Origin of the sequence: Aquitalea sp. ASV11, from assembly GCF_016429185.1 — a bacterium.
GTDB classification, from domain to species: Bacteria; Pseudomonadota; Gammaproteobacteria; order Burkholderiales; family Chromobacteriaceae; genus Aquitalea; species Aquitalea pelogenes.
In genome coordinates this window covers 1-55,108 of the sequence record NZ_JAELUD010000025.1, presented here as the reverse complement: position 1 = coordinate 55,108, position 55,108 = coordinate 1, and the positions used below count along the sequence as shown (strand labels likewise).

Sequence of the window (55,108 nt, the reverse complement as noted above, 5' to 3'; positions counted from 1 at the left end):
GCATGGCGGCCGCCCCCAGCAACAGGGTGCCCACCGCCAGGTAAACCTGTTTTTCCATCCAGTGGTGTGCATCACGCAACTCGAAACGGTGCATGTTGACGAAGTGCGAACGGCCACGGTGCTGGCCGGCACGCGCGTCGGCATTGGCAAAACGGCCGTCGGCCTCTTCCTGGTTCAGCAAGCCTTCCAGATAGGTTTCGTCGATGCTGGCACGACTACAGAACACCACCACGTGGGAGGCATTCAGCACCTTGGCTTCGTTGAAGGCATAAGCACCGCTGGTGGCTTTGGCCACGCGGGCCTTGCCTTCTGCGCTGCCGGCAATGAAGAAGTGCCAGGGCTGGGAGTTGGTGGATGACGGGCTGAAGCGCAACAGGGTTTCGATGTGCGCCACTTGTTCGGCACTCAGCTGGCGGCTGGGGTCAAAGGCCTTGGTGGTGTAGCGGGTCTGGACCAGATCGGCAATGTTCATGCTGGATTCCTCGGTGTGGTTTCAACAGCAGCCATTATTGCCAAAGCGCCTGCGGCAATGAAGTCGCGCTGGCGGGAAGCAGTTTATGTTTTTTTTTGAAAATGAAACCGCTTTCCCGGCGATTATCACGGCCATGCCATACACGCTGGGCGGACTTCAGCTTTCCAGCATCATCTGCGTTACCAGCCAGTCGGTCAGCTGCTGGCTGGCCGTGGCATCGTGTTGTGCCGCATGGCAGGCGGCATGCCAGGCCAGTGCTTGCGCATCCGCTTGCGGCTGGCGCAGCAGGAAGTGCTGCAAGGGACAGTCCTGCAATGCACGTTTGTCGTGGGCGTGGGAGGGCTGGGTATACAGCCAGTGCTGGGCCAGCGCTCCCAGCCAGGTGGTGATTTCGCCGCTGTCCCCGGGCAGGCGGAAGTGGCGCTGCCAATGGATGAAGTCGGCTTGCGCCATCGGCCGGGCCAGGCTGTAACCCTGTCCGATGCCGGCACCCAGAATGCGCGAGGCCTCTTGCATGCCGCGGTCTTCCAGGCCTTCCACCACCACTTGCCGGTCCAGGTCCTGTCCCAGTTGCAGGATGGCGCGCATCAGGGCCAGGCTGGTCAGCGGTGTCTTGCGCAGGTTCAGCGTCAGGCTCTGGTCGATCTTGATGGTGTCAAATGGCAGGGTGCTCAAGCGTTGCAGGCTGCTGTAGCCCGAGCCCAGGTCGTCCATGGCCAGCTTGATACCGGTCTGGCGCAGCCGTTCAATGGCATGGTCTTGCACCTGCGGCGCGGTGTCGCCGGTTTCCAGCAGCTCCAGACTGAGCCGGTGGGGGGCAATGCCGTGCCGTTGCAGTGCTTCGGCCACCCACTGCGGACAGTCCTCGTCCTGCAAGGTGCTGGGAGCGATATTCAGCGAGATGTCGATCTGCATGCCCTGGCGGTCCAGCTCAGAGAGCTGGCTCAGTGCCTTGTCCAGCCCCAGCCGGAACAGATGGTCGAGGTCGGCATCGCCCAGCAGCGGCAGGAAAACGCCGGGGCTGACCACCTGGCCGTCTTCCTTGACCAGCCGGGCCAGTGCTTCCGCTTTCAGCACCTGGCCGCTGTTGAGGTCCACCAGCGGTTGCAGATACATGGTGAGGCCACCGGCAAACAGCCGCTCGCGCAGCGCCACCGCCAGATTCTGCCGGATGGCGGCGGCCGGTTTGGTACAGGCCGCCAGAATCAGCTCCCAGCGGTGCTGCAAGCCTTGGGAAAATTGCAGCATGCTGGCGGATTCAAACTGGTTGGGATAAGCCCCGAACAGGCTGATGACGGCTACGGTCAGCCCTTCGGCATTGCGTACCGGAATGCTCATGGTGGAACGTATTTGAACTGCGCTGGCCTGCTGGTGCCACAGGGTATAGCGCTTGTCCTTGCCGTAGGAGGCCGATGTGCAGATGCGTCCGCTGCGCCATGCCACTGCGGTCAGGCCCTGGCCACGTTCGGAGTTGGGGTCAACCACGGCTTCCGAGCCCGGCATTTGCAGGCGGCCAGCCACCAGTTCACCCAGCGGGCCTCGGCTGTTTTCCGGTACGAACACGCCATTGGACATCAGCCGCATCAGCAGCACGGCCTGCATGCCGGGCAGGCTGCCCAGCTGTTCCAGCTCGCTGTTGACTGCATCGGCCCACAAGCTGCCCTGATGGGGCATGGGCAGTGCGATGCTGTCCAGATAGCGGGCATGGACCAGGGCCGAGGCCTCCAGCTGGGCATGCAACTGGTCTTGCAGCCGACGGTCGATGATTTCCAGCAGGCGATAGCGCTGGCGGATGGGCAGCAGGGTCTGGTTCAGCTGTTCGCTGAAGGTGCGGCGAAACAGTTCCACGCTCTGCACCAGCATGATGGGCGTGACGCCCACCAGGCTATGGGTGTGGCCCAGCCGGCGGCTGTCCTGGATGATTTTTTCCGCGCTGTTGTCCGGTGACAGTACTTCCAGCATGAAATTGCGGTGCGCTGACTCCAGCTTTTGCAGTTCTTCATCTCCCAGGCTGGAGAGCACTGCATGGATGGAGAGCACAGCATTTTCCTGGGCATAAAACTGCTGCACATAACGGTCGGCAGCAGACTGGATCAGACGGGCGGATTTGCGCAGCAGCTGGGCTGCTTCGCGGCCATACACTTCGAAATGGTTGCTCTCTTCCGCCGGGTAGCCGCTTTCTTCTCCCACCATATGCCACCAGCGTGGCCGGTTGGATTTGTGCTGCTTGGCCTGGTACATGGCGGCATCGGCCTGCCGCATCAGCGCGTCCGGCTCGATGCCATCGTGTGGAAACAAGGACAGGCCCACCGTCATGCCTACTTCGGCTTCAATATGGTTGCCCAGCAGGAAGGGGGATTCCACCGCCCGGTGCAGTCGCTGCATTGCAGCTTCCAGCTGGGTGAGGGTGCCTTCTTCCGGCAAGTCTTCCATTACGATGACGAATTCGTCCCCGCCCAGGCGCGCTACAAAGTCGGTCTTGCGCAGCAGGCCTTGCAGGCGGCGGGCCAGTTCCTGTAGCAAATAGTCGCCAGCCTGATGCCCCCAGGTGTCGTTGACCGGCTTGAAGTCGTCCAGGTCCAGCATGCATACCGCCACCAGCTTGTCGTGGCGCTGGGCACGGGCCAGGGCGGCGGCCAGGTGATGGGTCAGCGAGAAGCGGTTGGGCAGTCCGGTCAGCCAGTCGTTGTTGGCCGCGTTGACGATCAGCGCCTCGCTGTTCTTGCGCTCGGTGATGTCCTGGTTGGTGCCAATGGCGCGCAGAGCGACTCCTGCGTCGTTACGGGCCACTACCTTGCCGGTGCAGCGTATCCAGGTCCAGCCATGTTGTGCATTGCGCACGCGGAATTCCTGCTGGAAGCGACTGTTCTGCCCTTTGAGGACTTCGATTGAGGCACGGTAAATGCGTGGGTAGTCGTCCGGATGCACGGCTTCGAGCATGCTGCTGGCGCGCATGCTTTGCGCGGTGGCCGGGTAGCCCAGCATGCGGCCCCAGCGGGCATCCATGATGGCGGTATCCTGCAGGATATCCATGTCCCACAGCGACAGTTGCGAGGCATCCAGTGCCAGTGACAGTTGTTCGTTGGCCTGTTGCAAGGCCAGTTCGGTGGCCTTGCGGTCGGCAATGTCGGTGTAGCTCAGCACATAGCCTTCAGCCTGACCATGGTCATTGCGCAGCACATTGCAATGCAACATCACCGTGATGGTGCTGCCATCCCGCCGCAGGCGCCGCACTTCACCCTGGAAGGGGCGTTCCAGCAGTTGCTGGCAATTGCCGGCAAGGTCTGCCGGGCCGTCCCGGGCATCCGGCGGGACAATCAGGTCTATGCTCTGTCCCAGTACGTTCTGCATCTCATGCCCAAACAGGCTGCAAAATGCCGGGTTGACATAGCGGATGGTGTGGTCGGCATCCAGAATGGCAAACGCCTGTGAGCTTTGTTGCAGTACTTGCTGGAGTGTGAGTTCGGTCATGGTCGGGTCCGGCAGCCGGCGGCAAAAGGCCGCAGGCCGGGTGGCAGGGCAGTCCTGTGCGCGTGTCCTGTGCCGATTTTACTCCAAACCACGTGCCCTGCCTTGACCGCTGCCAAGAAATGGAAAAGCCGCTGTTGTTTCCCTGCCTGTCCGGCGCTTGCCTGTGGCACAACGGGCTTCTGTCGCTGGCTGGCAATCGGTATCATGCTGCTTTTGCTCGACATGAAGCGACAGGCACTGGCTGCCGTGTCGCACGGGCCATTGTCAGGAAATACCATGACTCAACCTCATCAGGCGTTGATTGGCGCCTTGCCCAAGGCCGAGCTGCACTTGCACATCGAAGGCAGCCTGGAACCGGAAATGATGTTCCGGCTGGCCGAGCGTAACGGCATCAAGCTGCCTTATCCCACGGTGGAAGCAGTCCGCGCCGCCTACGATTTTGACAACCTGCAATCCTTTCTCGACCTCTACTATGCCGGGGCTGGTGTCTTGCAGACCGAGCAGGATTTTTATGACCTGACCTGGGCCTATCTCTTGCGCTGCCGGGACGATCATGTGGTCCATACGGAAATATTTTTCGATCCGCAAACCCATACCGAACGCGGCATCGCCTTTGGCACCGTATATCAGGGCATTCGTCGGGCGCTGGATGATGCCCGTGCACAGCTGGATATCAGTTCGCGGCTGATCATGTCTTTTCTGCGCCATTTGAGCGAAGAAGACGGCTTTGCCGTGCTGGAGCAGGCGCGTCCGTATCTGGCGGGCATTGATGGCTTTGGTCTGGATTCCAGCGAGGTGGGCCACCCGCCGGCCAAGTTTGCCCGGCTGTTTGCGGCCTGCCACCAGCTGGGCCTGCCCTGCGTGGCGCATGCCGGTGAGGAGGGCCCGCCTGCTTATGTGTGGGAGGCGCTGGACCTGCTCAAAGTGTGCCGTATCGACCATGGTGTGCGTGCGCTGGAAGATGCTGCCCTGGTGGCGCGTCTGGCTGCCGAGCGCATGCCGCTGACGGTTTGTCCGTACTCCAACATCAAGCTGCGCGTGTTCGACCAGCTGCAAGACCACAACCTGCGCCAGCTGTTGCAGGCGGGCTTGTGTGCCACGGTGAATTCGGACGACCCGGCGTATTTTGGCGGCTATGTGCAGGAGAACTACCTGGGCTGCGCCCGTGCCTTGCAACTGAGCAAGGCGGAAATCGTCCAGCTATGCCAGAACGGCTTTGAAGCCAGCTGGCTGTCGCCGGAAGAAAAGGCGCACTGGATGGCTGAATGCCAGCGCATTGCCGACGGTTTTGCCGACTGACACGTCCGTACGATGTTGCCATCGTCGTTTCCACAGCCCCGCTTGGCGGGGCTGATGTTTTATCAGGCAGGTGGCTTGGGTTTCAGGCCAGTCCGGCAGCCAGTTCCCGTGTCAGCTGTGCTGCCGGAATGGCACGGCAGCCACTGGCATTCTGCCCGCACCACAGCGGGGTAAAGTGGTCCCGTCCCAGTGCTTCCGCCGCCGCACGCAATGGGGCGATGGCTGCCGTAGCCAGCGGGAAGGCCGGCACACCGGCAGGGCGCGGGCCCAGCTCCTGCATTACCCGGCCCACAATGCCGCGTGCCGGCCTGCCGGTAAACAAGGTGGTCAGCGCCGTGTGTTCGCGGCGTGCGCTGGCCAGTGCCGCACGGTGCAAGGGCGTGGTGTCGGCTTCATCACACAGCAGATAGGCCGTTCCCACCTGTACGCCGGCAGCGCCCAGGCGCATGGCCGCGGCTACGCCATTGGCATCGGCAATGCCACCGGCGGCAATCACCGGCACCTCTACCGCGGCGACAATCTGTGGCAACAGGGCAAAAGTGCCCAACTGACTGTCCAGATCCATGTCGAGGAACATGCCGCGATGTCCGCCTGCTTCCAGCCCCTGGGCGATGATGGCATCGGCACCATTGGCTGCCAGCCAGCGTGCTTCGGCCACCGTGGTGGCGGAGGACAATACCTTGCAGCCTGCGGCCTTGACCTGCGCCAGCAAGGGCGCGGCTGGCAGGCCAAAGTGAAAGCTCACCACCGCTGGGCGATAGCGGCTGACGATGTCGGCCATCTCCTGATTGAAAGGGGTGCGGCCCGCGCCGCTGCCGGACGGGGGGGTGATGCCCATTTCCTGATAGTAGGGCGCTAGCGCCGCCTGCCAGTCAGCCTGTTGCTGCGGGTCTTCGCCGGGCGGCTGATGGCAGAAGAAGTTGAGGTTGTAGGGCTGCCCACCCAGCGTACGCATGGCTTCCAGCTCCTGCTGCAAGGCACTGGCCGAGAGCATGGCGGCAGGCAGCGAGCCCAGGGCTCCGGCCTGGCAAACGGCCATGGCCAGGCGGCTGCCCTGTACTCCGGCCATCGGCGCCTGAATGAGAGAGTGGGAAATGTTCAGCCATTGCGCCAGTTGCATGTGTGGTCCCTGTCCGGTGAAAGCCGTCAGCTTAAACGCTTTGGCTGGTGTCCTGGTGTAGTGCTGCGTGATGTGTAGCGCGGCTGCTACCACTCGGGGATTTCTACGGTTTCTGTCTGGAATTGCCCTGTCATTCTGGCTGAATTACGCCATAATCCAGACAAAATGCCCGCCCATACTGCCTTCAGGGCCATACAGAAGATAACAAAGGGCTGACCTGCCATGCTGACTGTCAAGAGCAAGCTGCTGCTGCTCTCTCGCTATTTCTGGTTGATCCTGCTGGTATTCCTGGCTTTTGTGGCCAGCTTTGTGCTGTATGTGCGGGCAGAAAAGGCCATCGACCACGCCAATGATCTGCGCGAAACATCCATCCTGCTGGCCAGTGAGTTACGCCAGTCCTCGGACGACCTCACCCGCATGGTGCGCAGCTATGTGGTGACCGGTAATGTGCTTTATCAGCAGCATTATCGGGAAATCCTCGCCATTCGCGATGGCAAGGTGCCACGGCCGGTGGATTACCAGAACATCTACTGGGATCTGGTTTTGGGTGATGACCGCCGCCCGCAAACGGCAGTTGCCACGCCCTCCTTGCTGCAGCGCATGCAGGATGCCGGTTTTACCCCTGCCGAGCTGGCCTTCCTGGCCAGGGCGAAGGCCAATTCCGATGCGCTGACCAGCACCGAATGGGCGGCGATGAAACTGGTGGAGGACAATCCGCCGCTGGATTCGCCTCAGCGCCTGCACGCCATCCGCATGCTGCATGATGAAGCCTATCACCGCGCCAAGGCCAGCATCATGGAGCCGATTGCGCGCTTCAACCAGCTTTCTTCGCAACGTACGGTACAGGCCATCCACGATGCCGAACGCTATGCCTGGCAGTTGCGTATCGTGTTCATCACGTTCGGCCTGCTGCTGTTGCCGCTGTTCTGGGCGCTGCGGCGCAATCTGCAGGGAATACTGGGAGCCAGTGTCGGGGAGTTGCATGCCAGCATTGCCCGCCTGGGGCGGGGGGATTTCTCGGAGACCATTGTGCTGGAACCCGAGCAGGAGGATAGCGTGATGGGCTGGCTGGCCCAGACCCGTCTGAAACTCAGCCTGATGGCACAGGCGCAGCAAGCGGCCGATGCCCGCAACCAGCGGCTTACCGGCCTGTATAACGCCTTGAGTCAGTGCAATCAGGCCATTGTGCGCAGCCGTAGCGAGCGCGAGTTGTTCGAACAGATATGCCAGGCAGCGGTTGAACACGGTGGCATGAAGATGGTGTGGGTCGGCCTGCTGGATGAAACCGGGCAATACATCCGCCCCCTGTGTGCCTGGGGGCAGGGCACCGACTACCTGAGCGAGCTGGTGTTGTCCACCGATCCGGCCAACCCGCACAGCCAGGGCCCCACCGGTCAGGCGGTACTGAGCGGTCAGGCACAATGGCTGGCCGACTTCATGCACAACCCGGCTACCGCCCCCTGGCATGCCCGCGCAGCGCGTTATGGCTGGGGTGCTTCCGCTGCCTTGCCGCTGCATTGCAAGGGGCGCGTGGTCGGCGCCTTGACGCTGTACAGTGCCGAGGCCAATGCCTTTGATGCCGATGCGCGCAAGCTGATAGAAGAAATGGTGATGGATCTGGACTACGCGCTGGACAGCTTCCAGCGCGAACAGCAACGCCAGCAGGCAGAAGCCGCCTTGCAGCAAAGCGAGCAGCGTTTGCGCACCATTATTGAAACCGAGCCCGAATGCATCAAGGTACTGGACCGCGATGGCCGGCTGCTGGAAATCAACCGCGCCGGCATGGCCATGCTGCAGGCCGACAGCGTGGAGCAGGTACGCCGCTATGGCGTGCTGCATTTCGTATTGCCGGACTATCACGCCGACTTTTTGCAGCTGCACCAGCAAGTGATGAACGGGCAAAGCGGCACGCTGGAATTTGAAATAACCGGCTTGCAGGGGCAGCGGCGCTGGCTGGAAACCCATGCTGCGCCAATGCGGGACGAGCAGGGTGAAATCAGCATGCTGCTGGCCATCACCCGCGACATCACCCTGCGCAAGCAGAACGAGCAGCATATCCGTTATCTGGCGCACTACGATGTGCTGACCGGCCTGCCCAACCGGGTGAAGCTGGAGGAGGAAGCCGAGCGGATGCTGGCCGGCCTGAGTGCCAGCGACGATGTGCTGACCCTGATGTTCATGGACCTGGACCACTTCAAGGACATCAACGATTCGCTGGGCCACAGCGTGGGGGACGCCCTGCTGGTCCAGCTGGCGGCAAGGTTGCGTCAGGCCGCGCCACAGAATGCCTTGCTGTCGCGTCTGGGTGGTGACGAATTCGTCCTGCTATTGCCCGGCATGGCGGCCGATGCGGCGGGCGATCTGGCCGAAACCGTGCTGGGTGACGTTGCCCGCAGCTATCGGGTGGCACCGTATGATCTGAATATCTCCGCCTCCATCGGCCTGGCCCTGTATCCGCAGGACGGGCAGGATCTGGAAACCCTGTCCCGCCGTGCCGATGCCGCCATGTATCAGGCCAAAAAGGCCGGTCGCAGCTGCTACCGCTTTTATACCGCAGCCCTGCAGGCCAAAACCGCACGTCACCTGCAACTGGTCAATGCCTTGCGGGTGGCGCTGGAACAGCAGCAGTTCACCATTCATTACCAGCCGCAGATTTCCATGAGCGATGGCCAGCTGCTGGGGGCCGAGGCCCTGCTGCGCTGGCATCATCCCGAGCTGGGCCATGTGTCGCCGGGCGAGTTCATCCCGGTGGCCGAAGACTGCGGCCTGATTCTGCCTCTGGGCGAATGGGTGTTGCGTCAGGCTGTGCGTCAGGCCCGCCAGTGGCGCGATCAGGGATTGCAGCTGGGCATGGCGGTCAACCTGTCGGCGGTGCAGTTCCGCCAGCCCGACCTGCCCGCACTGGTGGCCCGCATCCTGCAGGAAGAGGGTTTGCCCGCCGATTGTCTGGAGCTGGAGCTGACCGAGGGCGTGGCCATGTACGACCCGCAGCAGGCGGTGGCGGTGATGAACGCCCTGCATGAAAAGGGCGTACGCATGTCGATAGACGATTTCGGCACGGGCTACTCCTCGCTCAACCTGCTCAAGCAGTTCCGCGTCTACAAGCTGAAAATCGACCAGACCTTTGTCCGTGATATCGTCACCGACCCGGAAGACCGGGCGATTGTGGCTGCCATCATCGACATGGCGGCCAATCTGGGCTTGCTGACCATTGCCGAAGGGGTGGAAACCGCCGAGCAGTACACGCTGCTGCGCGAACAGGGCTGCCAGGAGATGCAAGGCTATCTGTTCAGCCGCCCCTTGCCGGCTGCCGATTTCTTCGCGCTGGCCAGCCAGACGCCGCGGCCCTTGCTGATGGTGTGAGTCAAGACCGGTAACTCACACCATGGCAAGCGGCTTGCAGGGCTGCTCATGTTGCAGCCAGTGCTGTAGTGCAGTGGCGGGCAGGGCAGGGCTGAACAGGTAACCCTGCTGTGCCTGGCAACCCTGTTGCAACATGAAGTGGTACTGGCTGTCTTGTTCCACGCCCTCGGCAATCACGGTCAGCCCCAGGCTGTGCCCCAGTGCAATCACGGCCTTGCAGATGGCGGCATCGTTGGGGTTGTCCAGCACGTCGCGCACAAAGCTGCGGTCTATCTTGATCTGATCCAGCGGCAGGGTTTTCAGATAGGACAAAGACGAATACCCGGTGCCGAAGTCATCCAGCGCAAAAGTCACGCCCAGGGAACGCAGCTGGTTCATCTTGCTGGCTGCGTCATCCAGCTTCATCAGCAGCAGGCTTTCGGTGATTTCCAGCTTCAGCAAGGACGGGTTGGCGCCGGTGTTGCTGAGCAACTGGCTGACACGTTCGACAAAATCAGACTGGTGGAACTGGCGGGCACTCACATTGACGGCAATGCTCAGCGCAGACAAATGCGGCTGTCCGGCCCATTGCGCCAGTTGCTGGCAGGCCTGCTGCAACACCCAGTGGTCGATGGCCAGGATCAGGTTGCTCTGTTCGGCCAGCGTGATGAAGCTGCCGGGCAGCATCAGGCCGTGCTGCGGATTGTGCCAGCGCAGCAGCGCTTCCACGCTGCGGCAGGGCTGCTGGTGGTGGATCTGCGGCTGGAAGTAAAGCTCGAACTGGCCGTGTTCCAGTGCCTGATGCAGTTCGGCTTCCAGCCGGGTGCGGTTATTGATTTCCGCCTGCATCAAGGGGTCGAAGAAGCGCAGGGTATTGCGGCCGGCAGCCTTGGCCTGGTACATGGCCAGGTCGGCTTCCTTCAGGATGTCCTCGCTACAGGCATGTTCGCGTGCAAACAAGGCAATCCCCAGGCTGGAGCTGCTGCGGTAGGCATGGCCATTCAGGCTGTAGGGCTGGTGCAGGGAAAGCAGGATCTTGCGGCCCACGGTTTCCGCTTCGCGCAGCGCCTGTTCGCGCTTCTCGCCCAGGTTCTCCAGCATCACGATGAATTCATCCCCGCCCAGTCTGGCCACGGTGTCGCCAATGCGCAGGCCCTCCAGCAGGCGGGCGGCCACCTGTTGCAGCAGGATGTCACCCATATCGTGGCCCATGGTGTCGTTCAGCGACTTGAAGTTGTCCAGGTCCAGGAACAGCAGCGCACCATACTGTTGTTTGCGCCTTGCGTTTTCCAGTGCGTGTTGCAGGCGCTCCAGCAGCAGGCGGCGGTTGGGCAGGTGGGTGAGCGGGTCGTAAAAGGCCAGCGTCTGGATCTTGTCTGCTGCCGCCTTGCGTTCGGTGATGTCCTGGAAGATGGCGACGAAATGGCTGGTGGCACCCTGTCCGTCCACCACCGCGGTGATGGTGAGCCATTCCGGGTAGATGTCCCCGTTTTTGCGTGCATTCCAGATTTCCCCCTGCCACACGCCCTCTTCCTGCAGGGCTTGCCACAGTTGCTGGTAAAAAGCCGGAGGATGACGGTGCGAGCTGAGTACTGCCGGGGTTTTGCCCACCACGTCCTCGCTGCTGTAGCCGGTGATTTTGCAGAACGAGGGGTTGACCCGCAGGATGATGCCCTGGCTGTCGGTTACCATGATGCCTTCCTGGGTCTGGAAGCTGGTGGCGGCAATGCGCAGTTCATCTTCCATGGCCTTGTGCTGGGTGATGTCCATGACAAAACCGTGCCACAGCACCACATCGCCTTCCGCCTCCGGCATTGCATCCACCAACAGCCATTTGATGCTGCCATCCGGCATGCAAATGCGGTATTCAATACGCCATTGTGTCAGCGTGCTGGCTGAATCCTGCAAGGCCGCCATGAAATGCGCGTAGTCGTCGGGGTGCACCATTTCACGAATCGGGTCGGCACACTGGCGCACCGCTTCCGGATGGATGCCGTAGATGTCGTAAAACGCTTCACTGGCAAACGGGAAGCAACCGTGGCCATCGGCAAACAGCCGGTACTGGAACACCACGCCGGGAATCCGCGACACGATCTTGCGCAGCAGGCGGTTGGCAGCGTGCTCGGCTGCCTGTTCTTCTTCGCGCTGTATCCGGCTTAGCAGGCTGTTGAACGATGTGGCCAGCAATCCCACTTCATCCTGATGACAGACCGGCAAGGCCTGCTTGGGCAGTTCGCCATCGCCCATCCTGTTGAGCAGCCGGGTGGCTTCGGTCAGCGGCAGTAACTGGCGGCGCAGCCACCACCAGCTGATGCCACCGGCCAGCAAGGTGAGGCACAAGGCCATGCCGAACAACTGCTGTTGCAAGGCGCGGATGGGGGCAAAGGCTTCTGCCGCCGGCAGGACCGACTGCATCAGCCAGCCGGTGGATTTGATTTTCACGCTGGAGGACAGCTCCAGCACGCCGCGTGAGCTGACCGCAATGCCGGAACCCTCGTAGCCGTTGATATAGCGGTCATATACCGGGTTGATGCCCGGGGGCGGGCCGGACTTGAGCAGGCGCTCCTTGTCGGACGACATGATGTAGCGCCGGCTGGCCGGTGCGGTAATGAAGAAATTGCCGGTGGCACCATAGCGTGCGTCGCTGATGGCATCCAGGAAGTTGGGCCGTGCCAGATTGGTCACGCCCATGATCAAGCCTATCATCTTGCCGTGGCTGTCCAGCATGGGTTCCAGCATCGAAACCACCGGCTGGCCGGTGAACTGGCCGTAAACCGGCTCGGTGATGTAATGACCGCCATGCTGCAAGGCCTGACGGAAAAAAGTGTGCTGCTGGTAGGTGCGGCCAAGTCGGCCCAGGTTTTCCGGAATGCTGGCCTGTACCGTTCCCTTCATGTCCATCACCACGATGCCCCAGTTGAACATCATCAGCAAAATGGGACGGCGTTCCAGCTCGGGCTGGATGGCTGCGGCGGTGAGCGGCTTGTCCTTGAACTGTACGGTGAGGGAGCGCAGCGCCTGAATGCGCTCGTTGACCGAGCGGTCTACCTCGTGCGCGGCCAGCGAGACGGCCGAAAGCTGCTGGGCCGAAATGGTATTTTCCATCTGCTGGCGCAGGGTGTGGCTGATCAGCAAGGTCGCCAGCCACAGCGTCAGCACCAGGGCCAGCAACATGCCGAGGGTAAGGCGGGTACGCAGGGTACGCCTGCCGTTCAGGGAAAAAGAAGGACTCATGTTTCTGCGTGCAATCCACGATTCTTGCTGACTGTCAGCATAGCGGAGGCATCGTACGCTGTGTGTCTTCTTGTCGGACAAAACCGGCCAATATCTGAGGCTGATCAAGATTATGACAAGCGGGCCGGGCCTGTTCTGCAGGCCCGGCCCGCCCGGAGAGGACTTACCAGGTGGTTTCGCGATCCGGCGTAGCGCTGATCTGGTGGATGGTCAGGTCGGCACCGTTGAATTCTTCTTCTTCATCCAGGCGGATGCCTACGGTTTTGTGCAGCAGCGCATACACCACATAGCCACCGCCAAAACCGACGGCAATGCCTGCCACGGTACCCAAAACTTGCGACAGCAGGCTGACGCCGCCCAGACCGCCCAGTGCGCTCTGGCCGAAAATTCCGGCGGCAATGCCACCCCAGGCACCACAGATGCCATGCAGCGGCCATACCCCCAGCACGTCGTCAATCTTCCAGCGGTTCTGGGTCTGGGTGAACAGCCAGACAAACATGCCACCGGCCACCAGCCCCACCACCAGCGCACCCAGCGGGTGCATGATGTCCGAACCGGCACACACCGCCACCAGCCCGGCCAGCGGGCCGTTGTGAATGAAGCCGGGGTCGTTCTTGCCGGCCCACATGGCACTGAGCGTGCCGCCCACCATGGCCATCAGCGAGTTGATGGCCACCAGGCCGGAAATACCATCCAGACGCTGCGCGCTCATCACATTGAAGCCGAACCAGCCGACAATCAGGATCCACGCGCCCAGAGCCAGAAACGGAATGGAAGAGGGCGGATGCGCGGAAATGCGGCCTTCCTTGCTGTAGCGGCCACGGCGCGCACCCAGATTCAGCACGGCAGCCAGGCCAATCCAGCCACCTACCGCATGCACCACCACCGAACCGGCAAAGTCATGGAAGGGCTGGCCAAAGCTGTGGCTCAGCCAGTCTTGCACGCCGTAGTGGTTGTTCCAGGCGATGCCCTCGAAAAAGGGATACACCAGTCCCACCAGCAAAAAGGTGGCGGCCGACTGCGGGTGGAATTTGGCGCGTTCGGCAATGCCGCCGGACACAATGGCCGGAATGGCGGCGGCAAAGGTCAGCAGGAAGAAGAACTTCACCAGCTCATAACCATGGTGATCGGCGATATGGCGGGCATCACCCAGGAAATTGACCCCGTAGGCCACGGTGTAGCCGACAAAGAAGTAGGCAATGGCAGAGACGGCAAAGTCGGTCAGAATCTTCACCAGGGCATTCACCTGGTTTTTCTTGCGCACGGTGCCCAGTTCCAGAAAGGCAAAACCGGCGTGCATGGCCAGAATCATGATGGCCCCGAGGAGCAGGAACAGTACGTCTGATGGCGCGTTGGCAGTTGGCATGGCGAGTCCCGTTGTTATCGGCTGTTGTGGGACTGTGTAAAGCAAGGCGAATGCCAGCTGGCGCCGGTTTGCACCAATTTGGTCATGGCATGCACGAAAATGGCGGAAACCGGCGCTTTATTGGTGAATGATGGTCTGGATTCTTTCGGCGCAAAAACGGTGCATGTGCACCAAGTTGGTGTATTTGTGCGTGTTTGTGCAACGCTTTGGTGCGTTGTGCCCGGCGCGTCAGCCTGCGTGCATCGCGCTAATGCAGCTTGACCAATGGCTGGGTGCGTCGCTGCAGCAAGCGGGCCGCAGCGGTGAGCACGGTGGGCAGCCAGCCAAACAGGGTGAGCTGGTGGCGGTGGTACAAGGACAAATACATCAGCCGGGCAAACTGGCCGTGCACGAACAGGCTGCGGCGCGACAGGCTGCTCATCAGGCTGCCTACCGTGCTGTAGCGGCCCAGCGAAATCAGCGAACCCAGGTCGCGATAGCGGAAGTCCTGTAGCGGCTTGCCAGCCAGCTGGCAGCGGATGTTGTGATACAGCAGCTCGGCCTGCTGACTGGCCGCCTGCGCCCGTGGCGGAACCCAGCCGGTACCATCCGGGCAGGCGGCGCAGTCGCCCAGCGCGTAGACCTTGTCATCCAGCGTGGTTTGCAGCGTAGGGCGTACCAGCAGCTGATTGAGCCGGTTGCTGGCCAGACCATCCAGCCCGGCCAGCATGGCCGGTGCCTGTACACCGGCCGCCCAGACCACCAGTTCCGACCCAATGTAGCGGCCACTGGCGGTGTGGACGGCATTGGCGTCGACGGCGCTGACCCTTTCACCGGTCAGTACCTCCACTTGCAGATTCTCCAGCTGACGGTGCGCCCGGGCGGCCACCGAGTCGGGCAGTGCCGGCAGAATGCGTGGCCCGGCTTCGATCAGGGTCAGCCGGATATCACGGTCCGGATTGATGTTTTCCCGGCCATGCGCCACCAGTTCGCGCGTGGTGTTGCGCAGTTCTGCCGCCAGTTCCACCCCGGTGGCCCCGGCACCGATGATGGTGACGTGCAATTGCCCGGTGCGCAGTGGCCCGTTTTGCAAACTGGCGCGAATGCAGGCATTGACCAGTTGCTGATGAAAACGGCTGGCCTCTGCCGGGGTGTTCAGGCAGATGGCGTGCTCGGCCACGCCGGGGGTGGCAAAGTCGTTGGTGGTGCTGCCGATGGCCATCACCAGAATGTCGTAGTGCAGGGTGCGCGCCGGAATCAGCGGGCGGCCCTGTTCATCTGCGGTGGCGGCCAGTTGTATGGTCTGTTGCTGACGGTTCAGCCCGGTCATGCGCCCCAGGCAAAAACGGAAGCCGTCACGCTTGGCCTGCGCCAGGTAATCCAGTGCCTCGCGGTGCGGGTTCATGCTGCCAGCGGCAATTTCATGCAGCAGCGGTTTCCAGATATGAGTGCGCGAGGCATCCACCAGCGTGATGTCCAGTTGGGCCGAGCGCCGTGCCAGCCGCCCCAGACGGCTGGCCAGCACCAGACCACCGGCACCACCACCGACAATTACGATTCTTTTCTTGTGCAAAGACATGCAGGCTCCTGATGCCTGCTGGCCGTATCCTTCCATTCATGCACCAACTTTCATGCATCAAGTAAGGTGGGGGTGAATGGTCACGACAAGCAGTGCCGGGTTAAATACAATCACTGCCAGCTACTTTGCCTGTGTCACTGTGGCGCTCGCAAACGATATAAATTCCACACATTGTGAGTAAATGGAAGAATGTATGCGTAAACGTTTACCCGGTATCGAGGCCTTGCAGGCGCTGGAGAGTGCGGCGCGCCACCAGAGTTTCACCCGTGCGGCGGAGGAGTTGTCTCTCACCCAGAGTGCGGTGTGCAAGCAGATTGCCCAGTTGGAGGACATGTTGGGTGTTGCCCTGTTTCATCGCATCAAGCGCCGGGTCAGCCTGACTGAAGCCGGCCGGGTCTATGCGCGAGGGGTGCGTGACTGTCTGGAGCGGCTGGAGCGCCATACCCTGGCCTTGATGGCGCATCAGGGCGCAGAAGGGGTGATCGAACTGGCCGCCGTGCCTACTTTTGCCACCCGCTGGCTGATCCCGCGGCTACCGCTGTTCAATCAGGCGCATCCGCATATCACCGTCAACATCACCACCCGTTCCGACCCCTTCATCTTTACCGATACCGGCTTTGACGCCTGTATCCATTTTGGCAATGGCGTGTGGCCCGGTGCCGAGGCCAGCTGGTTGTTTGGCGAAGAAATGATCCCGGTGTGCAGCCCGCAGCTGGTGTCCGGCACTGCTGTGCCGGCGGCGCACATCGCGCAATACCCCTTGCTGCATTTGTCGGCCCGGCATGAGGCCTGGCAACGTTGGTTTGTAACGGCAGGGGTGGATAATCCACAGGCCATGGTGGGGGCGCGCTACGAGCTGTTTTCCATGCTGGTGGAAGCGGCCCGTGCCGGCATGGGGGTGGCGCTGGTGCCGCGCTTTCTGGTGCAGCAGGAAATCAGCAGTGGCAATCTGCTTACCCCCTGTGATATTTCCTTGCCCAGTGACAATGCCTATTACCTGGTTTGTCCGCCGGACCGTCAGCAATCGCCGCCACACCGGGCTTTTGCCGACTGGTTGTTGCAGCAGGCGGCGCGCTATCGGGAAAGCTTGTCAAAGCAGACTGAATAAGTGAAAAAAACAAGTAGAAATGCGTACAAACAGCTACATTCAAACGGTGGCTTGAAAAAAAGAATATCTACGTGACATCAAGAGCAATACGCCTGCTTGCGGGGGTGATCGTCAGCCTGTTGTGCTGCCAGTTGGTCATGGCCAAGGACGTGCTGCGCGTGCTGGCCTGGCCGGGTTATGCCGACCCGGAAGTGGTGCATGACTTTGAACGGCGCTATCAGGTCAGCGTCGAAGTGACCTTTGTCGATTCCGACGAGGCACTGTGGGCCCGCATGCACGCCGCAGGCGGACCACGTTTTGATGTGGTTGCCGCCAATACCGCCGAAATGCAGCGCTACCATGCTGCCGGGCTGCTATTGCCGCTGAACCCGTCCCTGATTCCCAATCTGCAACGCCAGCTGCCACGCTTTCGCGACCGGGCCAGCATTCCCGGCCTGCAGCAGCAGGGGAAGCTGTATGCCGTGCCCTATACCTATTCCACCATGGGCATCATTTACGACAAGCGGCAATTTGCCCGCCCGCCAGACTCCATGAACGTGCTGTGGGACCCGCGCTATCGTCACAAGGTGCTGGACTTCAACAGCGGGCCGCACAATTTTTCCTTTGCCGCGCTGGCCAGCGGCATTGCCCAACCCTTCCAGCTGGATGCTGCACAACAGGCCGCCATGGTGAAGCGGCTGATCGACCTGCGGCGCAATGTACTGACTTATTACAACCTGCCCGAAGAAGCCACCGAACTGTTCATCCGCCACAAGGTGGCAGTGATGTTCGGCAATTACGGCACCCAGCAGCTCAACTCGCTGCGCCAGGCCGGGGCTGATGTCGGCTATGCCATTCCGCGCGAGGGCGTGCTGGCCTGGCTGGACTGCTGGGCGATGACGCGCGCAGCCCGCCAGCCGCAATTGGCACAGCAATGGATCAACTACATGCTGGAGCCCTCGGTCAGCGCGCTTCTGCCCACCAGGCAGGGGCTGGCCAATACACTCAGTGCCAGTGCCGACCTCCCGTCCGGCGCGCGCGTGTTGTGGCTGCAGCCGGTGGAAAATGCCAACCGGCGTGAAGCGCTGTGGCAAAAAATCTATTCTGGCGACTTGCCGGGGAGCTTCTGAATCATGCGCTCCGGTCTCTTGTTCAAACTCGCCTTGCTGCTGGCCATTTTCGGCATCCTGTCCTCCGGCATTACCGGCTACTACGCCTATACCGCCAATCGCGCCATGCTGGTGTCGGCAACGCAAAGCGACTTGCTGACCGCCGCGCGCGGGGTGAACCGGCGCATGGTGCAATGGGAGGATGAAGCCGCAGACGATACCTTGCTGCTGTCACGCCTGGTGCAAGTGCAGGTGGTGATCAACCAGCGCAATGGCAGTGAAGCCAGGCGGGCGCGGGATGAACTGGCGCAGGCCTTCTCCGCCATGCTGGCCCTGCATCCGGAATACCTGCAGGTGCGGCTGATCGGCGCGGCGGACAATGGGCTTGAACTGGTTCGGGTCGACTCCAGGTCCGGGCTGACAGAGCGGGTGGATGGTGGCGATTTGCAGGAAAAAGGCCACTTCCCCTATGTGTTTGAAACCCTGGCACTGCCGGCCGGGCAAATTTACCAATCGTCTATCGAAGTCAATCACGAGCGTTCCGCGCATGATGCCGAAGGCCGGCCCGGCCTGATGGTGGCCACGCCGTTGCCGCGCAGCGATGGCCAGCCCGGAGGCCTGCTGGTGATCAATCTGGATCTGGAACGCTTGCTGGGCCAGTTGCGCAGTGATTTGCCCAAGGATTACCAACTGTATCTGGCCAATCGCTGGGGGGATTTTCTGGTTCACCCGGACCAGGCCCAGACCTTCGGTTTTGACAAGGGACGGCGGGTGCTGATGCAGGACAGCTTTGCCGCCACCAAAGCCTTGTTCGAGCGTAAGCAAAACCAGCTGACACTCAGCGGTCTGGATGACCCGCAACAAGCCGCCGGACAGGTGATGGCCTTTGTCCGCCATCCGCTGGGCCGTGGCAATCGTGACGACTTCATCGTCACCGGCCTGGTGCAGCCGCTGGATACCGCGGTGGCCGCTGCGGCCCCGCTGGGACAGCGCATCATCCACATGGTGCTGGCTTTCAGTGTGATTGCCATCATGCTGGCGGTGGTGTTTGCCCGTGCCATGCTGCGACCCATCAACACCCTGGCGCAGGCGGCCAGCAGTTTTTCCACCACGCAATTGCAGCAGGCACTGCCGGTGGAGCGCAATGATGAAATCGGCGTACTGGCACGCAATTTCGATCGCATGCAGCGGCAGATCAACAGCCATATGGCCAGCCTGTACGACAACCAGCGCGAACTGAGCTATCTGGCACACCACGACAGCCTGACCGGCCTGGCTAACCGCGCGCTGTTTTTCCAGCGGCTGGAGCAATTGCTGGAGCAATCGCAACGCAATGCCAGCCAGTTTGCCGTGCTGTTTGTCGACCTGGACCACTTCAAGCAAATCAACGACCAGCATGGCCATGCCATTGGCGACCAGGTGCTGCAGATCGTGGCGCGCCGTCTGCTGCATGCGGTGCGTGGCAACGACATGGTGGCGCGCATGGGCGGGGATGAATACCTGATCCTGCTGCAAGGCAGCTTTACGACAGATAGTCTGTCCGAACTGTTGTCCAAGCTGTCGCTCAGTATTGGCGAACCCATGGTGGTGGAAGGCAAGAAGCTGGAAGTCGGGGCCAGTATTGGTTACAGCCTGTACCCGCGTGACGGCACCACGGCCGAACAACTGGTCAACCAGGCCGACCATGCCATGTATCATGTCAAGGCCATCCAGCGTGATGGACATACCCGGCAACTGCCTTACAACTGAGCACGGCCCCGCGCTATCCCCATTCACATGTCCAGGCCCCACCACGTGGCTACCACGTCTTTCCGCTTTCCCTTGCTGACGGCTTGTCGGCAGGGGCGTAGTTCTCCCGGCAGCGTGCAGGCCTTGCCGGAACTGCTGCGCCAGTTGCATCACTGTTTCCGTCTGCCATGCGAGCGCATGGGGGTGGAATTCCAGCTGGAACTCGACCCCGCACTCAGCACGCCGCTGCTGCTGGATGCCATGCGGCTGCAAGCCCTGGTCCGCCATTGGCTGGCAGCAGCGCTACAAGATGGTCAACTGCGACAAATCAGCTTGCGGGTGCAGCTCTTGGCCCAGCAACAAATGCAGCAGATGATCAGCGTGGAAGTCAGCACCGTGTGCCAAGTGCCGCTGCCGGGCCGTGCCCCGCACGCACTTGCCCGGGCCCGCAAGCCGACAACAGCAGCCTTGTCATCTGCTGTTATCAGCCGGCAACTGGCGCGGCAGTTGGGCAGCTGCCAGCACTGCGAAGGCAAGGCTGATGGTCAGCAATACAGTGTATTGCTGCATGCCCCGCTGGCTTCTCCCGGCACGCCGCCGCTGCCCTGGCAGTGGCCCATCTTGCTGCTGGAGCCGGATGCTGGCCGTGCGGCGGAACTTGCCGGGCAATGGCAGTCGCTGGGACACCCTCTTGAAGTGCTGGATACGGCAACGGCGGCATTGCAGCGCTGGCAACAGGGCCCGCTGGCCTTGCTGCTGGTGAGCGACCGGCAATTGCTGAACGCCGGTCTGGAACTGGCACAAGCCATTCGCCAGTGCGAAACCGCCGCGCCGTGGCGTGGCCATACGCCCTTGTTGCTGGCGGGGGCCGATCCTCTCTCACTGAACGCAAGTAACTTGCCCCTGCTGGATGCTGAGCTGCCATGGCCGCCGGATGACGACGCCTGGTTAAGTGTGGTGACGGGCTGCCTGCCGGTGGTGCCGCCCGTGGTCATCCACTTGCCGGTACTGGACCGACAGGTGCTGTTTGGCCTGAGCCAGGGTGACTGGGCGCTGGAGCTACCCTTGCTGCAGGATTTCGTCCGCGACAAGCAGGCCGATCTGCAGCAACTGCTGCAAGCCTGGCAGCGGGCTGACCAGCAAACCTTCATCCTGCTGGCCCATCGCATCAAGGGTGCCAGCCGCACGGTGGGCGCGGCAGCCATGGCCGACTGTGCCGCCCGGCTGGAGGCCGAAGCGCGTGCCGGGCTGTCTGCCGCCTGCATGTCCCAGGTGCTGGAGCTGGAGCAGGCGCTGGACGACTTTGTCGATCATCTGCAGCACGCATGAGGGGAGCGGGCATGGCGCAATGCGGCACAAGCGCCTAAAATGTCCCGACAATTCCTAAAGCCCCTACGCTGGAGAGACCGCTCATGGCTGTTATCCGTCAGGATGATTTCATTCAAAGCATCGCCGATGCTTTTCAGTACATCAGTTGCTACCACCCCAAGGACTACATCGACGCCCTGTACCAGGCCTATCTGCATGAAGAAAGCCCGGCGGCCAAGGACGCCATGGCGCAGATCCTGATCAACAGCCGCATGTGTGCCGAAGGCCGTCGCCCCATCTGTCAGGATACCGGCATTGCCGTGGTGTTCCTGAAAGTGGGCATGAATGTGCAGTGGGACGCCACCCTGTCGGTACAGGAAATGGTCAACGAAGGCGTGCGCCGCGCTTACAACAACCCGGACAACAAGCTGCGCGCTTCCGTGCTGCTCGACCCGGCTGGCAAGCGCCAGAACAGCAAGGACAACACCCCGGCCGTGGTGCACTTCGAAATCGTCGAAGGTGATGGCGTGGAAGTGACCTGTGCGGCCAAGGGCGGTGGCTCGGAGAACAAGTCCAAGTTCTACGCGCTGAACCCGTCCGACAGCATTGTCGACTGGGTCATCAAGACCGTGCCCACCATGGGGGCCGGCTGGTGTCCGCCGGGCATCCTGGGTATCGGCATTGGCGGTACCCCGGAAAAAGCCATGCTGCTGGCCAAGGAAAGCCTGATGTCGCACGTGGACATCCACGAGCTGAAAGCCAAGGCTGACAGCGGTGCCGAACTGTCCCGCGTAGAAGAGCTGCGCCTGGAAATCTTCGAAAAAGTGAACGCGCTGGGTATTGGCGCACAAGGTCTGGGCGGTCTCACCACCGTGCTGGACGTGAAGATTCTGGACTACCCGACCCACGCCGCCAGCCTGCCGGTAGCGATGATCCCCAACTGCGCCGCCACCCGTCACATCCATTTCCATCTGGATGGCAGCGGCCCGGCCCATCTGGCTCCGCCCAGCCTGGAAGACTGGCCGGAAATCACCTACGACACCAGCAATGGCAAGCGCGTGGATCTGGACAAGATCACCAAGGAAGAAGTGGCCAGCTGGCAGCCGGGTGATGTACTGCTGCTCAACGGCAAGATCCTCACCGGCCGTGACGCCGCGCACAAGCGCATGGTGGACATGCTGAACAAGGGCGAGGCGCTGCCGGTGGACTTCACCAACCGCTTCATTTACTACGTGGGCCCGGTTGACCCGGTGCGTGACGAAGTGGTTGGCCCGGCCGGCCCCACCACTGCCACCCGCATGGACAAGTTCACCCGTCAGATGCTGGAACAGACCGGCTTGCTCGGCATGATCGGCAAGGCCGAACGTGGCCCGGCTGCCATCGAAGCCATCAAGGACAACAAGGCGGTATACCTGATGGCGGTGGGCGGTTCGGCTTACCTGGTGTCCAAGGCCATCAAAGCCTCCAAGGTGGTGGGTTTTGCCGACCTGGGCATGGAAGCCATCTACGAGTTCGAAGTAAAAGACATGCCGGTAACGGTAGCGGTCGATTCCAACGGTATCTCGGTACACAACACCGGCCCGGCGGAATGGCGCGTCAAGATCGGCAAGATCCCGGTCAACAAGGCCTGAGCCTGAACCGGCATCGCTGCAAGCAGAAACCCGCCATCCGGCGGGTTTTTTCATTTGCGTTCCAGACCGGCAGCTTCAGGCCAATGCTTGTGCCGCCGTTGGCAGTGGCACGCGAATGGACAGGGCATTGAGCGCGATGGCATGCAGCATCTGGTCCACCGTGGTGCAGCAGTCGGCCAGCACGGCTACTTCATACTTGTCGGCAGTGCGCGACAGGGCGGTATGGGTGACGCAGTTCTGCGTCATCATGCCGCACAGCAGCAGCTGGTGGATGCCCAGTTCATCCAGCGTGGCTTGCAGGCTGGTTTGATGAAAGCTGTCGGCTGCCCGTTTCACCACCACCGGTGCCTGCGGCGCAGCGGCCAGAATGCGCGGGTGAATGGCCACGCCCTCGCTACCCGCATTGAAGAAGGGGGCGATACCCTTGCTGCTGTCCGCCACGTGTTGCACCAGAATCACCGGCATGTCCAGTGCATGTGCCCGCTCGATGGCGGCCACGCAGTTATCCAGCACCGCTTCGCTGTTCCACAGCGGGTATTTGCCGTCGGGGAAATAGTCGTTTTGCAGGTCGATGACGATGAGTGCGCGTTGTGTGTGCGGCATGATGTGCTCCGGTTGTGGCTGAAGGTGCAGCCATTATCGGTAGTCACTGCGTTGGGAAAAAGTGGCCCGATTGCCAGAATACGTTAAGATCGGGCCAATTCCACCTGCCGGAAATGCCGCATGTCACCTCCCGTCATTGCCGTACTGGCATTCCAGCACATCAGCCCGTTTCATCTGTCGGTACCCTGTGTGGTGTTTGGCGATGCGCATCCGGACATGCCGGCCTTCACCCTGCGTGTATGCGCAGTGGATGCCGGTCCCATCCGCACCTCGGCCGGTTTTTCCATTGCCTGCGATTACGGGCTGGAAGGGCTGGACGGCGCTGACATCATCATCCTGCCCAGCTGGCAGGTAGGCAGGCCGGTACCGGATGCGCTGGTGCAGGCCTTGCAGCAAGCGAGTCATGCTGGTGTGCAAATAGTCGGCCTGTGCCTGGGAGCGTATGTGCTGGCCGAAGCCGGTTTGCTGGATGGACGCAATGCCACTACCCACTGGGCGTATGCGGAGGACTTTGCCAGTCGTTACCCGCAAGTGCGTCTGGACCCGGCGGTGCTGTATGTGGAAGACGGGCAGCTGCTGACCTCCGCCGGTACGGCCGCCGGGCTGGATTGCTGCCTGCATCTGTTGCGTCAGCGTTATGGAGCGGAGCTGGCCAATGGCGTGGCCCGTCGGCTGGTGGTGCCGCCGCATCGGCAGGGCGGGCAGGCGCAGTTCATTGCCCAGCCGCTGCCAGTGTCGGCCGGTGATGCCCGGCTGGCGGCCTTGCTTGACTGGGTCCGGGCCAATCTGGCCCAAACCCATACCCTGGATAGCCTGGCCGCCCGCATGGCCATGAGTCGCCGCAGCTTTACCCGGCACTTTCGCCAGCTTACCGGCAGCACGGTGGGGCAGTGGCTGGTGAGCGAACGCCTGCGTTACAGCCAGCGTTTGCTGGAAAGTACCGAATACAGTGTGGAGCAGGTGGCGGCACTGGCCGGTTTCGGCTCTGCTGCTGCCTTGCGCCATCATTTCCGCCTGCATTACGGCGTATCACCCATGCAGTGGCAGCAGAATTTCCAGTCCTGATCAGGACTGGATCTGGCTGAAATGCTGCTGCAGGAAGTCCAGCAGGCTGCGCATGGCCAGCGGCAACTGGCGGCGTGAGGGATAGAGTGCGTGAATGCCCATGCTGGCGGGCTGCCAGTCTGGCAGTACGGCAATCAGCTCGCCTTGTGCCAGCAAGTCCTGCACCAGATACAAGGGCTGCATGGCCAGCCCGGCACCATGGCAGCAGGCTTGCAGCAAGGCTACTGTTTCGTTGGCGCTCAGCCGTGCATTGACCCGGACCACCTCTTCCTTGTTGTCGCGATACAAGCGCCATTCGCTGCGGCCGACGCGGCTATGGCTCAGGCAGTGATGCTCCCTGAGGTCTGCCGGTTGTTGCGGCTGGCCGTAACGTGCCAGATAGGCCGGTGATGCCACGATGACCGAATGGCATTCGGCCAGTCGGCGGGCGATCAGGCCCGGTTCCGGGTCGTTGGTGATGCGGATGGCCAGGTCTATGCCTTCCTCGATCAGGTTCACCGCGCGGTCTCCCAGTTGCAGGTCGATACGCAGTTGCGGGTGGCGGCTCATGAAGTCGGTGATGGCAGGAGCCAGTTGTGCCATGCCGAATGACATGCTGGTGGTGATGCGCAACTGGCCGCGCAACTGGCCATCACGCAGCCCCACTTCCTCGCGGGTCTGGGCTGCCAGTTCCAGCATCTGCTGGCAATGGGCGAGGCAACTGTTGCCAGCATCGGTCAGGGTGACACTGCGGGTGGAGCGTTGCAGCAGGCGTGCACCCAGCCAGTCTTCCAGTTCGGCGATGTGCCGGGTCACCATGGCGCGGGACAGGTCCAGTTCCCGGCTGGCTGCCGTGAAACTGCCCCGGCGTGCCACTTCGACAAAAACCTGCATGGCCGTCAGTCTGTCCATCGTCTTCCTTGCATGTGTGCCGGAGCTCCGGCAGTAAAAGTGCGGCATGATATGCTGTGGCAAAGCCATCATGCCATCAAGGTATCTGGTTGAAATGTGCCGGCAAACGCCATGTTTTCACGTTTAATGCCATGGACACCGGCTTTTCCTGCATATGTCATCGAAAATCATCCGCTTCGGTTTACACGGATTTACCGGGCCGGATTTTCGTTATACTTTTGTATGAGTTACAAATCAGCACATTTTTCTATTCTGTTTGCAAGCACTGTTTTTAATGCATGCCCGGCCGGGCAGGCAGAGAGCCTTCTCATGACTGATGCGCAATGCATTCTCCTCTGTCGGCAGACCGCACCTGGAGTGACAGCATGACCGATCACCCCGCATCCCGTCTTGAGCAAGAGCTGGCTGCAGCCGAGAAGCAGCCATGGTTCCAGCTGCGTTTTCTCCCTGCGCTGGAGCAGTCTTTCCAGTCCTCTACGTTTGACCAGCGCATGCGCCGCTACCGCGTATTCGGTGCGCTGGGCATTGTCGTGTTCATGTTATACGGCCTGATCGACAAATATTATCTGGCTGATGTCTACGGCCGTATCTGGATGTGGCGCTGGCTGATATTGCCAGCTATCGGCGTGGCATCCATCATCTGCAGTTTCTGGCCGCCTTTACGCCGCTGGTACGAATACTCGGTCGTGATTGCCGGCACAGCGTTTGTATTGGGGCTGATCTGGTTTTTCTCGCTCAGCCGCATGCCCACTGCCCAGCATTACTATGGCGGGGTGATGCTGTGCCTGGTATTCCTGATGTTCGGTCTGCGCATTCCGTTCCGGCTGGCCTGTTACAGCAGCGTGGTCAGCCTGCTTTACCTTGGCTGGGTGCTGGTGGACTGGCCATTCCTTGAACAAAGCACCCGCTCGCTGATTTTCATCCTGGTGATTTCCTGTGTCTTGCTGGGTTTGCTGGGTTTGTTCCAGCTGGAAAAGGAAGCACGTCGCAGCTATGTGCTGTCCCTGCAGTTGCAGCGCGATCATCGCCAGTTGCAGCAGGGTTTCCGTTATTTGCAGCAATTATCCAGCGCTGACGGCCTTACCGGCCTGCACAACCGGCGCTATTTCGACCAGCAGCTGCAAACCGTATGGGATGCACGACTGCGGCAGAAGTCGGACATCGCGCTGCTGTTTTTCGATGTCGATTATTTCAAGAAATACAACGACAGCCAGGGACACCAGATGGGTGACGATGCGCTGATTCAGGTCGCCCAGGTGATCGGCCGGCATGCGGATGCCTGTCAGGGTTGTGCTGCGCGCTATGGAGGCGAGGAGTTTGTCTTGCTGCTGTCTGCCTGCAATTTGCGTCAGGCAGGCCAGTTGGCCGAGCAGATCCGTCAGGATGTCGAAGCGCTGGCCTTGCCCCATCCTACTTCGCAATGCGGCCATGTGGTCACCATCAGCGTCGGTCTGGCGGTGGCTCACTCCAGTATCAGCCAGAAACCGGAGTGGCTGGTACGCACCGCAGATGCCGCCCTGTACCAGGCCAAAAAACAGGGACGTAATTGCATCGTCACCATGCACTCCTGTCAGCCACTGCCAGGGTGAAGTGCAGCGTCGAATCAGTTGATTAGCCTGTTTAATGAAACAATGTTGCCCGGTTTGATGGGTTTATCTGTCTTTATCCAGACGCTAAAGTACGAGCCATCATTCATCACGCACCGTCACTGGCGGTGCTAACGGAGCACATCATGGCACGTCACACCAAGCTTTTCCTGTCCCTTTCCCTGTTTTCCGGTTTGCTGGCTGGCGCGGCCCAGGCGGCAGAACCGTTGCAACTGTCGGTTTATCAGGCTGATGACAACAGCTTTGATGTCACCTCGGTACTGGTCAGCGGCCAGCACGATGCCATCTTGATCGACAGTGGTTTCACCCGTGCTGATGCCTACCGCATTGCTGGCCGCATTCTGGATAGCGGCAAGCAGCTCAAGGCCATTTATATCAGCCAGGCCGACCCGGACTACTACTTTGGTGCCACCACCCTCAAGCAGATTTTCCCCAAGGCAGAGCTGCTGGCTGCTGCGCCCACACTGGCGCGTATAGAGGCCAATGTAGCCGGCAAGGTAGCATTCTGGGGGCCGAAAATGGGTGACAATGCCCCGTCCACGCCGCTGACCCTGCCGCATGCCCTCAAGGATTCCCGGCTGATGCTGGAAGGGCAGAGCCTGGAAGTGCGCGGCACCAGCGGTGTACTGGCACACCGCGGCTATGTATGGATTCCTTCCATTCGCGCCATCGTGGGCAATGTCGGCGTGGTGTCCGGCCTGCATGTATGGACGGCCGATACCCAGCGCAAAGAAGAGCGTCAGGCCTGGCTGGCCCAGCTGGATGAAATGGAAGCCTTGCAGCCCAAAGAGGTGATTCCCGGCCACATGGCAGCCAATGCCCCCACTGGGCTTGCCAGCATCCGCTTCACCCGCAGTTATTTGCAGCAGTTTGAACAGAATCTGGCACTGTCAGGCAATAGTGGCGAGTTGATCCAGCGCATGCAGCAGGCTTTTCCGCAAGCCGGGGAAGCCATGTCGCTGGAAATCGGTGCCAAGGTCAACAAAGGTGAAATGAAATGGTAACTGCCACCCTGCATTACATTTACGACCCGCTATGCGGTTGGTGCTATGCCGCTTCGCCACTATTGCAGGCGGCTGCCAGTCTGCCCGGCCTTGATATGCAGTTGCATGCGGGTGGCATGATGAGTGGCAGCCGCCGTCAAACGGTCACCCCGGCGCTGCGCAACTACGTCATGCCCCACGACCAGCGCATCGCCAGTCTTACCGGCCTGCCGTTTGGTCAGGACTATTTCGATGGCCTGTTGCGGGATGAAACGGCAGTGTTTGATTCGACGCCGCCGATTGCCGCCATCCTGTTGGCCGCACAACTGGGCCTGCCGGCCTTGGCCATGTTGTCGGTGTTGCAGCGTGCCCATTACCAGCGCGGACTGCGCATTGCCGACCCGGCCGTGCTGGCCCGGCTTGCCGGTGAACAAGGGCTGGATGCCGCCGTATTTGCTGCCCGGCTGAGTGAGGCAATGGATCTGGCAGAAGCCCATATCCAGACCAGCCGCAGCCTGATGCAGCAATATCGTGTACAGGGTTTCCCCAGCCTGTTGCTGGAGCGGGACGGACAATGGCAGCGCGTGGATGTGTCGCCGTGGCTGGGGCAGCCGCAGGCCTTTGCTGCCGCCTTGCAGCAGGAACTGCTACCTGTGGCAGAAGCGGCTGGCCCGGCTTGTTCGGCTGATGGCTGCCAGCTGCCAGGTTGAACGGGTCGTCAGGATGGCTGGTGCGCCCGCTCAGGCGCAGCGTACCACCACCAGCGAAATGTCATCGTGGTTTTCATTCCCGGCCAGATGCCGGTTGACTGCCTGGGTGATGGCGCCCTGAATGTCCAGCGAACCCGCTTCGCGTATGGCTTGCAACACACCATCCAGCCCCAACGGTTCCTTGTCGGGATTGCTCGCTTCGGTGACGCCATCCGAGCACACCACCAGTGCCCCGCTCTCCTGCCAGCTGAAATAATCCAGCGTGGCTTCGAAATCACTGTCCGGCAAAATACCCAGCGGCGGCGAGCGTGAAGTAAAGCTCTTCTTCACCTCGCCATCGCGGTCCACATACATTGCACAGGGAATGCCACCGTTCCACACCGCAATGCGGCGCAGCTGGTAGTCCACTTCAATCAAGGCGGCAGCAACAAAGCGTCCTATCGGCAAAATGGTGTGCAGCTTGCGATTGATGGTGCGGGCTATTTCCTGCACTGGCAGGTTACGGTCGCACATGGCAAAGAAGGTATCTACCGCGGGCAAGCCGCAAATGGCGGCGGCCAGCCCGTGGCCGGTGCTGTCTGCCAGCATGATGCGGTCCAGCCCCGGGCGGCTGCGGCGGATGCAGATGGTATCGCCGCTGAAGTTCATCGCCGGACGTTGCCACTGCTGGATATTGGGCGGAGTCTGCTCGGCGCGGCGGGTAAACCTGTCCAGCACCATCTGGGCAAACATCTGCTCTTGTTCGTTGATGCGGTAATACGCTTCCAGCCGCTCACTGTCTTGTGCAATGCGCTGTTGCATTTCAGAGATGCGAATCAGCACATGCAGCTTGGCGGTGAGAATATCCAGGTCAATCGGCTTGGTGAGATAGTCATCCGCCCCCATGGTCAGTCCACGCAGCAACTGGCTGCGATCGGACAAGGAAGTGAGGAAGATGATGGGAATCCAGTGTTCGCCCAGTAGCTGGCGGATAGCGCTGGTGGCGGCAAAGCCATCCATCACCGGCATGGTGACATCCATGAAAATCACGTCAGGCCGCTGCTGGATGCAGTAATCCACAGCCTCCTGGCCATTGCATACGGCCACGGCGGTATGGCCCAGCAGCCGGATGTAATCAATCAGGATCTGACGGGATGTCGGGCTGTCTTCCGCAACCAGAATGGTCAGCGCGCGGGTCATTCAACAAACCTTGTGTGGGAAAGGGCAGGGCACGGCGCTGCCTGTGACATAAGCGGTGGCATGTCCCGCTACTATAGAGCCCTCCGGCAGTTTATGCCATTAGCTTGGCAATGATTCCGCAAACTTTAACAAACAACGTGGGCAGATCGACATGACTGTTGTAGGCTTGCCGCACTATTTTCAACTGGAGCGATGTTGATGACCATCTGGGTTGATGCAGATGCCTGCCCGGCTGTGGTGCGCGACATTATCTGCCGGGCGGCACAGCGTACTGCCAGAAGCGCGGTGTTCGTGGCCAATCGCATGACGGCCCTGCCTGCCAGCCCATATTTGCGCGCCATCGTGGTTGCCAAGGGCTTTGATGTGGCTGATGCCGAAATCGCCAGACAGTGTGAGGCGGGAGATCTGCTGGTGACTGCGGATATTGCACTGGCCGCACAAGTACTGGCCAAAGGTGTTGCGGCCATCAATTTTCGCGGCGAACCCTATTCCGCGGACACCATAGAAGGGCAACTCACCATGCGTGATTTCATGGATACCTTGCGAGCCAGCGGTATTCAGAGTGGTGGCCCCCCGCCTTTTGGCCAGGCCGATCGTCAGCAATTTGCTGCCAAACTGGACCGTTGGCTCGCTACCGGTCGTACCGCTTGAATGGTACTCGTCAGCTGCATGGGCACCGCCGGGTATTGTCCTCGGTATGTCGCTCCACAAGTTTTGGATCGCGCTGACGATAAAGTACACAGGCCCGCCAAACGGGCTACCTTAAATGGCCATTATTTTCATAATCCACTTATTTTTAAACAATAATTTTAAATTGAAATAAATTCGTATCAGGCGTCGAGTGTGATGCTATTATCATATTCGCCTTGCCAGCAAGGGGTGTTGCGGAATGGTCCGACGCACCGTCTAGCCGAGAGAGTGTTCATTTGAGCCCAATCATGGATACACGTGCCATCGCCACCTTCGATTTGCACTCCGAGCAATATGCGCGCTATCGCCCGCAATACCCGGACATGCTGTTTCGCTGGCTGCAGGCCGCCGTGTCGAATCATCACCGTGCCTGGGATTGCGCAACCGGTACCGGGCAGGCAGCGGGCAAGCTGGCCTTGCTGTTCGACCGTGTTGATGCTTGTGACATCAACCATAGCCAGCTGGAAGCGGCCGAGCGTGCTGCCAATGTGTTCTATCTGGAGTGCCCGGTCGAACAATCTCCTTACGGTGATGCCGTTTTCGACCTGATTACCGTAGCGCAGTCCCTGCACTGGTTTGATTTCTCCCGCTTCTGGCCGCAGGTGGAGCGCACACTCAAGCCCGGTGGGGTATTTGCCGCCTGGGGCTACGACTGGTTCCAGGTGTCACCCGAAGTGGATGACGCCATGCGCTTTTTCCGGGCGGTGATCGAGCCGTTCTGGTCCAGCTGCAGTCAACTGCTGTGGGATGGCTACCGGCATGTCGGCATGCCGCTGCCTGCGCTGGATACGCCACGTTACCAGATCACCATGCAATGGAATCTGGAACAACTGCTTGGCTATCTCCATACCTGGTCTGCCACCAAGCTGTGTGTGCAGAGCCTGGGCAATCACGTGCTGAACGATGCGCGACAGCGTCTGGCTCGGGGTTGGGGAGACGCTGCCACCGTGCGGCGTGTGGTCATGCCCTTGCATTTCATTGCCGGACGCAAGCCGCTCTGATCTGGGAAGTGCTTCTCGCTTCCATAAAGCAAACCGAGCTACTCCCAGAAGAATGGGTTACTTGATGGAAAGGTCCGGTTTTGCCGGGGCCCGTGAAGTCGTAGCAAATCATTTTGTCAGCAAGCTGAAAAAAACCGGCACAGCCGGTTTTTTTACGTACTGTGCCGACCGTGCGCTTTTATTGCTGGCGATGCGATTCCGCTTCCAGATCGGACAGCAGAATGTTCAAGGCATCCGATGAACGTACCAGCTCCCACAGCGAGGTTGCCAGCGAGGCAATCATCAACAGCAGGCTGATGCCAAAGGATAGTTCGCCCAGCTGCTGCCAACCGGTGTAAATCTGGAACATGGCCATGGTGCAGAGGAACAGGCTGCCTATGCCAAGAAACTGCATCCATTTGATCAGCTGGATACGGGTACGCAAATTGCCGATCTGCAACAGGATCTTGGGATTCTGTTCTGCTTTGTAATCGGTATACAGATTGCGGATGATGCTGGCCAGCCCGAGAAAACGGTTGGTATATGCCAGCAACAGCAGCGAAATGGCAGGGAACAGCAGGGCCGGGGTGGTCAGGTTCAGTGCAGCATGCATGGTGTTCAGGAGTTCTCGTCTATCAAAACGTCGATGCCGTTGGGCGTTTGGTCAAACAGCTGGATGATGTCGGGATTTTTCATCCTGACACAACCCAGCGAGGTCGGGGTGCCAAAAGCAACATGTTCGCCCGCTCCATGCAGATAGATGGCGCGGTCGTAACTGTCTACATTGCCGCCCTGGTTCTTCCCCGGTTCATCACCGCATAACCACAGGATGCGGGTCAGAATCCAGTCTTTTTCAGGATATTGCCGGTGCAGTTCCGCCGTATATTTCCATGGCGTGACCCGCCGCCGGAAAATGATGGTGTTTTCCTCTGCGCCAGCACCCAGTTTTTCGCAGACATGGTGCCAGCCGCGCGGGGTCTGGTAGCTATTGCTCATTTCTCCCACGCCACGCCGGGCAGTGGAAACCAGATAATGTTGCTGCAGGCGACCCCATTCATCAAACAGGCTCAGGCTCTGGCTGCGGATGCCAACCAGTATCCAGGGCTGGCCGTAATGGCGCATATTGGCACGGGTTGCTTGCAATGGCACAGCCTGCTGCTGCAGTACAAAGGCGGCATCAACGCTGCCATCGGGTGGCAGGGCTTCCGCCTGTACTGGCAGCATGGCAGCGCTCGTCAGTAACAACACAGACAATAGATGGAGCATCATCTCATTCCCGCGCCTTGCGACGTGCAGCAAAAAAGTTGCTGAGCTGCTGGCTGCATTCTTCTTGCATCACGCCCCCCCAGATCGCGGTATGGTGATTCAGTTGCGGCAGGGAAAACAGATTCAGCACACTGCCGGCGGCTCCGGTCTTGGGCTCGCTGGCACCATAAATCACCCGGGACAGGCGGGCTTGCAAGATGGCACCGCTGCACATGGCACAAGGTTCCAGTGTGACATACAGGTCGCAGCCGTCCAGTCGGTAATTACCCTCATGCAGCGCGGCCGCGCGCAATGCTTGCATCTCGGCATGGGCACTCGGGTCACAGCGGCCTGCCGGCTGGTTGAAGCCGCGGCCAATGATCTGGCCATTCTTCACCACGATGGCGCCGACCGGGACTTCCTGCTGTGCTGCAGCCAGGGTGGCCTGCGCCAGTGCCTGTTGCATGAAGTGCTGGCAGGTAGCCGGGTCGGGCGGCATGGCAACCGGCGGATGTGCAGCCAGCTGTCGGTTCAGCTCCTGTTTGTCCAGCTCGGTCAACGCCGACCAGTGTATGCCGCGTGCTGCGGCTTCCAGCGCGAACAGCAAGCGTTTGGTGACGGTATGTCCTGCTGCCTTGAGTTGCAGAAAGGTCGAGACACTGCCTTGCTGCAGCAATTGATGCCGTGAGCTAATACCCATCTGTTGCAGCCACAGCACTGCCGCCGGGGGCAGGGGCGGTGTTGCAAGCGGGGAGTCTGGCAAGGTGGACATGGCAGGTGGCGGTGGTCAACGGAAACATCACTATTTTAGCCTGATCGCGCCGCAACTTCGTGATGGCTGTTTAAAGAAACGGCCAAAAATGCCGATAAATGCTGGTCACCATCTTGATACCCAGCTCATGTCCCTGCCTTCTGTCAGTGAATCCGGTATTGCCAGCTTGTGGTCCCGCGTGAACCGCCAGCCATCTGCACCTGCTGCTGCCAGCCCGGTCATGAATACGACAGACGCAGCATCCGGCAGCACATCAGCCGGCCCTGCAGTCTGGCCCGGTAGTGATCCGGCACGGCAGGCTGTCAGCCAGTCGCTGCATCAGGCACTGGCGCAGTGGCAACAACAGCAATCCAGCCAGCTCAAACAGGCGCAGCAACGCAAGCAGGGCAATAGTCAGCCACTGGATGCCAACCGCATGGAAATGCTGAAGGAGAGAGTGAAAAACCTGCGGCAGATGCTAATGCTGGTAGGTAAGGACAAGGGTGGTTTGCGTGCCATTGCCCTGCAGTTGAAACAAATCACTGCCGAGTTGCGGCAGATGGTGGCCAATGCCAGCGGGCAAGGGCAGGCGTCCGTCATGGAAGTAAGCGTCAATGTCACCAGCAGCGGCAGTGTCTCCAGTGATCAGACCGACCATGCCGCGGACCAGGCCGATCGTGCTGTTGCCAGTACCGATGATGCTGCCACGGCGGCATCAGACAACAGTGCAGTGGCACCAGCGCAGGCGGCAATGGCGAGTACCGGCAGTGCAGGCAATCAGGGTTTGGGCGGCAATATGGAGTTACAGGCCTTGCTCAACAGCATCAAGGCCATTGCCCAGTGGCTGAAGCAGCGTAGCCAGCAGAACCAGGGGCAGGATGAAGGGCTGAAAAAGTGGCTGGATGGCAGTCAGCAGGATCTGGCAGCCATCGACCATATGCTGGCAGGTGGAAGCAATAACGCCCAGGGTGAGTTGAGTGTCAGCATCCAGCTTGCCACGGGTGGTGATGCGGGAGAAAGCGCGACGTCAGATGCCGGCAGTGCCGGCAATGTAAATGTTCAGGCCTGAAACCATCTGCTGCAGACCGTCTTGCACATCAGCCAGGCGGTCAGCGTGCTGGCCAGAACTTGCTGGCCAATTTCCATAACAACATCAGCCGTGTACCACGACGCAGCCAGCGGCGCAATGCTTCGGAAGGGAGCACCCCGGCCAGGGTGGACAGGATGCCGCCTAGACGTCCACCATCGGCAAAGGCCTTGAACCCTTCACCAGCCATGCCAAGATGATGCTTGCGCAGCTGCTCCATTTCCAGGCTCAGCTTTACGCGCAGGACTTCTCCCTTCATCAGCAGCAGCTGTTTCTTGATGGCGCGATCCTGCGGTTTCATGTCAAAGCTTTCCGCTCAGGCTGTCCCAGTCCTTGCGGACTTCGGTCAGGGTATCGGTAAAGGGGGAAGGGCTGCGTCGGGCGCGTTGGCGCAGCTGCCACAGCAGGGCCACACCACCTCCTGTGCTGCACAGCATCAGGCCGCCCAGCAGCAGGGGACGCCAGCTGTCCGGAGTCAGCACCAGTACCAGCAGCAAGGCGGACAGCAGACCGACCAGGAGCAGGATCAATGCCAGCCCGCCTAACAACAGGCTGAACAGCAAGGCGTCCTTTTGCTCATCGGCCTCAAGCACCAGCAGTTCAATACGGGTAAGCAGCAAGGCAAACACCCCGCCCAGCAGCGAACGCAAGCTGCCGGGACGGGGCGGGCGGGAAGAGTTGGCAGACATGCAGCAGCTGCGGCTTAACGGCGTGAAACCAGCATGCCCAGCAAAAAGCCTACGCCAGCGGCAATGCCAATGGATTTCCACGGGTTTTCGTGAACATAGTCGTCAGTTGCCTTGGCTGCCACCTTGGCCTTGCCGACTACCACTTTTTCGGCTTCCAGCAGGCGCGACTTGGCCAGACGGATATTTTCAGCCAGACGCTTGCGCAGTTCACGGCCTTTCTCGCCGCCTTCATCACCCGCTGCACCCAGCAAGTCCTCGGTACTGGACAGTACCTGACGAACATCATCCAGCAGTTGTTCTTTTTCCTGATTCAGTGCGGCATCGGACATGGCGATTTCCTCGATGAAATTGAAACGGGTAAACAAAATCAGACTGCAATGCGGAACGGATGGTTCCCTGCACAGATTACGCCCTTTGACCGTATCAGTGGAGCGACAGTCCGTCAAATGCAGGCGGTTTGCCTGATACTGCGGTGCCACATCTCCTGAAGGTCACAGGTCATTCATTCGGGATGAGATTGTATATATCAGATCATTCAAGGATTGATGACAAGTTTTCTATGGATATCATTTGTTCTGTCTGCAGCTAATCGGGATAATACATCCCCAATTTCAGGCGGTTTTTCATTTGCATGCACATGGCAAGTGCAGCTGCCTGGTGACAACAAGCGTCAGCCTGTCCGTATGGCAAACCGAGCCCGTGTTGTTCGACCTGCGGAGAGGAGCTGGCACACTGGTTTGATGATTCCGATGGGACCAAGGCGGCATGACACCACTGTCCATTTATGTTCTGACTTTCAATAGCGAAAAATACTTGTCTGCCATCCTGCAGGCAGTTGCCCCTCTGGCAGACGATTTGCTGGTGGTGGATAGTGGCAGTTCCGATCAGACCGTGGCCATCGCCACACACTGCGGGGCCCGGGTACTCTACCGTCCGTTTGATGATTTTCGTCAGCAGCGTGATTTTGCCCAGCAACAATGCAGGCATGATCACGTGTTCTTTCTGGATAGTGACGAGATTCCCAGTCCAGAGCTGGTGGCTCACCTCCTGCAACTCAAGCAGAGCGGATTCCAGCACGATGCCTATGCAATCCAGCGCGACTGGATTGTAATGGGGCAGCAGGTGCACGCTTTATACCCGGTAGGTTGCCCGGATTTTCCGGTGCGCATTATCGAGAAAAACCGGGTGAGGCTTTCCGAGCAGCTTGTGCATGAGGACTTTGTCGGCTACCGCAGCCGTGGCCGGATTGAACTCCCCATCAAGCATCAAACCTTCCATTCCATGGAAGAAATCAATCGCAAGCTGGAGCTGTATACCAATCTGGATGCCAGCGATCTGGCGCGCATGAGTAGCCGCAAGAACTTTGCCCTGCGTCAGTGGACCAGCCCGGTTGGAGCGTTTTTCAAATGGTATGTGAAGAGTGGTAACTGGAAGGATGGCCGGGTCGGGCTGATTCTGGGTGTGTATGCCGCACGCTTTGCTCATCACAAATACAAGAAGGCCTTGCAGATAAGGCGTGAGACAGGTCTCTGAGTCCAACGCGTCGCGGGTGGATTCGAACATGACAAAGCCGGTCATTGACCGGCTTTGTCATGTCTGGGGTTCTGGGCTGGCAATGTTTCAGACTGCCTCGAACCAGCTGTCGTCATGCCAGGCATCCAGCAATTCGCTTACCTCCGCCCTGCCAACGGCAGGATAGGCACTGACCCATGCGTGCAGACTGTCCCGTTGAGCCAGCGTGACACTGCCACTGGTGTAGGTGGTAACGAAACCGCTGTTTTCATCGCCACCGTACGTCAGCCCCAGTGCCTCAACGTGTTCAATCAGGGCTGCAACATACTGTTCCCGTGCGGTTTCATCCAGAGGGGCAGCAAATTGCACGGACAAGGTAAAACCGAACTCGGTGAATTCACCTGCGTGGTGTTTCTTGCGCTGGCGGCGGTTCCAGTTGGCAAGGCGGCGACGGGATGGGATGACAAGATAGTTCATTATTGACCTTTAATGGTGGCCAGGCAGCCATCTGTGGCTCCGGCAAAATGCAAGGATTGTCAGATTGTAAAGAAAAAGCCCGGTTTCCCGGGCTCTGGATAACATGCTGGCTGTCCACATTCTGTCCAGGCAGCCTGATGGGCAAGGTAGCGCAGCACGGCACACTTCAGCGCTTGTTCTCTTGCTCAGCATTGCCTTTCTAGCGTGTAGCCTGCTGATATTTATCGGTTTTTATTCCCACTCAATCGTTGCCGGCGGCTTGCCCGACACATCGTAAACCACGCGGTTGATGCCGCGTACTTCGTTGATGATGCGGTTGGAAGCGCGGCCCAGCAGGGAGTACGGCAGCTCTGCCCAGTGGGCGGTCATGAAGTCGCTGGTGACCACGGCACGCAGGGCAACCACGTAGTCGTAGGTGCGGCCATCGCCCATCACGCCAACCGATTTCACCGGCAGGAACACGGCAAAGGCCTGGCTGGTGAGGTCGTACCAGTTTTTGCCGGTTTTCTCGTCCACGGTGTTGCGCAGTTCTTCAATGAAGATGGCGTCGGCCTGGCGTAGCAGGTCGGCGTATTCCATTTTCACTTCGCCAAGGATACGCACACCCAGGCCCGGGCCCGGGAAGGGGTGACGGTACACCATGTCGTGCGGCAGGCCCAGTGCCACGCCCAGTTGACGGACTTCGTCCTTGAACAGCTCGCGCAGCGGTTCCAGCAGCTTGAGGTTCATGTCTTCCGGCAGGCCACCCACATTGTGGTGGCTCTTGATGGTGTGGGCCTTTTTGGTCTTGGCACCGGCGGACTCGATCACGTCGGGGTAGATGGTGCCCTGGGCCAGCCACTTGGCATTGGTCAGCTTGTTGGATTCAGCCTGGAATACTTCCACGAACTCGCCGCCGATGATCTTGCGCTTCTTTTCCGGATCGGTTTCGCCGGCCAGCTTGCTCATGAACTGTTCGGTGGCATCCACGTGGATGACCTTAACGCCCAGGTTCTGCGCAAACATTTCCATCACCATCTTGCCTTCGTTCAGGCGCAGCAGGCCGTGATCAACGAAGACGCAGGTCAGTTGCGGGCCGATGGCGCGGTGAATCAGCGCAGCCGCAACCGAGCTGTCCACACCACCGGACAGGCCGAGGATGACTTCTTCATCACCGACTTGTTCACGGATCTTCTTTACCGCTTCGTCGATGTAGTTGGGCATGGTCCAGCTGGGCTTGCAACCCGCCACGTGCAGCACAAAGCGATGGATCATTTCGGTGCCGCGCTTGGTGTGGGTGACTTCCGGGTGGAATTGCACGCCGTAGTAGCCGCGGTCCTCATCGGCCATGGCGGCGATGGGGCAGGACGGGGTTTCGGCAATGACATGGAAGCCGGCCGGCAGGGCGGTAACCTTGTCGCCGTGGCTCATCCACACATCCAGGAAGCCGTTGCCGGCGTCGTCGATATGGTCTTGCAGGCCTTCCAGCAGTTTGGAGTGATGGCGGGCCTGGATCTGGGCGTAGCCGAATTCACGCTTGTCACCGGCTTCTACCTTGCCACCCAGGCTTTGCGCCATGAACTGCATGCCGTAGCAGATGCCCAGTACCGGGATGCCCAGTTCGAACAGGGCCGGGTCTGCCTGGTAGTCGGATTCGTACACCGAGTTGGGGCCGCCGGACAGGATGATGGCCTTGGGGCCGAATGCACGGATTTCTTTAATCGGCATGTCAAACGAATGAAGCTCACAGTAGACGTGAGCTTCGCGTACGCGGCGGGCAATCAACTGGGTAACTTGAGAGCCGAAGTCGAGAATGAGGATCTTGTCCATGCCTGTCCTTGGTAGGTTCCGTTGGCCCGTGGGCCTGTCGTTCAATGAGTAAATGGTTTGCCGTTTCAGCGCAGGTCATGCTGGTCCGGCAGGGAGCGCCAGCGTGCGTTGCGCTCCGGAATTCGGTCGCTACGCGACAGCAGCATCAAGAGACCGGCCAGGACCATGCCCAGCGACAACAGATGACTCAAGTGTAGTCCCATATTGTCACGCAGGTAGATGGCGGCTCCGGCATAGATCAGCAGCGGGCAGCTGACCAGGGTGGATTTGTTCAGCCCGTCCAGCAGGCCCAGCAGCACGCCAGCAATGATCAGCAACAGTGCCAACAGGGTGCTGGTGCTGGGCAGTAGTGCGGTACTTTTCAGAAACCAGACCGCACCCAGGCAAATCAGCGCAATGGGCAGCGCGGCACTTTTTTTCATGCACCACCTCGCTGGTTTTTCATCAGGCGCTGCTTTTCACGCTGCCATTCGCGGTCTTTTTCCGAGTCACGCTTGTCGTGCAGCTTCTTGCCCTTGGCCAGGCCAACCTGGGCCTTGATATTGCCTTTGCTGTAGTGCAGGTCCAGCGCCATCATGGTGTAGCCGGCACGTTCCACCTTGCCGATGAAACGGTTGATCTCGGATTGTGACATCAAGAGTTTGCGCGGGCGTACCGGGTCTGGCTTGACGTGGGTGGAAGCGGACTGCAGGGCGGTGATATGGCAGCCAATCAGCCAGAAAGCGCCATTTTTCCAGTCGATATAGCTTTCTTTCAGCTGGATGCGTCCGGCACGGATGGCCTTGACCTCCCACCCTTCCAGCACAAGCCCGGCCTCGAGTTCTTCCTCGATGAAATAGTCATGGAAGGCTTTGCGGTTCTGGATGATGCTCATGCGCCTGAGGTTTCCGTGGCATTGAATGGGAATCGGCTATTCTACCAGAAGCTGGCCGCAGGCCAAAATTCCTGAAAATCAGCGGCTTGTCTGCTGCATGAAGGCTGGGCCGGACAGGGCGGATGGCTTTTGGTAAACTGCTGGGCTTGAACCATTTTGCACAGTGTGCGCTTGTCCCATGCAGGTTGTTGAAAAGAAAGTTCTGGTTGCCCATACCCCGGCGCAAATGTTTGCGCTGGTGGACAAGGTAGAGAATTACCCGCGTTTTCTGCCCTGGTGTGCCAAGGCGGAGGAGCACTCACGTGAGGGTGATCAGCAGGTGGCCAGCCTGCATATCGATTACCTGAAAATCCGTCAGCATTTCACCACGCGCAATACCCTGCGTGACGGGGAGAGCATCCTGATGGAGCTGGTGGAGGGGCCTTTCCAGCATTTGCAGGGTTTGTGGCAGTTTACGCCCTTGGGGGATTTTGGCTGCAAGGTGGAGTTCAGTTTGCGTTACGAGTTTTCCAGCAAGTTGCTGGAAAAAGTGATCGGCCCGGTGTTTGGCCATATTTCCGGTACGCTGGTGGATGCTTTCATCAAGCATGCCGACAAGGTGTATGGCGATGACTGAGCGGTTTACGGTGGAGGTGGCCTGTGCCTTGCCGCAGCGGCAGAGCATCGTGTCGCTGGAGGTGGCTGCTGGCTGTACTGCCATCGAGGCGGTGCAACAGTCCGGCATACTGGCGCAGTTTTCCATGGTGGACAGCAACAATCTCAAGCTGGGCATCTTCAGCAAGGCCATCAAGCCGGAAACGGTGTTGCGTGCCGGCGACCGGGTGGAAATCTATCGCCCCTTGCAGGCCGACCCGAAGGCTGTGCGTCGGCAGCGGGCCGAGGCCGGCAAGGGCATGAGCAAGGGCGGCGGAGAATGAAAAAACCGGGGATATCCCCGGTTTTTTTTGGCTTTGTTCAAATTAGCCGATTCGGTTCGGCGGAAATCACGCGGTTCTTGCCACTGATTTTGGCTTGGTACATGGCCTGGTCGGCACGTTCGATGACTTCGATGTCCTGTTCTCCCAGATGCCATTTGGCAATACCGGCACTGAAGGTGATGACCAGGCGGTCGTTATTGGCCATGAAGAAGGTGCGTGTCAGTTCGCGCTGCAGTCGTTGTACCGTGTCGATGGCTTCATCCACCGGGGTGTCCGGCATAAGAACGACAAATTCCTCCCCGCCAAAACGTGCGACGATATCCGCAGGACGCATATTGTGCTTCATCACGTCCACCAGGTATTTCAGCGCGTCATCCCCTGTCAGGTGGCCGTAGCGGTCGTTCAGTTGCTTGAAGTTGTCGACATCGATCAGAGCGACGCTCAGGTCGCTATTGGTGCGTTCGGCACGGCTGATTTCGCGCTGGAAATGTTCGGCAAGGCCACGACGGTTGTAGGCGCCGGTCAGCTGGTCTTCCTTGACCTTGGCGCTGGCAGCTTCCAGCGCGCTTTCCAGTTCGGTGATGCGTTGTTCTGCTGCTTCTACCTGTTCGCGTGCCGCCAGCAGTTCGTCGCGGGAGCGGGTGAGATCCAGCTGCATCAGCGAGGTGTCTTCCATCAGCGCGGAGACCACGCTGCCAAGTTCCTCGACATTGCTGGTGTTTTTCAGCTTTTCGCTATGCTTGCTGATCTTGCTGTGGAAGTCGTCAGTCGAATCCGTCATTTGCGCGAGGCGCGAAATGAAACGGTCCAGCAAGGTGCGCAAGGAGCTGGTGGCTTCATCCAGCGTGCTTTTGAGCATGCCTTGCTTGCGGATCACTTCCTTCAGGCTGGTTTCCAGCTGGTAAACCTGTTGCATGGACAGCGGCTGGTGCGACAGGACTTCCTGCAGAGAATGGACTTGTCCAACCAGATAATCGTCCGAGCGATTGATCTCGGCCACATTGTCCAGCAGCAGACGCAGCAGGTTGGTCAGGCCGGAAACTAGGCGGCCTTCTTGCTGGGTTTGCAGTTCCAGCTTCAGCATGAAGCTGCGCAGCTTGGGCATGTAGACATTCAGGCTGGCATCGTCGCTTACCTGATCGAGCTCGCGAATCAGGGCTTCCAGTGACTCACCCATGTCCGGCATGCTGATCAGTCGCGGTTCCAGGCCGTGTTTGAGGGCAAACGCCAGGGTACGCTGCCAAAGCGGCCAGCTGCTGCTGTTGCTGGATGGCTGGCTGGTGGATTCGGCCGGGGTGTCTGTCAGTGCGCCACCTGCGTCCAGTACGTCAATGGGGTCGCGCTGACTGGCGGGCGCACTCCAGTTGCGCACCAGGGCGGATAGCTTGAGATTGAGTTCTTCCGGCTGGTTGCCGAAGTTGATCAGTACCCTTTCCAGTGCCGCTTGCTTGTGATGCTGGGGCAGGTCGGGCAGACGCAAGTCCCAGCTACGGATCAGGTTCTGGATCAGGCTGCCCCAGGGTTGGGACAGGTTGGTCTGGCTTAGTGCCAGCTTGAGAAAATCGATGGCCAGCTGCGGCAACAGTTCCCAACGGGATTCGTCGGTGGCCTGTTTGATGCGCAGCAGCAGTGTCTTGGTTTGCGGTGATTCAGCCGGAATGGTTTCCAGAGCACGCAATAGCTGGGTACCCAGCTTGTTGTCTCGCTCAACGGGAGTTTGCGTGAGCTCGTGATAGACGCGCTCGAAATTTTCCGGTGTTGGTAGCAGTTTGCGCAGACTCAGCTGTTTGAGCGTTTCCCGTGCAACCTCTATCGGATTCTGTGTTGTCATTGACCAAACCCTGGAAGTTTTGTAGCCAGCCATAGTTATTTTTAGTTCAGGAAGGTGACGGTTTGGACTGGCTTAGTCAATGTTTTGTCGCAGTCGCCGGATCCAGTAATTGGAAAAATACCTCACCATTGCGGATCATACCAAGTTCGTTGCGTGCTCTCTCTTCAATTGCATCGGTTCCTTGCTTCAGGTCACGAACTTCGGCATCCAGGGCTGCGTTGCGGGCTATCAGCTTTTGCGTGACAGCCCGCTGTTCCTGCAGTTGCTTGTCCAGCTGCCAGACCCTGAGCCAGCTCCCCTTGCCAAACCACAAGGGCCATTGCAAGGCGATCAGCAGGGTTACCAGTGTCAGGGTCAGCCAGCGCATGGATTCAAGCTTACTTCAGGTGATAGAAAGCAGCACGACCCGGGAACCAGGCAGCATCACCCAGTTCTTCTTCGATACGCAGCAGCTGGTTGTACTTGGCCATGCGGTCGGAGCGGGACAGGGAACCGGTCTTGATCTGCATGCAGTTGGTGGCAACTGCCAGGTCGGCAATGGTGCTGTCTTCGGTTTCGCCGGAACGATGGCTCATGACGCTGGTATAGCTGGAGCGCTTGGCCAGGTCAACCGCTTTCAGTGTTTCGGACAGGGTGCCGATCTGGTTTACCTTCACCAGCAGCGAATTGCAGATGCCGGCTTCGATACCCTTGGCCAGGATCTTCGGGTTGGTGACGAATACGTCGTCGCCCACCAGCTGGATGCGCTTGCCCAGGCGGTCGGTCAGGATCTTCCAGCCTTCCCAGTCATGTTCGCTCATGCCATCTTCGATGGAGATGATCGGGTAGTTGTTGACCAGGGTTTCCAGGTAGTCGGCAAACTGCGCGGAAGTCAGTTGCAGGCCTTCGGCGGTCAGATGGTACTTGCCGTCCTTGTAGAATTCGGAAGAGGCGCAGTCCAGAGCCAGCATCACGTCCTGGCCCGGTACGTAACCGGCGGCGTCAATGGCTTCCAGGATCAGTTTGATGGCATCTTCGTGGCTGGCCAGGTTCGGGGCAAAACCGCCTTCGTCACCCACGGTGGTGGCGTAACCCTTGGCATCACACAGCTTTTTCAGGTTGTGAAACACTTCGGCACCACAGCGCAGGGCTTCGCGGAAGGTTTGTGCACCAACCGGCATGATCATGAATTCCTGGATGTCCAGGGTGTTGTTGGCGTGCGCACCACCGTTGATCACGTTCATCATCGGCAGCGGCAGGGCCATCGGGCCGGCACCACCCAGGTAGCGGTACAGCGGCAGGCCGGCATCTTCAGCAGCTGCGCGGGCAACAGCCATGGAAACGGCCAGCATGGCGTTGGCACCCAGGCGGGACTTGGTTTCGGTGCCGTCCAGTTCGATCAGGGTCTTGTCGATGAAGGCCTGGTCTGCAGCGTCGAGGCCGATGATGGCTTCGCAGATTTCGGTATTGATGTTTTCAACAGCTTTCAGCACGCCTTTGCCCAGGTAGCGGCTCTTGTCGCCGTCACGCAGTTCCAGTGCTTCCTTCTCGCCGGTGGAGGCGCCGCTCGGTACGGCTGCGCGGCCCATTACGCCGGATTCCAGCAGTACATCGGCTTCAACAGTCGGATTACCACGGGAGTCGAGAATCTCGCGGGCTACTACGTCAATGATCGAACTCATACTTGTCCCCTTCAATTGCATTGCTTGGTTAACCGTATCACTGTCAGCCCGCCATGTTGGCGGGCTGAAGAATGCTTGCTACCACAACTCGGACTGCAACCAGACTCAGAGTGAATGCTCGGGCCAGCCGCCTTGCTTGACCAGGCGGTCCAGCTGCTGCAGCGTGGCCAGCAGTTCTTTCATCCGCCCCAGCGGCCAGGCATTCGGGCCATCGGACATGGCGCATGCCGGGTTGGGGTGGGTTTCCATGAAAATGCCGGCAATGCCTGCAGCAACGGCAGCGCGTGCCAGAACCGGCACGAATTCGCGCTGACCACCGGAAGAGCTGCCCTGACCGCCAGGCAGCTGCACCGAGTGGGTGGCATCGTAGACTACCGGGCAGGCCGTTTCACGCATGATCATCAGCGAGCGCATGTCGGATACCAGATTGTTGTAGCCGAACGATACGCCACGCTCGCAGGCCATGAAACTGTCCTCTGGCAAACCGGCTTCCAGTGCGGCGGCGCGGGCCTTGTCGATGACATTTTTCATGTCGCCCGGAGCAAGAAACTGCCCCTTCTTGATGTTGACCGGCTTGCCGCACTGGGCAACGGCGCGGATGAAGTCAGTCTGGCGGCACAGGAAAGCCGGGGTCTGCAGCACATCCACCACGCTGGCAACCTGGGCGATTTCACTCTCGGCATGCACATCGGTCAAGACGGGAACGCCGATCTGGCGTTTTACTTCGTCCAGAATGCGCAGGCCTTCATCAATGCCAAAGCCACGGAAAGAGGTGCCGGAGGACCGGTTGGCCTTGTCGTAGCTCGACTTGTAGATGAAGTTGATGCCCAGTTCGCTGGTAATTTCTTTCAGCTGACCGGCGGTGTCCAGTGCCATCTGTTCGCTTTCGATGACGCAGGGACCTGCAATCAGGAACAGGGGCTGGTTCAGGCCGACTTCGAATCCGCACAGTTTCATGCTTATTTCCCTTGCTTTTCAGCCTTGTAGTCGATGGCTGCCTGCACATAGGCCTTGAACAGCGGGTGGCCATCGCGCGGGGTAGAGGTGAATTCCGGGTGGAACTGGCAGGCAAAGAACCAGCGATGGTCTTTCAGCTCGATGGTTTCCACCAGCTTTTCATGACCGGCGGAGCGGCCGGAAATGGTCAGTCCGGCTGCTTCCAGGCGTTGTACGTAGTAGTTGTTCACTTCGTAGCGGTGACGATGGCGCTCGACGATGTCGGTGGAGCCATAAACGCGTGCTGCCAGAGAGCCTTCTACCAGATCGCAGTGCTGGCCGCCCAGACGCATGGTGCCGCCCATATTGGAGTTTTCGTCACGCTTCTCGATCTTGCCGTCGTGATTGACCCATTCGTCGATCAGGGCGACGACCGGATAGTCGGTATCCAGGTCGAATTCGGTGGAGTTGGCACCGGCAAGGCCGGCAACATCACGCGCGTATTCAATCAGTGCAATCTGCATGCCCAGGCAGATACCCATGTAAGGGATGTTGTTCTCGCGGGCAAACTTGACGGCCTTGATCTTACCTTCCACGCCACGCTTGCCGAAGCCGCCCGGTACCAGGATGGCATCCATGTCCTTCAGCGATTCGGCACCGTCACGCTCGATGTCTTCGGAATCGACATAGATGATGTTGACATCGGAACGGGTGTGGATGCCGGCGTGCTTCAGGGCTTCCGACAGCGACTTGTAGGATTCGGTCAGGTCAACATACTTGCCGACCATGGCGATGTTGACGGTTTGTTCCGGATGTTCGATGGCGTCGATGATGCCAGCCCATACCGACAGGTCAGCCGGCGGGATGTCCAGCTGCATGTGTTCGGTAATGATGTCGTCAATGCCTTGTTCGTGCAGCATGGCCGGGACTTTGTAGATGGAGTCCGAGTCGTAGCAGCCGATGACGGCGTTTTCTTCGACATTACAGAACAGGGCGATCTTGCGCTTTTCATCGGCCGGAAGCTCGCGGTCCATGCGGCACAGCAGGATGTCCGGCTGGATGCCGATTTCACGCAGTTCCTTTACCGAGTGCTGGGTCGGCTTGGTCTTGATTTCACCTGCGGTGGCAATGAACGGCACGTAGGACAGATGCACGTACATGGTGTTCTTGCGGCCCAGGTTGGAGCGCATCTGGCGGATGGCTTCCAGGAAGGGCAGGGACTCGATATCACCCACGGTGCCGCCGATTTCGACGATGGCCACGTCGGCATCGCCCGCGCCTTCATGCACCTTGTGCTTGATTTCGTCGGTGATGTGCGGAATGACCTGCACGGTACCACCCAGGTAGTCGCCACGGCGCTCCTTGGTGATCACGGATTCGTAAACCTGACCAGTGGTGAAGTTGTTGCTCTTCTTCATCTTGGATTTGATGAAGCGCTCATAGTGGCCAAGGTCGAGGTCGGTTTCTGCGCCGTCTTCGGTCACGAATACTTCACCGTGCTGGAAGGGGCTCATGGTACCCGGGTCGACGTTGATGTACGGGTCGAGCTTCAGCATGGTGACTTTCAGCCCGCGCGACTCAAGAATGGCAGCAATGGACGCAGCGGCGATGCCCTTCCCCAGGGAAGACACCACACCGCCGGTTACGAAGATATACTTGGTCATGGAATTACGGCTCTATGGGAATCCGGGATTTTAACCTGAAATCGCTTGGATTTGAACCGCCATGGCGCGCCTTGTTGCAACAATGAATGCAACACTTGTTCGGTCTGATTTCAGCTTGTGCTCGCCAGTTTGTGGTAATTCCGTTACAATACGCCCCGACTGTTTCATATACGAGATCGTGCTTTCCACGGAAAGTGCGCATCATGCTTGAATCGCTGGCTTTTTTCATGGTATAAAGCCAGCTTTTACCGGTTTTGGGAGTGTTAACATGGCGCGTGTTTGCAAAGTCACCGGCAAACGTCCGATGACCGGGAACAATGTTTCCCACGCCAACAACAAGACGAAACGTCGTTTCCTGCCGAACTTGCAGTACCGCAAGTTCTGGGTAGAAAGCGAAAACCGCTGGGTGCGCCTGCGCGTATCCAACGCTGCACTGCGTACTATCGATAAAGTTGGTATCGATGTAGTGCTGGCAGATCTGCGCGCTCGTGGCGAGATCTAAGCGGTCCTCTAGATAGCGACAGATAGGTAATACAATGCGCGATAAAATCAAGCTTGAATCCACCGCCGGCACTGGCCACTTCTACACTACTACGAAGAACAAGCGCACGATGCCGGAAAAAATGGAGATCAAAAAATTTGATCCCGTTGCCCGCAAACACGTTATCTACAAGGAAACCAAGCTGAAGTAAGCTTGATTTTCAGTAACGTCGAAGAGCCCTTCTCTGGTGCACGGAGAAGGGTTTTTTATTGCCTGCCTTTTGTGCACTTCCTTCCTTCCTTCCTTCTCTTCTTGCTGCTCTTCTTGCTGCTCTCTTTGTTTTTGATCAAATAAAATTCCATATATTGATATTTTTGGGATATATTTTCAGGATGTGTAATTTTATGATCATTTCCGGGTGCGAGCCGGACTGTGCAGAGGAATAGCCATGAAGCCCATTGCCATCATTCAGCATGTTGCGCTGGATGGCCCGGAGTATTTTCTTGATTACCTGAATCGTTCCGGAATTCCATCACGCATTTTCAGAGTTTATGCCGGTGATGCCTTGCCTCCGGATGTCTGTGACTATGCCGGTGTGGCCAGTTTTGGCGGGCCGATGAGTGTGCATGATGTGGCAGAGCATCCGTGGATCCTGCCTGAGATTGAATTCTTGCGTCGCGCCGTGGCGGCGGATGTGCCGGTGATTGGCCACTGCCTTGGCGGGCAATTGTTGGCGCTGGCACTGGGTGCCGAAGTCAGCAAGGCGGAGATTCCCGAAATCGGCTGGATTGATTTGCAGCCTGCGGCTGCCGCAGTGGCTGCGCAGTGGTTTGGAGACAGGCAAGCGCTGCGCGTGTTCCAGTGGCACAGCGATACCTTTGCCTTGCCTGCTGGTGCCAGCTTGCTGGCCAGTAGTGTCTTTTGCCGCAATCAGGCGTTTCTGTATGCGGGCAAGCATCTGGGCATGCAGTTCCACTGTGAAGTGAAAGCACCGATGATTCGCAAATGGTTGCAGGTGGGTTATCAGGAAATAGACGGGCATGATTTGCCCAGCGTGATGTCCGTCGACGCGATTGCTGCCTCCCTGGATGCTGGCATGCCCCAAAGTCATGCCCAGGCGGATGCCATCTATCGCCGCTGGCTGCAGGGTGCGTATGGCTGAGTGCTGCGGTAACAGGCTGGATCAGCCAGCCTGATGCGCATAGGTTTTTTTGGCCAGCACCATGTCCTGCCATGCCTTGGCCTTGTCAGGCAGATTACGTAGCAGGTAAGCCGGGTGATAGGTGGCAATCAGCGGAATGCCTTGGTACTGGTGGACCTGGCCGCGCAGTTTGCCAATGGTTTGTTCGCTTTGCAGCAGGGTCTGCACGGCAAAGCGCCCCAGCGCCACAATCAGCACGGGCTGGACGTGCTGAATCTGTTGTTGCAGATAGCCCTGGCAAGCCAGGATTTCCTCTGGTGCCGGGTTGCGGTTGCCCGGCGGGCGGCATTTAAGGACGTTGGCAATGTAGACATCACGGTCGCGATCCAGACCAGCGGCGGCCAGCATATTGTCCAGCAGTTGTCCGGCCTTGCCGACAAAGGGCTCGCCTTGTCTGTCCTCGTGCTCTCCGGGGGCTTCGCCAATCAGCATCCAGCGTGCCTTGGGATTGCCGCGGCCAAATACGGTCTGGGTGCGCGTGCGGCACAGGGTACAGCGTTCGCAATTGGCAACGTTCTGTTCCAGTTGCGCCCAGTCGGGGAGGCTGTCGGTTGTGTTGATGGCAGCAGGGGGCTCCGCTGTGACTGGCGATGCTGGCGACGGGCTGTCCTGCTCCTGAGGCAAGGCTACCATCGGCTGCACCTGGACGGGTGCTGCTGGCACTGCAATCTCGGGGTGGTGCAGCTCGGCCATGGCCGTGTCGTGGCTGGCTTGTATCAGCGCATGCCTGGCGATTTCTGCCGGATGATCGGTAAACCAGCCCTCGCGGGATTCCCAGATGGGGCCCAGGCCCATGGCTTGCTGGATGAAACGGCTGCGATTCATAGCACGGCCTCCATCAGGATGGCGTGTTCGCGTTCGCCATTGGCGCACCGGTAGTAGTTTTTGCGCATGCCGGTTTCCTGAAAGCCGCAACGGTTGTAAAGCTTGCGGGCCGGCAGGTTGCTGGCGCGGACTTCCAGAAACAATTTGGTGCAGCCGTGTTGCTTCAGGTCTTGCATCAGACCGGTCAGCAGGGTAAAACCCAGGCCCTGGCCTTGTTGTCCGGTTGCAATGAAGATATTGAGCAGTTCGGCTTCGTCCAGCAGCGGCATGACGACGGCGCAGCCAAGGGCCTGCTGGTCCAGGCCATAAAATACATGTCCTGCCTGGATGGAGTCCTGGTAATGACGTGCACTCCAGCCATGTGCAGTGGCGGTCGCTTCCAGTTGTGCCAGCTGTTCGGCATTAACAGCTTGCTGGCGCGAAACCTGGCTCATCCCTTCAAGGCCTGTTGTTCGACGGATGTGAGAGCCACCTTGTTGCGCACATACAGCAACTCGGCTTCTCTGGGGTGCTGCTGCGGGTAGCGACCGCTAAGGGCCAGCGCAATATGGGCGCGTGCATCGGCGCGGAGAATGCCGCTGTGCCGTGTGCTGTCGCGCTGGGTAGCCAGCAGTGCCGGATAATTGGGGAAGCCATCTCCTGCCAGCATGGTGATGCCATCTGGCAAGGTGACGTCTTGCGGGTCTTGCAGGGTAATGGGGGTCAGCCGCTGCCATGTCGGCCCGGTCTGGTAGCTGGCACAGTAAACCTGCTGCATGCGGGCATCCTGGCAGACCAGTACCCGCTCGGCAGCACTTTGCTGGGCAACGGCATCCAGTGTGGGGATGCCGATGACCGGCAGTCCGGCGGAAAATGCCAGTCCTTGAGCCAGGCCGCAGGCAATGCGCAGCCCGGTGAACGAGCCGGGGCCCTGGCCATAAACAATGGCATCCAGATCGCTCAAGCCGATGTCAGCCTGTTGCAGCAGTCGCTGGATTTCCGGCAGCGTGCGCTCGGCGTGCTTTTGTCCCATTTCTTCATGGAAATTCAGTAACTGATTATCCAGGCTGAGGGCAAGAGACAAATAACTGCTGGAAGTGTCTATGGCTAACAGTTTCATCGAGATGTGCTGACCGGCTGAAGGGCTGGCAATTATAAGCCCAGATCCTCCACCCAAGCGAGTGCGGCAACGTGGGACTGGTTGAGTTGTTCCGGACTGATGCCCAATTGCTGACACAGGGCTTCCACACCGTTGAGCTGGCCATCTTCGCAAGACTGGGTAAGTTGCAGCAGCATGCCCATCCGGCCCTTGCGGGCGGCCAGGGCTTCGATGATGCAAACCGGCAATTGCAGATGTTCCAGAATGGCGTTCATCGGCATGTCAAACAATACGTCCAGCAGGCTGAACATGCCGACAATGAACAGGTTGTCGCAATCGTCCGGACTCATGCCCAACTCCGCGCCAAGAAGCTCCATCAGGCGGCCGCGTGTGACGGCAGTTTTCTGGAGTGCCGGTGGTGCGCGTCCATCGTCGGATGCGGTAACCAATAGCAGGGTGAGCCAGCGGTACAGCTTTTTGTAGCCCAGTACCGTGACTGCGTGCGAGAAGGAGCTGATGGTGGTGTTCAGGCCGGCCGCAGCCGAGTTCACATAGCGCAGCAGCTTGTAGGACAGGGCGACATCGCGCTTGAGAATCTGCTCCACCTTGCGCAGGTCGGCATCCATCCGCAACAGGTTGAGCAGTTCAAGGGCATTGCTGAAGGTTGGGTGAATCACTTTGGCCGACAGGGTTTCCGGCTTGGCAAAGTAATAACCCTGGAAGCCATCCATGCCCAGTTCCTTGCACAGATGGTATTGCTCGTGGGTTTCCACGCGCTCGGCAATGCGGATGACCGGATAGCTGCGCAAGCGGGCAGCCAGCACCTGAAAGTGATTGGGGTCGCGATTCTGGATGTCTAGCTTTACGTAATTGGCAAATTCCAGAAATGCAGCCGATTGCGCTTCGAAACTGAAATCATCCAGAGCAATGCCAAAACCCAGCGAGCGCAAATGGCGGGCGCGCGACAGCAGCTCACTGGAGGGCGAAATATCCGGTGCGATGTCCAGGATGACGCGCCGTGGTGGCAGTAGTTCCAGAAAGTCGCTGGTCAGCATGGCTTCGCCGACATTGATGAAAGCCAGCTTGTTGCCGATCAGCCAGCTGGTACCCATATTGTTCAGGGTATTGACCAGCACGTCAGTGTCGGCCTGCAGTTCGCTGTGCGGGCCGACTGAACTGGCTTCCTTGCTTGCACGAAAAAGCAGCTCATACCCGATGAGCTGCTGGTTGCGGTTGAGAACCGTTTGCCTTCCGATGAAGGCGCATTGAGTGGTCATTAAAGCTTGCCAGTCTTGGTTTTTTTATACGGAAATCAGCTCCGAAGTTCTGACTTGGCCATTGGTGCCGTCGCTGGAGCTGAGCAGGTCTTCCATGTCCAGTACCAGAACCACCGAACCATCGCCAGACAGGGTGGCACCGGCCACGCCCTTCGGACGAATGTTCTGCAGCGGCTTGATGACCACATCGTCCCGACCGACAAAGGAGTCGATGGCCAGAATGAAGGACTTCTCGGCCGATTGCATCAGCACGCCAAAGTAGGGCTTCTGGGTGGGTTCCCAGCCCAGCAGGCCAGCCAGGGTACGCAGCGGCAGGATTTCATCACGCACCACGATGGTGGGTTTGCCCGAAACTTCCTGGATGGCATTCGGGTCGATGGTGATGATTTCGCGCACCATGGCCAGCGGTACGGCAAACGGCTGGTTGCAGGCACGCACCACCAGCACCGGCAGAATGGCCAGCGTCAGCGGCAGCGAAATGCTGATGCGGGTGCCTTCGCCCGGTAGCGAATTGATGTCGATGCGGCCATTGAGCTTCTGGATGTTGGTACGCACCACGTCCATGCCCACACCGCGGCCGGAAACGCTGGAGATCTGGTCCTTGGTGGAGAAGCCTGGCATGAAGATGAGCTGCAGGCACTGCTTCTCGTCCAGACCGTTGGCGGTTTCCTGATCGATCAGGCCTTTTTCGATGGCCTTGCGACGCAGGGCGTCCGGGTTCATGCCCTTGCCGTCGTCGGTGATTTCGATCTGGATGTGATCGCCCACCTGTTCGGCAGTCAGCTGGATCAGCGATTGCGGCTTCTTGCCGGCAGCAATACGTTCTTCCGGCGACTCGACACCATGGTCAACTGCATTGCGCACCAGGTGAACCAGCGGATCGTTGAGGTCTTCGATCATGGTCTTGTCCAGCTCGGTTTCTTCACCGGACAGTACCAGTTCGACTTCCTTGCCCAGTTGACGGGCCAGGTCACGTGCCAAACGCGGGTATTTCTGGAACAGGCGGCCAATCGGCTGCATGCGGGTTTTCATCACTGCGTTCTGCAGGTCGCCTACCAGCAGGTCCAGCTGGCTGATGGCTTCATCCAGCGAACGCAGGGTATTGCCGTCGCGATTGCCCTGCAGGATTTCCGTGCGCAGGGTGGTCAGACGGTTCTTGGTCAGGCCGATTTCGCCGGAAAGGTTCAGCACCATGTCCAGACGCACCGTGTCGATACGGATGGTATTTTCCTGCGGGCCGCTGCTGTTGCCTGCGCTGCTGGGCTGCTTGTTGGCAACCGGCTTGGGAGGCTGCTTGACGGCCGGCAGGTGCTCGGCGGCGGTGATCAGTTCGTGGGCAGGGGCGGCTGCAGGCGCTGCCGCAGCCGGAACCGCAGGGGTAGCAGCCGGGGCCGGGCTTGCGCTGGCCGGGGCAGCTTGCGGCACGATGGCCTGGTGCAGTGCATTCCAGTCCGGACCATCTGCAGCAGCCGGTGCCGCCGCCGGGCTGCTGACAGCTGCGGGGGCAGGCTCTTCAGCACCTGCTTTGGTCGGAGTCTGACCTGCCAGTACGGCATCCAGGGCATTCAGCACATCGGCATCAGCTTCGGCAACCATCAATCCCTGGCCGAGCGTGCCAAACATGTCGCGCACGATACCGGTAGCGTCCAGAATGACGTCCATCACTTCCGGTGTGATGTGCAGCTCGCCGTTACGCAGCTTGTCGAACAGGTTTTCCGTGCGATGGCACAGGTTGACCATCGGGCCGACGTTCAGAAAGCCGGCACCACCCTTGATGGTATGAAACCCCCGGAAAATGTCGTTGAGCAACGCCTTGTCTTCAGGACGCTTTTCCAGTTCCACCAGCTTGTTGTCCACGTCGGACAAGAGGTCGGTGGATTCCATCAGGAAGTCTTGTAGCAGTTCTTCCATGCCGCCAAAATCGCTCATATTCTCACCCCGCTTATGCCGCTAACACGTTCACCGCTATTGTTCAGAAGCCCAGGCTTTCCAGCAGGTCATCAACCTGCTGTTGGCTGGAAACCACGTCTGTCCTGCCTTCCGGATTAATGACTGGTCCGTTGAGCAGGTTATTGTCCAGGCCTGCCTTTTTCGAGTCCGGCGAGAACTCGATCAGGAAGGTCACCAGTTCCTTCTCCAGTATATGCACCATGTCCATCATTTTCTTGATGACTTGGCCGGTTAAATCCTGAAAGTCTTGCGCCATCACAATTTCCAGCAACTGGGCATTGGTGGCTTGCGTCTGTTTGGGTACCTGTCCCAGGTACTGGCGCGTGTCTTCGGCAAGATTCTTGAATTCGGCAATGGACAGCTGATTGGCATACAGCTGTTCCCAGCGGGCCGTCAAGGCGCGGGCCCGGCTTTCGATTTCGTCCTGATAAGGCTTGGCCAGATCGGTGGCATTGAGCACACGTTCAGCAGCGCTCTCGGTCAGGGATGCGATATAACTCAAGCGGTCCTTGGCATCCGGCAGTGCATCCGCCACTTTTTCCAGCGACTTGTCATAGCCCAGATCACGCAAGGCATCGTGCATCTTGCGGGTCAGCTGGCCGATCTGCTCGTACATCACGGCAGGGTTTTGTTCCGCCGTGTTTGCCACCGTGCCGACAGGGCTGCTGGCGGTGTCAGCGTCTTTTTGCTGACTGGCGGCAATGCTGTCGAACAGTGCTTCCAGATCCGGGGAATCTCCACTTTCCAGAATGTGATCCGGCACGATAGCCTCTCCTCAGGACTGACCAGGCAAGTGTTTTTGCTCTGTTTGTTGGTTTTACTTGTTCATGTTCTGGAAGATCTTGTTCATCTTTTCTTCCAGCGTGGCCGCGGTAAACGGCTTCACGATATAGCCGCTGGCACCGGCCATGGCTGCCTCGATGATGTTTTCCCGCTTGGCTTCGGCGGTAATCATCATGAAGGGCAGATGCTTGATCTGCTGGTCGGCACGGACCGCCTTGAGCAGCTCGATGCCCGTCATGTTGGGCATGTTCCAGTCTGAAACTATAAAGTCGAAATGTTGCGTTTTCAGCTTGTGCAAGGCGACCTGGCCGTCTTCGGCCTCGTCCACATTGGTAAAGCCCAGCTCTTTCAACAGGTTGCGTACGATGCGTCTCATGGTCGAGAAGTCGTCCACAACGAGGAAGCGCATGTTTTTATCTGGCATCTGGGTAGGTCCTGAAATGTCGGTATTCCATTGAGCCGTTGATTTTAACGGTTACCTCTGCAGAAATGGAATCAAAGTTTCAGCCAGGATTGCCGGGTCGAATTTGGCAACATAGGCATCCACCCCCACGCTGGAACCCATCGCCTTGTTGGCATTGGACGACAGCGAGGAATGCATGATAACCGGGATGCCTTTGAAGCGGA

51 protein-coding genes and 1 pseudogene are annotated in these 55,108 nt (G+C 59.4%); 20 read left to right on the top strand and 32 right to left on the bottom strand.

Annotated features, from left to right (window positions below):
* A partial coding sequence (gene nfsB, locus JHD62_RS10270) for an oxygen-insensitive NAD(P)H nitroreductase (protein ID WP_199102810.1) occupies positions 1-472 on the bottom strand: 472 nt, incomplete at its 3' end.
* Positions 473-628: 156 nt separating this feature from the next.
* A complete protein-coding gene (locus JHD62_RS10265) occupies positions 629-3,943 on the bottom strand; it encodes an EAL domain-containing protein (RefSeq protein ID WP_199102809.1) in 3,315 nt (1,104 codons plus the stop codon).
* Positions 3,944-4,219: 276 nt separating this feature from the next.
* Between JHD62_RS10265 and JHD62_RS10260 the strand changes: the two genes are divergently transcribed.
* Complete coding sequence (locus JHD62_RS10260; protein ID WP_199102808.1) at positions 4,220-5,242, top strand: adenosine deaminase; 1,023 nt, start codon at positions 4,220-4,222, stop codon at positions 5,240-5,242.
* Positions 5,243-5,324: 82 nt separating this feature from the next.
* Here the strand turns inward: JHD62_RS10260 and JHD62_RS10255 are convergent, their stop codons facing one another.
* Positions 5,325-6,362 (bottom strand): nitronate monooxygenase family protein, encoded by a 1,038-nt coding sequence (locus JHD62_RS10255; RefSeq protein WP_199102807.1) that lies wholly within the window; start codon positions 6,360-6,362, stop codon positions 5,325-5,327.
* A gap of 222 nt (positions 6,363-6,584) precedes the next feature.
* On the opposite strand from JHD62_RS10255, the gene JHD62_RS10250 reads away from it, so the two are divergent.
* On the top strand, positions 6,585-9,725 hold the full coding sequence (locus tag JHD62_RS10250; protein WP_199102806.1) for an EAL domain-containing protein: 3,141 nt from the start codon (positions 6,585-6,587) through the stop codon (positions 9,723-9,725).
* A gap of 15 nt (positions 9,726-9,740) precedes the next feature.
* Here JHD62_RS10250 and JHD62_RS22975 read toward each other — a convergent pair whose 3' ends face one another.
* The 3 genes from JHD62_RS22975 to JHD62_RS10235 all read right to left on the bottom strand — a co-directional run bounded on the left by JHD62_RS22975 (position 9,741) and on the right by JHD62_RS10235 (position 15,862).
* A complete protein-coding gene (locus JHD62_RS22975) occupies positions 9,741-12,938 on the bottom strand; it encodes an EAL domain-containing protein (protein ID WP_199102805.1) in 3,198 nt (1,065 codons plus the stop codon).
* A gap of 163 nt (positions 12,939-13,101) precedes the next feature.
* Positions 13,102-14,304, bottom strand: a complete 1,203-nt coding sequence (locus tag JHD62_RS10240; RefSeq protein ID WP_199102804.1) for an ammonium transporter — start codon at positions 14,302-14,304, stop codon at positions 13,102-13,104.
* Positions 14,305-14,551: 247 nt separating this feature from the next.
* Positions 14,552-15,862, bottom strand: a complete 1,311-nt coding sequence (locus JHD62_RS10235) for an NAD(P)/FAD-dependent oxidoreductase (RefSeq protein ID WP_199102803.1) — start codon at positions 15,860-15,862, stop codon at positions 14,552-14,554.
* Between the two features lie 193 nt (positions 15,863-16,055).
* Between JHD62_RS10235 and gcvA the strand changes: the two genes are divergently transcribed.
* From gcvA to JHD62_RS10210, 5 genes are all read left to right on the top strand, one after another.
* On the top strand, positions 16,056-16,970 hold the full coding sequence (gene gcvA / locus JHD62_RS10230; RefSeq protein ID WP_199102802.1) for a transcriptional regulator GcvA: 915 nt from the start codon (positions 16,056-16,058) through the stop codon (positions 16,968-16,970).
* Between the two features lie 71 nt (positions 16,971-17,041).
* On the top strand, positions 17,042-18,079 hold the full coding sequence (locus JHD62_RS10225; protein WP_370541051.1) for an extracellular solute-binding protein: 1,038 nt from the start codon (positions 17,042-17,044) through the stop codon (positions 18,077-18,079).
* Between the two features lie 3 nt (positions 18,080-18,082).
* Positions 18,083-19,807, top strand: a complete 1,725-nt coding sequence (locus tag JHD62_RS10220) for a diguanylate cyclase domain-containing protein (protein ID WP_199102801.1) — start codon at positions 18,083-18,085, stop codon at positions 19,805-19,807.
* A 45-nt stretch (positions 19,808-19,852) separates the two neighbouring features.
* Positions 19,853-21,115: an Hpt domain-containing protein gene (locus JHD62_RS10215; RefSeq protein ID WP_199102800.1), complete on the top strand. Its 1,263-nt coding sequence runs from the start codon at positions 19,853-19,855 to the stop codon at positions 21,113-21,115.
* An 83-nt stretch (positions 21,116-21,198) separates the two neighbouring features.
* Entirely contained in the window at positions 21,199-22,725 is a 1,527-nt protein-coding gene (locus JHD62_RS10210) for a fumarate hydratase (protein ID WP_045847435.1), read from the top strand.
* A gap of 75 nt (positions 22,726-22,800) precedes the next feature.
* On the opposite strand, the gene JHD62_RS10205 is transcribed toward JHD62_RS10210, so the two are convergent.
* Entirely contained in the window at positions 22,801-23,328 is a 528-nt protein-coding gene (locus JHD62_RS10205) for a cysteine hydrolase family protein (RefSeq protein WP_199102799.1), read from the bottom strand.
* A 120-nt stretch (positions 23,329-23,448) separates the two neighbouring features.
* On the opposite strand from JHD62_RS10205, the gene JHD62_RS10200 reads away from it, so the two are divergent.
* Positions 23,449-24,393 (top strand): helix-turn-helix domain-containing protein, encoded by a 945-nt coding sequence (locus JHD62_RS10200; protein ID WP_199102798.1) that lies wholly within the window; start codon positions 23,449-23,451, stop codon positions 24,391-24,393.
* Here the strand turns inward: JHD62_RS10200 and JHD62_RS10195 are convergent, their stop codons facing one another.
* Entirely contained in the window at positions 24,394-25,284 is an 891-nt protein-coding gene (locus JHD62_RS10195) for a LysR family transcriptional regulator (protein WP_199102797.1), read from the bottom strand. It lies immediately after the preceding gene.
* A 365-nt stretch (positions 25,285-25,649) separates the two neighbouring features.
* Between JHD62_RS10195 and JHD62_RS10190 the strand changes: the two genes are divergently transcribed.
* The 3 genes from JHD62_RS10190 to JHD62_RS10180 all read left to right on the top strand — a co-directional run bounded on the left by JHD62_RS10190 (position 25,650) and on the right by JHD62_RS10180 (position 28,584).
* Entirely contained in the window at positions 25,650-26,873 is a 1,224-nt protein-coding gene (locus JHD62_RS10190) for a diguanylate cyclase (RefSeq protein ID WP_199102796.1), read from the top strand.
* A 143-nt stretch (positions 26,874-27,016) separates the two neighbouring features.
* Positions 27,017-27,895: an MBL fold metallo-hydrolase gene (locus JHD62_RS10185; RefSeq protein ID WP_199102795.1), complete on the top strand. Its 879-nt coding sequence runs from the start codon at positions 27,017-27,019 to the stop codon at positions 27,893-27,895.
* Positions 27,889-28,584, top strand: a complete 696-nt coding sequence (locus JHD62_RS10180) for a DsbA family protein (protein WP_199102794.1) — start codon at positions 27,889-27,891, stop codon at positions 28,582-28,584. The genes JHD62_RS10185 and JHD62_RS10180 overlap by 7 nt, the downstream gene beginning before the upstream one ends.
* 30 nt (positions 28,585-28,614) lie before the next feature.
* Here the strand turns inward: JHD62_RS10180 and JHD62_RS10175 are convergent, their stop codons facing one another.
* Positions 28,615-29,763 (bottom strand): PP2C family protein-serine/threonine phosphatase, encoded by a 1,149-nt coding sequence (locus JHD62_RS10175; RefSeq protein WP_199102793.1) that lies wholly within the window; start codon positions 29,761-29,763, stop codon positions 28,615-28,617.
* Positions 29,764-29,961: 198 nt separating this feature from the next.
* Here JHD62_RS10175 and JHD62_RS10170 point away from each other — a divergent pair, with 198 nt between their 5' ends.
* Complete coding sequence (locus JHD62_RS10170; RefSeq protein WP_199102792.1) at positions 29,962-30,414, top strand: YaiI/YqxD family protein; 453 nt, start codon at positions 29,962-29,964, stop codon at positions 30,412-30,414.
* A 287-nt stretch (positions 30,415-30,701) separates the two neighbouring features.
* Positions 30,702-31,454, top strand: a complete 753-nt coding sequence (locus JHD62_RS10165) for a class I SAM-dependent methyltransferase (RefSeq protein ID WP_199102791.1) — start codon at positions 30,702-30,704, stop codon at positions 31,452-31,454.
* A 178-nt stretch (positions 31,455-31,632) separates the two neighbouring features.
* On the opposite strand, the gene JHD62_RS10160 is transcribed toward JHD62_RS10165, so the two are convergent.
* Genes JHD62_RS10160 through tadA form a run of 3 tightly spaced genes read right to left on the bottom strand, consistent with a single transcriptional unit; the run spans position 31,633 to position 33,450 of the window.
* The gene (locus JHD62_RS10160; RefSeq protein WP_045847426.1) at positions 31,633-32,046 is read right to left on the bottom strand and encodes a DUF2721 domain-containing protein; all 414 of its coding nucleotides are present in this window, start codon (positions 32,044-32,046) and stop codon (positions 31,633-31,635) included.
* 5 nt (positions 32,047-32,051) lie between these two features.
* Positions 32,052-32,657 (bottom strand): L,D-transpeptidase, encoded by a 606-nt coding sequence (locus JHD62_RS10155; RefSeq protein ID WP_199102790.1) that lies wholly within the window; start codon positions 32,655-32,657, stop codon positions 32,052-32,054.
* 46 nt (positions 32,658-32,703) lie between these two features.
* A complete protein-coding gene (gene tadA / locus JHD62_RS10150; protein WP_199102789.1) occupies positions 32,704-33,450 on the bottom strand; it encodes a tRNA adenosine(34) deaminase TadA in 747 nt (248 codons plus the stop codon).
* Between the two features lie 127 nt (positions 33,451-33,577).
* On the opposite strand from tadA, the gene JHD62_RS10145 reads away from it, so the two are divergent.
* Entirely contained in the window at positions 33,578-34,498 is a 921-nt protein-coding gene (locus JHD62_RS10145; protein WP_199102788.1) for a hypothetical protein, read from the top strand.
* Positions 34,499-34,538: 40 nt separating this feature from the next.
* Here the strand turns inward: JHD62_RS10145 and JHD62_RS10140 are convergent, their stop codons facing one another.
* Genes JHD62_RS10140 through JHD62_RS10130 form a run of 3 tightly spaced genes read right to left on the bottom strand, consistent with a single transcriptional unit; the run spans position 34,539 to position 35,534 of the window.
* A complete protein-coding gene (locus tag JHD62_RS10140; protein ID WP_199102787.1) occupies positions 34,539-34,817 on the bottom strand; it encodes a hypothetical protein in 279 nt (92 codons plus the stop codon).
* Between the two features lies 1 nt (position 34,818).
* Positions 34,819-35,205: a phage holin family protein gene (locus tag JHD62_RS10135; protein WP_199102786.1), complete on the bottom strand. Its 387-nt coding sequence runs from the start codon at positions 35,203-35,205 to the stop codon at positions 34,819-34,821.
* Positions 35,206-35,219: 14 nt separating this feature from the next.
* On the bottom strand, positions 35,220-35,534 hold the full coding sequence (locus tag JHD62_RS10130) for a YqjD family protein (protein ID WP_045847507.1): 315 nt from the start codon (positions 35,532-35,534) through the stop codon (positions 35,220-35,222).
* A gap of 436 nt (positions 35,535-35,970) precedes the next feature.
* Between JHD62_RS10130 and JHD62_RS10125 the strand changes: the two genes are divergently transcribed.
* On the top strand, positions 35,971-36,738 hold the full coding sequence (locus JHD62_RS10125) for a glycosyltransferase family 2 protein (RefSeq protein WP_199102785.1): 768 nt from the start codon (positions 35,971-35,973) through the stop codon (positions 36,736-36,738).
* Between the two features lie 87 nt (positions 36,739-36,825).
* Here the strand turns inward: JHD62_RS10125 and JHD62_RS10120 are convergent, their stop codons facing one another.
* The 4 genes from JHD62_RS10120 to smpB all read right to left on the bottom strand — a co-directional run bounded on the left by JHD62_RS10120 (position 36,826) and on the right by smpB (position 39,877).
* Positions 36,826-37,194 carry a 50S ribosome-binding protein YggL gene (locus tag JHD62_RS10120; protein WP_199102784.1) on the bottom strand — a complete coding sequence of 123 codons (369 nt, stop codon included), beginning with the start codon at positions 37,192-37,194 and terminating at the stop codon, positions 36,826-36,828.
* A 231-nt stretch (positions 37,195-37,425) separates the two neighbouring features.
* Positions 37,426-39,003 (bottom strand): glutamine-hydrolyzing GMP synthase, encoded by a 1,578-nt coding sequence (guaA, locus tag JHD62_RS10115; RefSeq protein WP_199102783.1) that lies wholly within the window; start codon positions 39,001-39,003, stop codon positions 37,426-37,428.
* 65 nt (positions 39,004-39,068) lie between these two features.
* A complete protein-coding gene (locus tag JHD62_RS10110; RefSeq protein ID WP_199102782.1) occupies positions 39,069-39,425 on the bottom strand; it encodes a hypothetical protein in 357 nt (118 codons plus the stop codon).
* On the bottom strand, positions 39,422-39,877 hold the full coding sequence (gene smpB / locus JHD62_RS10105; RefSeq protein WP_045847417.1) for an SsrA-binding protein SmpB: 456 nt from the start codon (positions 39,875-39,877) through the stop codon (positions 39,422-39,424). Before smpB ends, JHD62_RS10110 begins: the two co-directional genes overlap by 4 nt.
* 178 nt (positions 39,878-40,055) lie before the next feature.
* Here smpB and JHD62_RS10100 point away from each other — a divergent pair, with 178 nt between their 5' ends.
* Both JHD62_RS10100 and JHD62_RS10095 read left to right on the top strand, forming a co-directional pair.
* Positions 40,056-40,493, top strand: a complete 438-nt coding sequence (locus JHD62_RS10100; RefSeq protein WP_045847416.1) for a type II toxin-antitoxin system RatA family toxin — start codon at positions 40,056-40,058, stop codon at positions 40,491-40,493.
* Positions 40,486-40,794 (top strand): RnfH family protein, encoded by a 309-nt coding sequence (locus JHD62_RS10095; RefSeq protein ID WP_199102781.1) that lies wholly within the window; start codon positions 40,486-40,488, stop codon positions 40,792-40,794. Before JHD62_RS10100 ends, JHD62_RS10095 begins: the two co-directional genes overlap by 8 nt.
* A gap of 37 nt (positions 40,795-40,831) precedes the next feature.
* On the opposite strand, the gene JHD62_RS10090 is transcribed toward JHD62_RS10095, so the two are convergent.
* The 5 genes from JHD62_RS10090 to JHD62_RS10070 form a co-directional block, all read right to left on the bottom strand.
* Positions 40,832-42,625 (bottom strand): GGDEF domain-containing protein, encoded by a 1,794-nt coding sequence (locus JHD62_RS10090; protein ID WP_199102780.1) that lies wholly within the window; start codon positions 42,623-42,625, stop codon positions 40,832-40,834.
* A 76-nt stretch (positions 42,626-42,701) separates the two neighbouring features.
* Positions 42,702-42,992, bottom strand: a complete 291-nt coding sequence (ftsB, locus tag JHD62_RS10085; protein WP_045847413.1) for a cell division protein FtsB — start codon at positions 42,990-42,992, stop codon at positions 42,702-42,704.
* A 10-nt stretch (positions 42,993-43,002) separates the two neighbouring features.
* Positions 43,003-44,286 (bottom strand): phosphopyruvate hydratase, encoded by a 1,284-nt coding sequence (eno, locus tag JHD62_RS10080; RefSeq protein WP_199102779.1) that lies wholly within the window; start codon positions 44,284-44,286, stop codon positions 43,003-43,005.
* A 105-nt stretch (positions 44,287-44,391) separates the two neighbouring features.
* On the bottom strand, positions 44,392-45,243 hold the full coding sequence (gene kdsA, locus JHD62_RS10075) for a 3-deoxy-8-phosphooctulonate synthase (protein ID WP_045847411.1): 852 nt from the start codon (positions 45,241-45,243) through the stop codon (positions 44,392-44,394).
* Positions 45,244-45,245: 2 nt separating this feature from the next.
* Entirely contained in the window at positions 45,246-46,886 is a 1,641-nt protein-coding gene (locus tag JHD62_RS10070; protein WP_045847410.1) for a CTP synthase, read from the bottom strand.
* Positions 46,887-47,154: 268 nt separating this feature from the next.
* Between JHD62_RS10070 and rpmB the strand changes: the two genes are divergently transcribed.
* The 3 genes from rpmB (at position 47,155) to JHD62_RS10055 (ending at position 48,529) form a co-directional block, all read left to right on the top strand.
* On the top strand, positions 47,155-47,388 hold the full coding sequence (gene rpmB, locus JHD62_RS10065) for a 50S ribosomal protein L28 (RefSeq protein WP_011137003.1): 234 nt from the start codon (positions 47,155-47,157) through the stop codon (positions 47,386-47,388).
* A 34-nt stretch (positions 47,389-47,422) separates the two neighbouring features.
* Positions 47,423-47,578 carry a 50S ribosomal protein L33 gene (gene rpmG / locus JHD62_RS10060; RefSeq protein ID WP_028453358.1) on the top strand — a complete coding sequence of 52 codons (156 nt, stop codon included), beginning with the start codon at positions 47,423-47,425 and terminating at the stop codon, positions 47,576-47,578.
* Between the two features lie 237 nt (positions 47,579-47,815).
* Positions 47,816-48,529 carry a type 1 glutamine amidotransferase gene (locus JHD62_RS10055; RefSeq protein ID WP_199102778.1) on the top strand — a complete coding sequence of 238 codons (714 nt, stop codon included), beginning with the start codon at positions 47,816-47,818 and terminating at the stop codon, positions 48,527-48,529.
* A gap of 21 nt (positions 48,530-48,550) precedes the next feature.
* Here JHD62_RS10055 and JHD62_RS10050 read toward each other — a convergent pair whose 3' ends face one another.
* The 8 genes and pseudogenes from JHD62_RS10050 to JHD62_RS22550 form a co-directional block, all read right to left on the bottom strand.
* The gene (locus tag JHD62_RS10050; protein WP_199102777.1) at positions 48,551-49,393 is read right to left on the bottom strand and encodes a uracil-DNA glycosylase family protein; all 843 of its coding nucleotides are present in this window, start codon (positions 49,391-49,393) and stop codon (positions 48,551-48,553) included.
* Entirely contained in the window at positions 49,390-49,827 is a 438-nt protein-coding gene (gene rimI / locus JHD62_RS10045; RefSeq protein WP_199102776.1) for a ribosomal protein S18-alanine N-acetyltransferase, read from the bottom strand. Before rimI ends, JHD62_RS10050 begins: the two co-directional genes overlap by 4 nt.
* The gene (gene tsaB / locus JHD62_RS10040) at positions 49,824-50,492 is read right to left on the bottom strand and encodes a tRNA (adenosine(37)-N6)-threonylcarbamoyltransferase complex dimerization subunit type 1 TsaB (protein ID WP_199102775.1); all 669 of its coding nucleotides are present in this window, start codon (positions 50,490-50,492) and stop codon (positions 49,824-49,826) included. Before tsaB ends, rimI begins: the two co-directional genes overlap by 4 nt.
* A 32-nt stretch (positions 50,493-50,524) precedes the next feature.
* Positions 50,525-51,748 (bottom strand): EAL and HDOD domain-containing protein, encoded by a 1,224-nt coding sequence (locus JHD62_RS10035; RefSeq protein WP_199102774.1) that lies wholly within the window; start codon positions 51,746-51,748, stop codon positions 50,525-50,527.
* 24 nt (positions 51,749-51,772) lie between these two features.
* Positions 51,773-53,677 (bottom strand): chemotaxis protein CheA, encoded by a 1,905-nt coding sequence (locus tag JHD62_RS10030; RefSeq protein WP_199102773.1) that lies wholly within the window; start codon positions 53,675-53,677, stop codon positions 51,773-51,775.
* A gap of 43 nt (positions 53,678-53,720) precedes the next feature.
* Positions 53,721-54,461 (bottom strand): protein phosphatase CheZ, encoded by a 741-nt coding sequence (gene cheZ / locus JHD62_RS10025; protein WP_199102772.1) that lies wholly within the window; start codon positions 54,459-54,461, stop codon positions 53,721-53,723.
* A gap of 54 nt (positions 54,462-54,515) precedes the next feature.
* On the bottom strand, positions 54,516-54,905 hold the full coding sequence (gene cheY, locus JHD62_RS10020; protein WP_082696246.1) for a chemotaxis response regulator CheY: 390 nt from the start codon (positions 54,903-54,905) through the stop codon (positions 54,516-54,518).
* A 51-nt stretch (positions 54,906-54,956) separates the two neighbouring features.
* Positions 54,957-55,108 (bottom strand): annotated as a pseudogene (locus JHD62_RS22550) (chemotaxis protein CheV); the annotation flags it as partial.

Coding starts and splice junctions, on each gene's coding strand:
- JHD62_RS10265 (WP_199102809.1), bottom strand. CDS start 3,943: ATGACCGAACTCACACTCCAGCAAGTACTGCAACAAAGCTCACAGGCG.
- JHD62_RS10260 (WP_199102808.1), top strand. CDS start 4,220: ATGACTCAACCTCATCAGGCGTTGATTGGCGCCTTGCCCAAGGCCGAG.
- JHD62_RS10255 (WP_199102807.1), bottom strand. CDS start 6,362: ATGCAACTGGCGCAATGGCTGAACATTTCCCACTCTCTCATTCAGGCG.
- JHD62_RS10250 (WP_199102806.1), top strand. CDS start 6,585: ATGCTGACTGTCAAGAGCAAGCTGCTGCTGCTCTCTCGCTATTTCTGG.
- JHD62_RS22975 (WP_199102805.1), bottom strand. CDS start 12,938: ATGAGTCCTTCTTTTTCCCTGAACGGCAGGCGTACCCTGCGTACCCGC.
- JHD62_RS10240 (WP_199102804.1), bottom strand. CDS start 14,304: ATGCCAACTGCCAACGCGCCATCAGACGTACTGTTCCTGCTCCTCGGG.
- JHD62_RS10235 (WP_199102803.1), bottom strand. CDS start 15,862: ATGTCTTTGCACAAGAAAAGAATCGTAATTGTCGGTGGTGGTGCCGGT.
- gcvA (WP_199102802.1), top strand. CDS start 16,056: ATGCGTAAACGTTTACCCGGTATCGAGGCCTTGCAGGCGCTGGAGAGT.
- JHD62_RS10220 (WP_199102801.1), top strand. CDS start 18,083: ATGCGCTCCGGTCTCTTGTTCAAACTCGCCTTGCTGCTGGCCATTTTC.
- JHD62_RS10210 (WP_045847435.1), top strand. CDS start 21,199: ATGGCTGTTATCCGTCAGGATGATTTCATTCAAAGCATCGCCGATGCT.
- JHD62_RS10205 (WP_199102799.1), bottom strand. CDS start 23,328: ATGCCGCACACACAACGCGCACTCATCGTCATCGACCTGCAAAACGAC.
- JHD62_RS10200 (WP_199102798.1), top strand. CDS start 23,449: ATGTCACCTCCCGTCATTGCCGTACTGGCATTCCAGCACATCAGCCCG.
- JHD62_RS10195 (WP_199102797.1), bottom strand. CDS start 25,284: ATGGACAGACTGACGGCCATGCAGGTTTTTGTCGAAGTGGCACGCCGG.
- JHD62_RS10190 (WP_199102796.1), top strand. CDS start 25,650: ATGACCGATCACCCCGCATCCCGTCTTGAGCAAGAGCTGGCTGCAGCC.
- JHD62_RS10185 (WP_199102795.1), top strand. CDS start 27,017: ATGGCACGTCACACCAAGCTTTTCCTGTCCCTTTCCCTGTTTTCCGGT.
- JHD62_RS10180 (WP_199102794.1), top strand. CDS start 27,889: ATGGTAACTGCCACCCTGCATTACATTTACGACCCGCTATGCGGTTGG.
- JHD62_RS10175 (WP_199102793.1), bottom strand. CDS start 29,763: ATGACCCGCGCGCTGACCATTCTGGTTGCGGAAGACAGCCCGACATCC.
- JHD62_RS10170 (WP_199102792.1), top strand. CDS start 29,962: ATGACCATCTGGGTTGATGCAGATGCCTGCCCGGCTGTGGTGCGCGAC.
- JHD62_RS10165 (WP_199102791.1), top strand. CDS start 30,702: ATGGATACACGTGCCATCGCCACCTTCGATTTGCACTCCGAGCAATAT.
- JHD62_RS10160 (WP_045847426.1), bottom strand. CDS start 32,046: ATGCATGCTGCACTGAACCTGACCACCCCGGCCCTGCTGTTCCCTGCC.
- JHD62_RS10155 (WP_199102790.1), bottom strand. CDS start 32,657: ATGCTGCCAGTACAGGCGGAAGCCCTGCCACCCGATGGCAGCGTTGAT.
- tadA (WP_199102789.1), bottom strand. CDS start 33,450: ATGTCCACCTTGCCAGACTCCCCGCTTGCAACACCGCCCCTGCCCCCG.
- JHD62_RS10145 (WP_199102788.1), top strand. CDS start 33,578: ATGTCCCTGCCTTCTGTCAGTGAATCCGGTATTGCCAGCTTGTGGTCC.
- JHD62_RS10140 (WP_199102787.1), bottom strand. CDS start 34,817: ATGAAACCGCAGGATCGCGCCATCAAGAAACAGCTGCTGCTGATGAAG.
- JHD62_RS10135 (WP_199102786.1), bottom strand. CDS start 35,205: ATGTCTGCCAACTCTTCCCGCCCGCCCCGTCCCGGCAGCTTGCGTTCG.
- JHD62_RS10130 (WP_045847507.1), bottom strand. CDS start 35,534: ATGTCCGATGCCGCACTGAATCAGGAAAAAGAACAACTGCTGGATGAT.
- JHD62_RS10125 (WP_199102785.1), top strand. CDS start 35,971: ATGACACCACTGTCCATTTATGTTCTGACTTTCAATAGCGAAAAATAC.
- JHD62_RS10120 (WP_199102784.1), bottom strand. CDS start 37,194: ATGAACTATCTTGTCATCCCATCCCGTCGCCGCCTTGCCAACTGGAAC.
- guaA (WP_199102783.1), bottom strand. CDS start 39,003: ATGGACAAGATCCTCATTCTCGACTTCGGCTCTCAAGTTACCCAGTTG.
- JHD62_RS10110 (WP_199102782.1), bottom strand. CDS start 39,425: ATGAAAAAAAGTGCCGCGCTGCCCATTGCGCTGATTTGCCTGGGTGCG.
- smpB (WP_045847417.1), bottom strand. CDS start 39,877: ATGAGCATCATCCAGAACCGCAAAGCCTTCCATGACTATTTCATCGAG.
- JHD62_RS10100 (WP_045847416.1), top strand. CDS start 40,056: ATGCAGGTTGTTGAAAAGAAAGTTCTGGTTGCCCATACCCCGGCGCAA.
- JHD62_RS10095 (WP_199102781.1), top strand. CDS start 40,486: ATGACTGAGCGGTTTACGGTGGAGGTGGCCTGTGCCTTGCCGCAGCGG.
- JHD62_RS10090 (WP_199102780.1), bottom strand. CDS start 42,625: ATGACAACACAGAATCCGATAGAGGTTGCACGGGAAACGCTCAAACAG.
- ftsB (WP_045847413.1), bottom strand. CDS start 42,992: ATGCGCTGGCTGACCCTGACACTGGTAACCCTGCTGATCGCCTTGCAA.
- eno (WP_199102779.1), bottom strand. CDS start 44,286: ATGAGTTCGATCATTGACGTAGTAGCCCGCGAGATTCTCGACTCCCGT.
- kdsA (WP_045847411.1), bottom strand. CDS start 45,243: ATGAAACTGTGCGGATTCGAAGTCGGCCTGAACCAGCCCCTGTTCCTG.
- JHD62_RS10070 (WP_045847410.1), bottom strand. CDS start 46,886: ATGACCAAGTATATCTTCGTAACCGGCGGTGTGGTGTCTTCCCTGGGG.
- rpmB (WP_011137003.1), top strand. CDS start 47,155: ATGGCGCGTGTTTGCAAAGTCACCGGCAAACGTCCGATGACCGGGAAC.
- rpmG (WP_028453358.1), top strand. CDS start 47,423: ATGCGCGATAAAATCAAGCTTGAATCCACCGCCGGCACTGGCCACTTC.
- JHD62_RS10055 (WP_199102778.1), top strand. CDS start 47,816: ATGAAGCCCATTGCCATCATTCAGCATGTTGCGCTGGATGGCCCGGAG.
- JHD62_RS10050 (WP_199102777.1), bottom strand. CDS start 49,393: ATGAATCGCAGCCGTTTCATCCAGCAAGCCATGGGCCTGGGCCCCATC.
- rimI (WP_199102776.1), bottom strand. CDS start 49,827: ATGAGCCAGGTTTCGCGCCAGCAAGCTGTTAATGCCGAACAGCTGGCA.
- tsaB (WP_199102775.1), bottom strand. CDS start 50,492: ATGAAACTGTTAGCCATAGACACTTCCAGCAGTTATTTGTCTCTTGCC.
- JHD62_RS10035 (WP_199102774.1), bottom strand. CDS start 51,748: ATGACCACTCAATGCGCCTTCATCGGAAGGCAAACGGTTCTCAACCGC.
- JHD62_RS10030 (WP_199102773.1), bottom strand. CDS start 53,677: ATGAGCGATTTTGGCGGCATGGAAGAACTGCTACAAGACTTCCTGATG.
- cheY (WP_082696246.1), bottom strand. CDS start 54,905: ATGCCAGATAAAAACATGCGCTTCCTCGTTGTGGACGACTTCTCGACC.